This window comes from Pullulanibacillus pueri (genome assembly GCF_014639255.1).
Taxonomy (GTDB): domain Bacteria; phylum Bacillota; class Bacilli; order Bacillales; family Sporolactobacillaceae; genus Pullulanibacillus; species Pullulanibacillus pueri.
The window spans coordinates 57,672-115,342 of the sequence record NZ_BMFV01000004.1 but is presented as its reverse complement, the minus strand read 5'-3'; the positions used below and the strand labels follow the sequence as shown (position 1 = coordinate 115,342).

Below are 57,671 nucleotides of genomic sequence, written 5' to 3'. Positions count from 1 at the left end.
ATTCCTGACAAACTCAAGGCAATGATCAGTGAACTTATTATTCCGTAAACGAAATCCACGAAGAGTGTTGAAAAAATACCAATCATTAAAAACAGGCTTAAGTGCTTTTCGATTAATTTCTCGTTTTTTAAGCAAAAAAGGCCACCGAGCATAAGGCCACCAAAGAAAAGACCGTTAATATAACCCCACCATTGCTGACTCACTCCGAGTACATCTTCAACATAAATGTAGATAATCGCAGCTATCCAGACAACAGCGGCAATGTTTTCAAGGATATCCATGAGCGCTATTGTCCGCAAAAAAGGTGTATGCCAAACCATCGTCCAGCCCTCAGATAATGATTGAGCCATTTTTTTCACATGCTCAGCCTTCTCTACTTTAACAGACTGTAATAAAAACATTCCTATTGAAGCGAGTACATAGAGAAAGCAGATAACCCAGAGGCTTTCAAGAGGTGATGACCATTGGGTGACTAAGAGACTTCCAAGTGGCCAGCCACCGAGGCGAATGAACTGATCAAGTGTGGCGAGTAAACTGTTTGCTTTGACAAGTCTATGCTCAGGCACATAATGGGGAATCAGGGCATTTCTACATGGAATTGCACAACCATCTAAAAGCCCAATAAAAGCAACCACCGAAAAAATAAAAAACACACCCAATTGTGAGCCAAAGCCCATACAAAGGATGAGTAACGTTTTACAAGTCTGCGAATATGCCAACAAAAATTTCAAAGAAAAGCGGTCTATTAGAAGAGGTGTCATCATTCCTGAACAAAACATTGATCCAGTGATCAAGAATGGGATGAGAGACATGTAAAATGCCGAGTGAGTAAACATATAAATCAATTGAATGACACTCACTGTATACATGACATCTCCAAAATTAGCAAATGATTGACCGATCCATAGATAGTGAAAAGAGCGCTTATCCATCTGTACTCGAATCCCCTTTATTATTTAATTTGCTAAGTGGGAAACAAGTGGATCACACTGGACAAAACTCTCCTTTTCCGAATAATAAACATTTTTTAGAATTATAACACGATAACTTTTTAGCGTCAAAAGGAGTCGCTTTCATACATGCAGTCATAAGTTATGAAATGTCATCGGTCTTTAGGTATACTGTATGATAGGATATAGGCCATTTTAAATATTCTAAAAACGTGAAAGCGAATGGGGGTTCCGTCATGAGGCTAGTCTATGCTTCAGATCTACATGGAAATAAAGATCACTATATTCAACTTAGGAAATATGTACAAAAGATGAATGTAGAGGCGCTTATTTTAGGTGGAGATTATTTTAAATATACAATAAATCCCAATGAGCAATTTGTCTTTATGGAGGTGTTCTTCATTCCTTTCATTCATTCATTATCAATACCCGTCTATTTAATTGCTGGAAACGTTGATTTAAGTAACGTCTATGAACAGCTTAAGATATCGTTACACAACTTAGAAGTCTATTTTCTCGAAAGACATCCGTGTTATATTGATGAATCAATATCAATCCACGGTCTCCCTTACACACCCCCGAGTCCTTTTAAATTGAAAAACTTTGAAAGAAGAGATTTACGTTTTGATGATGTCAAAATTGACTCCAATGCCTTTATTTTAAACAATAAAAATGCACCCAACACGATTTCTGAAGACTATTTAAATCAATTACCGAGTATCGAAGAAGAAATTCAAGGGTTCTTTGGTTTGAATGCTATATGGGTCATCCACACGCCTCCTTATGGTGGAGTGTTAGATGTTATTCATAATGGCCGTTTTGTAGGAAGTAAAGCTGTAAGAAATAAGATTATTAAAGAGCAACCCTTATTAACATTACATGGTCATATCCATGAATCACCTCATCTGTCAGGACAATGGATTGAAAGAATTGGAAAGACCGTTTCCGTGAATCCAGGACAAGGTCAGGAACTGCATGCAGTGATCATAGACATAAATGCACAGAAGAAAACCATTGCGCTTGAGCATACTCTATTTGGGAAATATCAAATGTAAGCCTAATCCTTTAGCCAAATGATTCTATGATTCTCGGAATGTCATTTAAATTAGCGCAGGTAACGTCAACACAGGGATGAGCATTGTGTCCCCCCATGTGAACGGTAGACATTCCAAGTGCTTTTGCCGGGATAATATCCGCTTCTAAATTGTCACCCACAAATACAGCTTTCTCACTCAATGTATTTAGAGCTTTTAGAGCCAACTTGAAAATAGCGTGATCAGGTTTTCTTATATTAACCGAACCCGATGTCACGATCGTATCAAAATATTGATCGATGCCTAAGGAGGCTATTTTGTTTCTTTGATAAAAATCTCTTCCATTCGTCACTACCCCTAATTTGAAGTGCTTGCTCTTCAAGACTTCCAGCATGGAATGAAGTCCTTCATACCCCACACAATGTAAGTGGAAATTTTGATTTAAATCTTTAAGCAACATAGGGAGTAAGTCTTCCTCTATGTCAAAGGAAGCCACTAGCTGTTTATATACTTGATCTTTTGGAAGAACAATCATATTAAGTGCTACAAACTTTTCAATAAAATCTTGCTCACGAGAGATAAATCGAGATAATGAAAACTTATTGAATTGATAGCGGGAAAAGTTGTACAAAGATTGCTTTTTATCAAGCAAGGTTTGATCAAGATCAAATAGGACAGTATCTCTTTTCATGATTATTCTCCTTTTAGAAGTGTCTATCTTCTCCGGTGTCTATCATACTATCTAGACGTTTGGATTGCAGCTATGGTTAACTTTTATTTTAGTAAAAACTAAGAGGTTTAAGACTGGTAACAGGCAAATAGGGTTATATAAAAGATAATAAAAAATTCAGATAGAAAGAGTTGATAAATTTGTAGGGAGTGTTATATTAGTTATAATTAGAAATATTCAATATATCCAATGAGATTAATGGGGTGAATCGATTAGTGCCATACGAAAAAATTTCCTTGAGAACACTAAACAAGATGAAGGAACAAATCGCGGAAAGAATATATAAAAAAATCTCTCCACTCCAGGTCCAGGCCTGGGTGACGAAAGAGCCTGTGCCCTATGACGATAGAGAAAGTGGCTCGCCTCTTCGTTTACAACCGGGAGACAAATGGGGAGAACTCTGGGATTGTGCGTGGTTTCATTTTGAAGGAAGGATTCCAGAAGGGTCTCGTAGTCAAAACCTGGTTTTGTTAATTGATGTTAATGGCGAATTATGTATTTTTGATAAGAATGGCATACCCGTACAAGGTCTGACAAATGTGAATTCTGAATTTGATTATTCTCTTGGGAAGCCTGGGAAAAGGGTGGTTGACCTTCAAAATATATTGACTGATGGCGAAACTATAGATTTTTGGGCGGACGCGGGATGTAATGATCTTTTTGGCCATTTTAGAAGTGGAACCTTGAAAGAGGCTGATATAGCTATTTGCAACGAAGAGATTAAGAGTCTATATTACGATGTTGAAGTATTGCTAGAGTTGGCAGAAGAACTAGAGACGCAATCAGTACGAAAAGCAAGAGTTCTTCAAGCGCTTTACGATGCTTCTTTATTACTAGTCGAATGGGATGATTCCGCTATTGCTGAAGCAAGAAAATTATTAAAAAAGGAATTAGATAAAAAGAATGGCGATTCAGAACTTACAATAAGTGCAGTGGGTCATGCCCATATTGATTTGGCCTGGCTCTGGCCAATACGAGAAACAATCCGAAAAGGGGCGCGTACGTTTTCAACAGCGCTGAGAAATATGGAAAAGTATCCTGATTATATATTCGGGGCCAGCCAACCCCAATTGTATCAGTGGATTAAGCAGGCTTATCCAGAACTTTACAAGCAAATAAAGGCAAGAATTGAAGAAGGGCGTTGGGAAGTTCAGGGAGCGATGTGGGTAGAACCTGATTCGAATATATCCGGTGGTGAAGCTCTTGTTCGTCAGGTGCTATATGGAAAACAATTTTTCAAAGAGGAATTTGATCAAGAAATGAAAGTGCTTTGGGTGCCTGACATCTTCGGTTACACAGCAAGTCTCCCTCAGATCCTCCAGAAATCTGGTGTAGAATATGTCATGACCCAAAAATTATCTTGGAGTACTTATAATGATCATCCTCACCACACCTTCTTATGGGAGGGGATTGATGGAAGTAAGGTACTTACACACTTGCCTCCTGAAGATACTTATAATAGTCCAGCCGCTCCAAGATCCATTGTTAAAATTGAAAAAGAATATAAGGATAAAAATATTTCGGATCGTGCCTTAATGCTTTTTGGTATTGGAGACGGTGGGGGTGGACCCGGTGAAGAGCATTTAGAGCGCTTAAGGCGAGAAAAAAACCTTCTAGGGCTTTCACCAGTTGTACAGGAACACGCTATTCACTTTTTTGAAAAGTTGAATCAGCAGCGTGATAAATATAAAACCTGGCGTGGTGAGCTCTACTTAGAAAAACACCAGGGGACGTTGACGACTCAAGCAAGAAACAAGAAATATAATCGCCAAATAGAAACAGCGTTGCGTGAATTCGAATTCTCTTCATCACTCCTTTCCGTTTATGAAGAGATCGACTACCCCAAAACAGATATTGACACGGTTTGGAAGGAAGTATTATTATATCAATTTCATGATATATTACCTGGCTCATCCATCACACGTGTCTATGAAGAGTCTATAGTACGCTATGAAAAATTATTGGAACAGGTAAGAACTCGGATTCATCAAAACTATGAAACTTTAGCGAAGACTATTGGGCGACCCGGATTGTATCTCTTTAATTCACTACCTTGGGAAAGACGAGAATGGATCAAGCGTGAAGGGCAATGGCGAAATATTTTGATACCCGCGATGGGGTACACCATTGTTGATGAAAAGACTAATGTTGATCGCCAAGAGGACCAAGAATTAGTGGCTAAAGAACAGCTTTTGGAAAATGGCTTATTAAGTGTTACTTTTAGTAATGATGGGACTCTTAAATCTATTTATGATAAGGAAAATAAACGCGAATGTCTGATAGGATCTGCTAATGTGTTAAAAATTTACCATGATACTGGTGACGCCTGGGATTTTCCAACGAATTATCATGAAACCAAAGCCATGCAGCCTTCACTTAAAAAGACACAAACTCTAAAAGAAGGACCCTATGTGATGGTGGTCAATCATTACAGCTATGGTTCGTCAACGATTAAACAAACAATAAGGTTAACATCAGGAAGTCGTCTCATTGAGTTTAAAACTTCGGTCGATTGGCGTGAAAATGAAAAAATGCTTAGGACTTCTTTTCCTGTTAATGTCCACAGCGAAACTGTGAATTGTGAAATACAGTACGGTTATATTAAGAGGCCAACACACCGCAATACACAATGGGATTTTGCTAAGGATGAAATCGTGGCCCATCATTGGATTGATATGTCAGAGCCTAATTATGGTGTTGCTTTATTAAATGATTCAAAATACGGACATAGAGTCCATAACAACATTCTTGATCTGAATTTATTAAGAAGTCCGAGCTACCCTGATCCAGTGGCAGACCAAGCAGGACATGAATTTACTTATTGTTTATACCCACATGCTGGGGATTTAGTCCAAGCTGAAGTTTATAAAAAAGGATACGAAATAAATATTCCAACGCAGTCTATAGAGCTAAAGGGAACAGATGATTCTTTGCCTGGACGTATTTCGCGCTCCTTTATAGAGTTAAATGCCCAAACTGTCATGATTGAAACCATTAAACAAGCTGAAGACGGTAAAGGATTAATCGTGAGACTTTATGAAACGGCAGGCACTCACGCCACCGTTGAATTAGCATTGGATATGGAGCTTGAGTCAGTTCTAGAAACGGATTTAATGGAACAAATAATCGGCAGCGTGGATCACTTTGGGGGAAGATTAGCTTTAAATTTTTCTCCCTTTGAAATTAAAACACTTAAGATCAAAACGCGAACTCACGGTTAATTGGTAAAGTCCCTTTTCTTTCATCCAAATGATATAAATGCTATAATTTTATAAAAAGAGGGGGTGGGTTTTTGAATAATGAAAGACAGCCATTATATGTCCAAGTACAAGAGCATTTAAAACAATTAATTGCCGAGAGAAAACTAAAACCTAACGAAAAAATACCGACTGAAAAAGAATTGATGGAACAATTTAATGTTAGCAGAATAACAGTGGCTAATGCCTTGGCGGAAATGGCAAAAGAAGGAAGGATTTATAGAATTCCTGGTCGGGGAAGTTTTGTAAGTGAGGCGCAGCCTAACAATGAGACGACTTCTGACCTTGAAAAGCACGAAGAGACCCGAACATCGACTAGATCGGCAAATTTAATAGGATTAGTCATTCCCACCCTTGAAGATTTTTTTGCCATTAAAATCATTCAAGGGATTAGGAAAGCGCTTGAAAAACAAAATTATCATCTTGCTATTGTGATAACAGATAATTCAAAGGAAAAAGAAGAAGAAGTGATTTTACAACTGATTGAAAAAGGGGCGAAAGGTCTGATTATCTTCCCTGTCGATGCAGAAACATACAACGAGGAAATTTTGGCATTGAAAATGAATAAGTTTCCCTTTGTATTAATCGATCGTTATTTACCTGGTGTTGAGACGCATGTTGTGAGTTCAGATAGTTATTTGGGTTCAGAGCTAGCTGTCAATCATCTATGGAACTTAGGCCATCGCAATATTGCGATATGTTCAGACTCACCGCTTCCAACGATGTCAGTCTCAGATAGGATCTCAGGTTATATGGAGGCCTTGCGTAAGAGAGAGGCATTAATTAATCCAAGCTTAATTCTTACAGAATTTAATATTGATTATTCAAAAATAGATGAGAAGGATCCTCTCTATCGTTATTTGAAAAATAATATTGCTACCGCAATTATTACACTAAACGCAAGATTGGGATTGTATATTAAGTCACTCGCTTTAAAAATGAATTTAAAAGTTCCTGATGATTTATCAATCGTAACCTTTGATGATCCCATCCCATTTTACGACGATATTGGTGGTTTTACTCATGTCAATCAGTTTGAAACAGAAATGGGGAGAAAGAGTGTAGAAATTTTATTAAAAGTAATAGAAAATCCGGAGTTTTACCAAAATCATTATGAAAAAGTGATGATAAAGCCAGAACTCGTCGTGAAAAACTCAACAGTAGCCCTATAATTTTTTATATACCTGTGCTTTCTTGGATGAAATGGCGCGGGTTTTTTTATGACGAAATTTAACCCACCATCTCTAGTCAAAGCGCGATCTCTCGTCTTTTTATTTTGATAGTTAAATTTTCCGAAAAGTCATTTACATCTATGACCATAAGTGATATATTAAACATATCACTTATGGTTTTCGCTTTGCCTGATTACCAGGAAGAGAATGTCTAAGGGGCTTAGAAGGAAAAACACTTTAACCTCCAGTCAGGTGATGATAGCAATTTCGTTAAAGAGAAGCATACATGTGACGTTGGAGTACCTTTCAAGCGAATGCTTATAGAAAAAAGGAGGGGGATGGCAACATGCATTTTAGAGATCGACGTGAGGAAAGAACAGGTTTTCAAGAATCTGGACCTTATAAAGCCTCTTATGATTTGCAAACTGATTTTGTCATGGTTTATGGCATCGATCAATCTATGCCTCAGCGTGTTAAGGATTGGAGAGACAAAGGTTATGTTGTTCATTTAATGACTGGTGTGTCTTGGGGAGAATATCAAAGCTATTTAAATGGCCAATTTGATGGGCAACTACATTGGGATGAAGGGCAACGTAATCAGGAGAATCAAGACATCAGTCATGGGAAAGATGTACCTTATATGGTGCCATCTATATCCTTTTCAAAATTTTTAACGGAAAGAATAAAAATTGCCGTCGATGAAGGCGTAGAGGCCATTCATCTTGAGGAACCAGAATTTTGGGTTGAAGGAGGCTATTCCGAAGCCTTTAAAAGAGAGTGGCAAATCTATTATAAAGAACCTTGGCTACCACCACATCAATCTGAAGAAGCACAATATCGAGCATCAAAATTGAAAGCTTATTTATATACGAGGACTTTAGATCGTTTATGTAGTGAATTAAAAGAATATGCCTTATCTAAATATCATCGGTTTTTGAGGTTCTATGTTCCAACACATAGTCTTATAAACTATACGCAATGGCAAATTATTAGTCCCGAATCGAAATTGATAGATCTACCAGCTATTGATGGATACATAGCGCAAATATGGACAGGAACATCAAGGACCCCTAATGTTTATGAAGGTGTGCGGAAAGAACGCACTTTTGAAACCGCATTCTTGGAGTATGGGATGATGCAGGAATTAGTCAGTGGTACCGATCGTCGAATGTGGTTTTTGCATGATCCTATTGAGGATAATCCAAGGCATACATGGACGGACTATCAAGAAAACTACTTCAAGACAGTGGTCGCTTCATTATTACATCCAGATATTTCTCATTTTGAGGTTTCCCCATGGCCGCGTCGAATCTTTGAAGGGAAGCGTCCAAGTGAAGATGCCGTAGAGTTAAAAGGCATACCTGCTCCTTATGCAACAACGCTTCTTACAGTGATGCATACCTTAGGGGATATGGATCAAGAGGATATACAAATTGCTGGGAAATCAGAGAAGATTGGCATTTTAGTCGCTGATTCCATGATGTATCAAAGAAAGCGTATTGATGCCTCCGATCGAGCTTCTTCACGCTATGATGGAACGGGAGAAATCTCAATTGCTAATTATCAAGATCAAGAATTACTAGATTTCTCACATTTCTATGGGATGGCATTACCGCTTTTAAAGAGGGGACTATGGGTGAGACCGGTTCAATTAGACAATGTACGACGGTTCTCAAATTATTTAGATCAGTATCGTTTATTAATGATAAGCTATGAATTTTTAAAACCTGAATATCCAGATATACACAATGTTCTAGCCCAGTGGGTTAAAGAAGGCGGTATTTTAATTTACGTTGGTGATGACAGTGATCCCTATCATCAAGTGAAGGCTTGGTGGAACACTGGTCATAGAAAACACAGGTCTCCGAGAGGACACCTTTTTGAAAGTTTAGGTTTATCTTCTGACACAGAGCAGGGTGTCTATAAGATCGACCAAGGGGTGTTAGGATTTCTAAATCTATCACCTGATAAATGTGCGAAAAGTAAAGCCAATAGTGATGTGCTGAGAGAGTTTATGAATGATTGTATTGAAAAATATAACAAAGATATCATTTTAGAAGAGAAGAACCATTTCTTGATACAAAGGGGACCTTATACCATCGCGGCAGTATTAGACGAATCGATCAATGCCGAACCTTTGGAACTTAAGGGGATGTATGTTGACCTTTTTGATCCTGAGTTAAAAGTGAATGAGCAGGTCACTTTGCATCCTAACGAAAACACACTGCTGTACGATCTGAACTATCGTCCATCTGATACGGACATTAAATTAATTGCCGCTTCATCAAGGGTTGAAAAAATCGAACAAACGAAAGACGGTCTTCAAATGATTGCGAAGGGTCCAGAAAAGCTCAATGCGGTCGCAAGATTGAGCATTCCGAAAGAACCAAATGAAGTTAAATGTGTTATTGAGGATACTGAGCAAACAATTAATTGGGAATGGGATCAAAGATCTAAAACAATTTTTCTCCAATATATTCATAACTCGGGAAAAGAAACAACAATTAGCTTGAACTGGAAAGGATAGCAATGTCGAGTAAGAGTATTAAAAACCAATTTATTTTTTAAATATTTTGTTTATTGTTACGATTTATAATGTTAGCGAGGAGGGGGAAAATGCCGCAACAAACTGAAATAAACATTAAGTCTTACCCAAATAAGGTGCCGAAAATAAAGAAAAAGAGTCTTTGGAAGAGGATATGGGAACATCGGGTTTTCTATTTTTTTCTGCTACCGGGAATTATTTGGTTTGTTATCTTTTCGTATATTCCAATGTATGGCATAACAATAGCATTCAAAGATTTTAATTTTGTCCAAGGGATCCTAGGAAGTCCTTGGGCGGGCTTAAAATATTTTCATCAGTTTTTTAATTATTATCAATCGAAAGAGATTATTCGGAACACCATAGTCATTAGTTTAATGAAACTCTTAATTGGTTTTCCAATGCCAATTATATTAGCGCTTCTATTAAATGAGATCAGGATTTCAAAATTTAAAAAAACCGTCCAAACCATATCGTATCTTCCTCATTTTATTTCGTGGGTTGTTGTCGTCACACTTTTGCAAAGACTATTAACCCCTTATGGCGGACCGGTCAACGAATTAATTGCTGCCATGGGATTAGACAGAATCCAGTTTTTGGGGAATATTAATTATTTTTATCAGCTTATTATTAGCTCTGATATCTGGAAGGGTGTCGGCTGGGGGGCTATTATTTACCTGGCGGCTATCTCCGGGGTAGATACCCAATTATATGAAGCTGCTAAAATGGATGGCGCCAATAGATTCAGACAAATGTGGCATGTTACGTTACCTTCAATAAGAGGAGTTATGGTCATTTTATTCATTTTGGCTTGTGGGGGGATCATGTCCGCTGGCTATGAGCAATTACTTCTTATGAATACGCCAGCAACGACCTCAATCGGGAATGTATTAGATGTTTATGTGATCAAGGCGGGTTTAGAGCAAGGGCGCTTTAGCTATGCAACAGCGGTAGGTTTATTTCAAGGTATTATAGGTTTGATCCTTATCATCGCAGCAAATCAGATTAGTAAAAAAGTCAATGAAACATCCTTATGGTAAAGGAGTGAAGCCCTATGGTTATGAAAAAATGGTCCATATTTTCCATTATCAACTACACATTATTAGCCCTTTTTGCTTTCTGTACTTTGTACCCCTTTATCTATATATTGGCCTATTCACTCAGTGACGGTATGGAAGCAATGAAGCATCCCATTTACTTTTTTCCAAAAGGATTTACATTTCAAAATTATATTGAAATATTCCAAGATACTAAATTTTTGCAAGCCTATAAAATTACTATTCTTCGTACAGTAATTGGAACAGCCTTACATGTGTTCTTATGTGCATTATTTGCTTATGCATTAACAAAGAAAACACTGCCCGGGCGCTCATTCTTTACCTTTTTTATTTTCATACCCACATTATTTGGCGGAGGCATGATACCTACCTTTGTTTTATATAGAGAATTAGGATTAATTGATTCTTTTTGGGTGTATGTTATTCCATTTTTATATAACTTTTTCAATATTATTGTTCTTCGTACCTTTTTCCAACAACTTCCTACTTCATTAGAAGAATCGGCGAAAATAGATGGTTGTGGAGACTTTAAAATTTTTATAAAAATTATTCTCCCATTGTCTGCACCAGTCCTTGCAACTATTGGACTTTTTATTGGTGTATTTCACTGGAATGATTGGTTCACAGGAACTTACTTTGTCACAAGCAAAAATCTTTTACCTGTGCAGACATTACTAAACGATCTTTTGAGCCAATCTCTCGCTCAAGCGAATGCAGCAAAGAGTGCCTCAGAAACAGGAACATCATTAGGTCTGCAAACAATAGCACAAACCACACCAGAATCATTACGCATGGCAACTTTAATGGTCGCGACATTACCTATTTTATGTGTCTACCCATTTTTACAAAAATACTTTGTTAAAGGTGTCATGATTGGTTCAGTAAAGGGATAAGTCTTCTCATAACATAGGGAAGTTTATCATAAAAAAATCTACCATATTAGGGGGAGAAGGATGAAAAAGAGTTTTAAGCTTTTATTGATGATGATGCTGATTGTCTCGCTTACAGCTTTAACTGCTTGTCAGCAAAAAAGTGAAAAAACAAGTACTTCTGGAAAGGATGGACCTATTACAATAAAGGTTTTGCATAACTGGGCAGGCTCGAAAAATAATGAACCTGATGATCTGGATAACAATCCTGTTGCTAAAAAGATTTTAGAAAAAACAGGAGTAAAAATGACGTTTGATTATCCCTCAGGGACTGAAGTCGAAAAAATTACTCAAGTTTTAGCCACTGGTCAATTTCCTGACTTATACACTGGTCCGGCTTGGGGGAAAGAAAGTGAAACCTTATTAGACGCAGCTAATCAGGGCCTTCTTTATGATTTAACACCTTATTTAAAGAAATATCCGAATCTTGCGAACTTAGTAAAAAAAGAGAATATGTCGCCCTCCTTATACGATAGTATTTTTAGTAAACAAAAAGGCGGCCAATTTATGCTTCATGCTGGTTATCCAGCAACTTCTGATGATGTTGTTAACTGGTTATATGGTTTATACGTCAATAAAGATATTGCTAAAAAAGTTGGTATTGATCCTCAATCTGTTCATACACCAGACGATCTTTATAAGTTTCTTAAGGCGGTAAAGGATCAGAATCTCAAGGTGAATGGAAAACCAGTCTTCCCTCTTGGAGCGGGTGCGAATGGATGGCCATTAGATATTATGTCTGAGATGTTTGTCCCTGTTGCAGGTGCCTCGAGTTGGAAAATTGATGATAACGGAAATGCTAAATTAAACTTTTTAACACCTGAATATGAAGATTATATTTTATACATGCAAAAGTTACGCAATGATGGATTGCTTGACCCAGAGGCTTATACACAGACGGGAGCCATTGCGGATGAAAAGTTCGCTCAAGGGCGATACGCAGTAATACCGAACCAGTTTCCAGGATTATGGTCTTCAGCAGTAAAAGCAGGACTCCAAGATAAATACGTTCCTTTAGGGCCATTAAACGATTTTAATGGTGATCCTTATCGAACAGAAGTAAACGTAACAGGTTCTCAACTTATTGCTGTCCCTAAAACAGTTTCAAAAGAAAAGTTAGATGCCATTATGAAGATGTTAAATTATTTAGCTTCTGATGAAGGCTTTCTTTTAACAAACTATGGCATCGAAGGTGTTCATTATGAAAAGGTTGATGGCAAAATTAAAGCTAAGAAAGAGTGGGTTGATAAATTAAAAGATGATCCTAAAGCATTGATCAATGAGGGAATCGGAGGAAATTACGCAACAATGGCTGGAATGGGTCGAACCGTTTCCTTAGCTGGAGGTGCTTTCGGATATCAATATGATCCGAGATACAAAGCAGAAGACAAATTCAAAAAAATAATGTCACCAGATGGAATTAAACCTGTTGAGGGTAAAGATCCTTATAGTGTGTTTAAAGAAACTGATCAATATGAACAAATTCAACCAGTATTTGATACATTAGGGGATGTTGTCCTACAAGCTATTCATTCCAAAACAAAAGATGAGGCTATAAAAGTCATTGAAGAATCTCGAAAAGCTTTAAAAAATGCAGGGATTGACACCGTTGATAAAGAACTAACAAAGCAAGCAAAATCCGGAACAGAATTTATTAAGTACCGTACGTCGAACTAAGATTTTTAATGTTCAACCCATTTCCCCTTGTGATAAACAATCGATTATTACAAGGGGATCAATGTGTAAAGGCTCTTTTAAATGAAACCTAAACTCATCTTATATGATCTCAATCTGAAATTCATTAACCAAAAGGAGGTGGTTCCTATGTAAAATGAATAAGAAAGTAAGCCTCTTGAAAGTATTGATGATAACAACAAATTAGTAGGGATGAGGTGCAAACTTTTGATTCGAAAATTTATTGTGCTATCACTTGTATTTTTAGGAACACTTTCTATATCATTTAGTGCCATTGGGTTCTCAACAAGTAAACAAGCGAGCGCTCAATCAGATCATGCAATAACTTGGCCGAAAAAGCAAATCCTTCCGAGTTTCAAGAAGGCTAAACATTTGGATGTCGCTGATGTTTCTAAGGCCCCTGGTGATATTAAAATACTTTTGGCCACTTTACAAGGGATTGTAAATCGCCAAGAGCCAAGTATCTACCTCATTGAAAATACTGAAGAAGGAAAAATGACGTGGTTAAACGACTTAAATGTCCCCTATACTGTTCACGAAGATTACTGGGATATAGTGAAGAAATATAAAAAAGCCATTCAAGGCATCATCGTTTATGATCCACAAGTACAAGATTCCATTAACGTGGCAACCACATTAGCTGGCTTGAAAAACGGTGTAGTCGTAAGCCCCACCTTAGCAAAGACATTACAAGCTGCGCCTTATCACCTAAAAGTAATAACCGATCTTCAAGGTAAATTCAAGGATAGACTGGACGCTTATACATGGCAATACAACCATTTATGGAAGCAAACGACACATCGTATGCTCGTAGGTTTAGGTCCAAATAAATCTATTGATATTCCGCCTGGGCTTCCCGAATCATTTAAAGTCATTGCGGAGGATACAACCCAGGAGCGTGATGCCAATAACAGAAAAGTCTATGATTTCGACCTGAGCACTTTTCTAGGCAAAGAGTCCGTTTATCTTCGTTTTGAAGACGCTTTCCCTCAAGATGGATGGGGTTCTGCTGTTCACGAAGTGACAATCAAAGCGGACGGTAAAGTCATTGCTCACTTTATTCCAGGCACTTCAGATGAAGCTCCATTTTTATATGACCAACAAGATTCACAGTTATCGGACGGTAGTGGCGGCCATCGTTTTGCTGATAACAATCGGTACTTTGTTTATAAATTCACACCACCAGCGGGTACAAAGACGCTAACGGCTTCTATTGATATGTGGAACCAATATAAAGTGTCTGCTGGGAATATCGAGCCTCCGTCAGCAGAACAGAAAGAGCCTTATGGATATCTTCGTGATTATGCAGTAGCGAATAAAGCGATGGTTTTTTGGCTAGATGCTAATATTCCCGAAGAAAAGGCCCTTTTCGAAAAAATAATGTCTGATGTGAAACCAGGCACACCTTATTTGGGTTGGTTCAGCAATGATGCGCAAGGAGAGTTTAATTCTACAGAGATTGCTTCTAGCCACGGAATTCCCGTGATTGCGGCAGATTGGTTTAACAATATGACAGTTTTTTCTGGCACAAAGGTCACCCCACACAAGGCTAATTCAGTTCCAACCCCTAAACTTGAGAACAAAATTTATGTGACTTATACATTTAGTGAGGGGGATAACTTCCAATATAATCAACATCGCATGCGGATTCTCTGGGATGACCCCGCGCGCGGTGAGGTGCCTATTAACTGGAGCTCTAGTCCTTTGCTTTACGATGGGGCCCCAGCGATTTTAAATTATTATCAGCAAACCGCAACTCAAAATGACTTACTTATTGCTGGTCCTTCAGGTGCAGGTTATTTCTACCCTAATGCTTGGCCAGAGAATTCTTTTAAAGATTACTTGAAACAATCATATTTGTATCTGAAGAAATCTGGGATGACCATCCCTTATGTACTCAATCGCACGGATGGCCAAAATGTCCCGTTAACAGATGAAAAGGCTTTAGATTATGAAAGATTTTATAAAGTGCCAGGTCTGTTTTTGAGTTATGAAGATCAGTCTCGTCTTAGCATTCAAAACGGGACGCTCCCGGTATCGACCATTCACGGCATTAGTACTGTCCAAGACGGTAAAAATCTTTTAGCAGAGGCTAAGGCTCATTGGGATGGGAAATCCCCGTTGTTTATTTCTATAGGACTTCTTGCTTGGAACTTGACCCCTTCAGATGCTGTGGCCATCACTGAATCTCTTGATGATCATTTCAAAGTTGTGCGTGCAGATCAATACTTTTCACTTATTCGCAAGGCGAATGGACTGCCTGTAAAGAAATAACCTTTTGGGACCATTTAACGAAAAGGGAAGGCTAATGTTTCTTCCCTTTTCTCTAAAGATTAAAAGAAATGAAAGGCTAACCGAGTAAACTTTGAAATGAATTTATTAAATTTAAAGGAAGTGTTGATGTATGTGTTCATTGAGACCCCCTTCGGTCCCCCTTGTCACAGTTGATCCTTATTTTAGTGTGTGGTCAGCTCATGACCACCTATACGATGACCATACAGTACATTGGACAAACAAACGCAACAGTATGGTTGGTATCCTTAGAATAGACGGAAAGTCAAGACGCTTTATGGGAAAGGTAGAAATGAATGAGGAGAGTCACTATGAAGAGCCTTTGACTTTGGAACAAACAAGTGTAGCGGTTGAACCTCTGACAACAACATATATCTTTGAAGGAGAGGGGATCGAACTAGAAGTGGTGTTTTGTACACCGCTACTCCTTAATGACTTGGACCTGTTGTCCCGGCCGACTTCATACATCACTTTCAATGTTCGTTCTATCGATCGCGAGCCCCATGACATCAAACTCTATTTTGATGTTTCAGGTGAAGGGTGTGTGAATACACCTGATCAGATTATTAAATGGGAACATAAATCAAGTGTCGATCACCCGTTGGAAATCATGCGTATGGGGACACAGGAACAGCCTATTTTAAAGAGAGTTGGGGATGATACAAGAATTGACTGGGGGTACTGTTATCTCGTGGTGCCTAAAAGAAAGGCATTACAAACAGTCATCCAATCTTTTCAGGGTCGCAAACAATTTGTTGAAACTGGGGAGATTGCTATAACCGATGATGATCATCAACCTCGTTCTGTTCAAGAAGATCCTCCTGTTATGGCGGTAGTTTTAGATATGGAAGTAACAGAAGAAAGTCCTCAACAATCAGACTTCTTAATACTTGCTTATGATGATATTCATTCCATTGAGTACTTTGGTCACCCTTTAGATGCGTATTGGCGCAGGAACGGCATGTCTTTTGATGAACTGATCGTCGCTGCTGCCACGGATTATAATAAAGTTCAACAAAAATGCACTGAGTTTAATCAACAGCTGACGCAAGAAGGTAAACACGTAGGTGGCGAAAAATATAAGGATTTAATCTCTTTGGCTTACAGGCAAGCCATCGCTGCACATAAGTTGGTGATTAGCGAACAGCAAGAAGTGTTATTTTTCTCAAAAGAAAACTTTAGTAATGGCTGTATCGCTACAGTAGATGTCAGTTATCCCTCAATCCCACTCTTCTTACTTTACAATCCTGAACTAGTTAAAGGGATGATGCGCCCAATCTTTCGCTATGCCGCTTCTGAGGAATGGACATTTGATTTTGCACCTCATGATGTTGGCTGTTATCCGCAAGCAAACGGACAAGTATATGGAGAAAACAAATTGGAGAATCAAATGCCGATAGAAGAATGTGGAAATATGCTTATCATGGCAGCGGCCGTTTCACGATTTGCAGAAGATACTCAATTTGCAACAGAACACTGGGCGCTCTTAACCCAATGGGCCCACTATTTAAAAGAAAAGGGATTAGACCCAGCCAATCAATTATGCACAGATGATTTTGCCGGTCACTTGGCACATAATGCGAATCTTTCAATAAAAGCTATCCTTGGAATTGGTGCTTATGGGCAACTCTGTCAATGGACCGGCAATGATGAAGGGGAGCAATATCTGAAGACAGCGAAAAAGATGGCAGAACAGTGGGTGGATATGGCGACTGCGGGGGATCACTATAAGCTTACTTTCGACGGGACGACGGATACTTGGAGTCAAAAGTATAATCTCGTTTGGGACCGACTTCTGGATCTCCACTTATTTCCTGAAGCGCTATTCGAAAAAGAAACGGCGTATTATCTTTCAAAACAAAATAAGTATGGGACACCACTAGATAACAGGGACACTTATACAAAAGCGGATTGGTTGGTTTGGAGTGCTTCATTAGCTCCATCAGATCAGCTTTTTGAGCAATTAATTTCCCCATTATGGGATTTTCTTAATGAGACACATAGTCGAGTCCCTTTTTCCGATTGGTACGATACCCTCACTGGAAAACAAATGAATTTTCAAAATAGATCCGTTGTCGGAGGTATCTTTATTAAACTACTCTATTAATGTTTATTTTTTTCAATTTTGTTTTAAAAGTCAGGAGATGTGTTAGCATCCCTTGGCTTTTGTTTTTTTACTCCTATGAATGTTTTATAGAATGAAATAGAAGACTTAATTATCTTAAACAAGTATTAAAAAATAATAGAAAAGGATGTGGTACACTATAAACACACTGATATGAAAGGGGTTATCTTGTGTTTTTAATCCATAAAATGAACGAATCTTATACCACTGAGATATTAAAATGGCGATACGAAAAGCCCTTTGATTTTTATAATATGGAAGCTACAGATGAGGTTAATCAAGAATTTCTCAGTGGCTCTTATTATGCCATAGTAACAGAGAACCAAGAGTTGGTAGGCTTTTTCTGTATCGGCGAAGCAGCCCAAGTCCCAATCGGTCATCAATTTGGGGCATACGATGAAAAATGTATAGATATTGGACTCGGGATGAGGCCAGATTTAACAGGGAGAGGAAATGGAGCTGAATTTTTCACTTTTATTTTGAATGAGGTTCAAGCTCACATTAACACAACCCATGTCCCGTTACGCCTGACAGTGGCTACTTTTAATGAGAGAGCGATTCATCTTTACAAAACGTTTGGTTTTGTTAATAAGAATGAGTTTGACAGTGGGAGAGCCCTGTTTCAGACCATGATTAAACGATAAAGAAGAAGAGGGGGCTTGAAAGGAAACAAAAGAGGTAAAACATAAATGTTTATTGCTTTCAGTCTATATACCTTAAACCTAATCATTTGAGCGACTTCCCCATTCCTTCAATTGTTTACTCTTTATTTGCTCTTTTTTAATTGGTTTTTATGAAAAAATTCAGTCGAGGTGATGAACGTGAGGAAGGAAACAATAAAGTTTTTGGAGGGAGAAAGGGTTTTTCTTAGACCGATAGAACAAGAGGATTTGCATGAGTTTTATATCAAAAGCTTATGGGATAAGGAAGGCCGCAAACTCACAGGTACACAAACGGTTTTTAGTCGGATGGGCGTCCAAAAATGGTTTGAGGCGATCTCTATAGATAATAGTAGAATTGACCTCCTTATTTGCCTACAAGAAAACGATCGGGTTATTGGTGATGTGGCCATGCTGAATATCGACCATCAGAACCAAAGAGCTATCGTACGGATTTCAATTTTTGAGCAAGCATACTTAGGAAGAGGCTATGGAACAGAGGCTATGGGGCTCCTGTTGGTCTTTGGATTTGATGTGTTAAATCTTCATAGAGTCGGACTAGACGTTTATTCTTTTAACAGTAGAGCGATTAAATCTTATGAAAAGCTTGGCTTTAAAAAAGAAGGCATCATTCGCGATGAACTTTATTATGACGGGGAATTTCATGATTGCATTATTATGGGGTTACTAAGAGACGAATGGTTGAGAAAAGAGGAAGACTCGATTGCTTTATAAAAAAGATAAATTAGTGATTCGTAAGCTGAAAGAAGCTGATAAGAATCTACTCGTCAAATGGTTATCAGATCCATGCGTTCTTCAGTATTATGAAGGTCGAGACCGGCCTCATGACTTAGAAATGGTCACAGCCCATTTTTATCATCGCCCTTCCAATGTTACGGGATGTATCATTGAGTTTGAAGGCCACTCCATCGGTTACATCCAATTTTATCCTATTGATGAAGAAGAAAGAGAAGAATATGGTTATCAAGATGTCGATGAGAAAATTTATGGCACAGACCAATTTATTGGAGAAGTTGGTTATTGGAATAGCGGGATTGGGCAACAGCTTGTTCGCTCTATGATTGAGTATTTAGTAGAAAAAGAGAAGGTGGATCGTGTTGTTATGGATCCGCAAGCCTGGAACAAACGTGCCATTGCCTGTTACGAGAAATGCAAGCTAAGAAAAGTGAAAGAATTGCCAAAGCATGAGCTTCATGAAGGGGTATGGAGGGACTGCTGGCTTATGGAATATAAAAAATAGATCGTGCATGTTACGCTTAAAATTGATAGAAATTTTCCTCTTGATATATTTAGCTAAGAAACTAAATAAGAGGACAAGGTGCCACCGTGATAACAGAAGAAAAATAGCTTGGATGCATAGGGTGACTCAGGGGATGGGTGACTCTTTTTTATTGTTTAATAAAAGAAAACAAAAATTATAATGATTCTGTGTCTCATAGTATGTAATAATAAGAGTATTACAAACGAAGAAAAAGCGAAGGGACTAACAGTATGGAAATGACTAAAATATGCATGGTGAGACACGGTGAAACGAATTGGAATGCAGAAAGAAGATTGCAAGGTAGAACGGATATTCCACTCAATGCAGCAGGAATAAAACAAGCACAAGCATGTGGCAGATTTCTAAGTCAATCGGAATGGGATGTCGTGGTCACAAGTCCCTTAGGACGTGCCAAACAAACAGCAGAAATTATTAATATCCAGCTGGGTCTTACTATTCTTGAGATGGAAGCTTTTATTGAAAGAGGCTTTGGAGATGCTGAAGGCATGACCTATGAAGAAAAGCTCACTACTTTTTCAGAGCAGCCGATTCCCAATCAAGAGTCCAAAGAGGCAGTTATCGCGAGAACGATGGAAGGACTACAAACCTTACATCAAAAGTTTCCAGGGGAAAATATTTTACTAGTGGCTCATGGAGGCGTTATTAATGCGATTTTATCGACGATCTCTAATGGAGAAACAGGTAAACTAAGATTAAATAATGCTTGTCTTAGCACTATTCTTTATAAAAATGGACAATGGGAGATTGAAAGTTATAACCAAGTGTCACACCTCTCGCAAACGGTGGATAATCTTACAAAATAAGAGGGATGCTTCAAAAAAATAGTTAAGTAATAACTTGAGGTCTGTGTTCCTTTAAATTATGCTCTTTAATAGGTATACTTTTTAGAGTATAGAGCATGTTTATAGGGGCGCAAGAATGATGAAGAATGATTATGTAAAACTAAATGAAATTATAGAATTATCAAATGGTGGACATATATTATATATCTACGAGGATTTAGAGTGTTACGTGAATAACGCTGTATCTTATATACTAAGTGGTATTGAACAAAACCATCATCTCCTTGTGATTGATAGCAGTGAGAGGTTTCTTCTTATTAAGGAAAAACTTAATCAAACGCTTACTCAAGAAAAATTAAGCATGGTGCATTACATCAACAATAATGAATTCTATAGAATGTATGGGGACTTTCATACAAAAAAGATCATTCACCATTTTGAGGAATTGGTGCAACCTTTTTGGGATCAAAACCTTTCTTTACGGACGTGGGCGCATGTTGATTGGAAAAGTCAAAAGGAAATCGAATGTAAACTTAAAGAGTTTGAGAAAAGAGCGGATAACTGTGTCAATGAAGCTGAATTGGTTTCGGTCTGTGCTTATCGAGCTGCATCACTTACAGCTTCGCTTCAACTGAGTATGATGCGCCGTCATGAATATTTGATGACAGATAAAGAACTCGTCCGTTCGAGTTTGTATGGGCATTCGAAAAAGACAGTGATTTTCCCTTCTCTTTCTGTTCAGAAAAATTTGCAAACGGAAATGGATTTGTATAAACAAAAACTAGATTTTGTCCATGTTGTCTCTCATGAGGTCCGCAATCCTCTTACAGTCATTAAGGCGTATTGTTCAATGATTATGGATCAGAATGGAAACTTAAGTGAAGAACACCTTATTAAAATTAGAGACATAAAAGATTATGTAGATATCATTGATAATGAGATGAGTCATATTATTCAAACAGAACAAATGTTATCCAATGATCTACTCTGGAAAAAAGAACGTGTCCATCCTTTGCCTATAGTGCAAGAGGTCATTGAGTTCATGTCTATTAAGGCTCGAACCCAGCAACAAAGACTTCATCATACAATAGATCTTCAAGGGCAGGCACTGATAAAAGCCAACAAAGTTGGATTAAAACTCATATTATCAAATCTATTAAGCAATGCTATAAAATATAGTAAGGAAAAATCAATGATTACCTTTTCTCTATTAGTTGAGAAAAATAATATAGTCATTAAGGTGAAAGACCAGGGAATAGGGATGAGTAAGGAGCAAGTAGATAAACTATTTGTGAAATATGGAAAATTAAACAATGAAAAGAGTGGTTCAGGAATTGGTCTATATATGGTTAAAAAACTTGTAGATCATTTCTCAGGCTCGATTCAGTTTGACTGTCAATTAGGTCGTGGAACAGAAGTAACCGTAAAACTCCCCATATATCAGCAGTAGCCATAAATATAAATATTTAAGGGAGTTGAAGAATCATGTATGGCTTTATCGCACTATTTGATCAAGAAACGGAAAATAAGATTAAGCAAGTATGGAAGAAGCTTAAAGAAGAAGAGATTTCCTTTTATGCGGAAGAAGTGGAAGATAGGCGTCCTCATGTAACTTTAGCTAGTTATAATGAATTAAATGTTGACAGTTTCATCGGAGATGCCCAAGAGGTGTACAAAAATAAGGCTAAATTTAAGATCCTTTTTCATTCTTTAGGCACTTTTTTGAATTCCGGTTTATTGTTTTTAGCACCGACAATGACAGCGTCTCTGCTGGAATTCCATTGTAATCACCACAGGGGACTGACTAAGTACAATGATAATCCTGATTCATTATATCTTCCTAATAGTTGGGCCCCTCATTGCACCCTTGCCAACAGGCTGTCACCAGAAAAATTAAAAGACGCTTTCCTTTATTGCACACAAAACCTGAGGCCACTTCAAGGGGAAATCAATGAGGTTGCCCTTATTCAAACCATTTATGAAAATCAAAAGTGTGTCAAAGCACCTATTGTATTTTCAAAGAAATTACAGTGAAAAGAGATTAAGATGAAACTTGTACCGGTAAAAGATATTGAAAAACAAAAGCTTACTGATTTCTTTAGGAAGCATTGGGGAAGCCCAGAAATGGTCATTTCTACGGGGATCTATCAATGTGATACTTTGGATGGCTTTGCAGCTATGACAGATAATAATCACATTATTGGCTTGATCACTTATATTCTTAGAGAGAAGGAATGTGAAATAATTTCACTTGATAGTCTTGAAGAGAATAAAGGGATCGGGACACGGTTAATGGCCCAAGTCGAGAGGGAAGTGCGATTAAAAGGATGCCAAACGGTTAAGCTCGTCACCACAAATGATAATTTACATGCTGTTGGTTTCTATCAAAAACGCGGTTTTAAAATTGTCGGCATATTTGTGAATGCTGTTGAAAAGGCACGAAAAATAAAACCGCAAATTCCTCAAGTTGCTGATAATGGGATTCCTATATGTGATGAACTTTTATTAAAAAAACAGCTGTAGTGGGTGAAGAATCATGACAATACGTTTAGTCAAGTCATCAGATTATTATCGTCTTTCACCACTCATTAATGAATGGTGGGGTGAAAGGCAAATGTCTGACAAACTTCCAAAACTCTTTTTTGATCATTTTAACGCTACGAGTTTTGTAGCTGAAGACAATGGAGAGATCATTGGTTTCTTAATAGGCTTTTTATCACAAACCCATTCCCATGAAGCCTATATTCACTTTGTGGGTGTTCACCCTAATTACCGCAAACAAGGTCTAGGCAAACAATTGTATTCTACATTTTTCAATAAGGTAAAAGGGCAAGGAAGGACTACTGTGCGTTGTATAACCTCTCCGGTGAACACCTCCTCCATTGCCTATCATACGAAAATGGGCTTTGACATTGAAGAGGGTGATCGAAAGGTAGATGGCGTATGGGTAAAGACAGACTATGATGGCCTGGGGCAGGACAGGGTCCTGTTTCTGAAGAAGCTATAAATGAGTGTGTATCAGGACCTAGCCTCTATAGGTTGATATAAAGCAGTATTCTCTTTGTCCATTTAAAGTAAAATAATGATTATAAAGGTTCATTTTTGCGTATGATGGATACAGGAGAGGAAGGAGGAATAAAAAATGAAAACAAGAATATTCATGGATAATGGAAAAGTTTACGACGTAGACATGGATGCAAAGTCGTTAATTGAAAATCATTTAACCGATACCCAAGGGAATTTATTGGACGCCTTTATTCACTTTGACGAGTTTTCAATTAACCCAGTACATATCTCATCACTTGAAGAAAATGATGAAACGAAAAATAAATCAATTGGTTTTTAAGCATCTTAAGAGGGGGTGCTTTTTTTATTTTCTCTAGTATGAGGCACTTACGGTTGGTTCTGTGATCGTTAGTGTATTATTCGTTGTATTAAGATTAGCCACTGCTCCAATAGGAATGGCCGCTTTATAGTATCCGTGTGCAGCCGTCAGATTGGTCATGAGGGGCTTGCCTAGTGGAACGATAACGTCGTTAATAAGGTCTTCGTAACTTGTATAATAAGCGGGTGTACATTCGGTACATTCTCCTAAAAGGATACCGATACAATCATCGAATTTCCCTGCCATTTTTAATTGATTGAAGTAACGGTATACTTTATTGATGGGCTCATGAGTTTCTTCTAAAAACAAGATTTTACCAGAAGTATCAATTTCAAATGGAGTTCCCAGTGTCCCAACAAATGAAGTTAAGTTTCCTCCTACAATGGGTCCTGTGACATTCCCTGCCACCCGGCTAACCAAGGGCATTCCTGGTGGATTTTCAATTGGTCTCGGAGCTGCCATAGAGGTCGCCGCGAAAAATTGGTTAATATTGTAGCTTGGTAGTGTCGAAGCAAAATCGAGTAACAACAAACTGCTAAACGACACAAGATCAGAAAATTGATATAGGCAGTTAAGTAAAATCGTGACATCACTATAGCCACTTACAATTTTAGGGTGACTTCTTATATAATCGAAATCCAAATGGGGAAGGATACCGGCTACACCAACACCGCCCCTTGAGGAGATGATCATTTTAACGTTGTTATTATAAAACATACCCATAAGATCAGCTGCTCTTTCTTCGTCTGAACCTGCTAGAAAGCCGGTTTGCGCATAAGCATGCTGACCGATGACCACATGAAACCCCATACTTTGAAGCCTTCGGATGCCCTGATTAATGGAACTCCCTGCGAGAGGACTTCCTAAAGTCACAATTCCAATCGTATCGCCCTGTTGTAATATTGGTGGCTTGGTTGCCATTGGTCTCCCTCCTACAATAGCATCACTTATACCTTATGCCCATAAGCCTTCATAAGTGACTTTTCAATTTTATAAAAGTCCTTATTTGTTTCATAAATTTATAAGAGTGTGTATTTTTCATAGTTCAAGTAAAAACTAAGCGAATAAACCAGATAAGGAAGGTTATGCTATGCAATTCGGTTGCCATATCAGCACGCGGAACGGCTATCTAGGAGCAGCTCAAGTCGCTAAGAAAATAGGCGCTGAAGCCTTTCAATACTTTCCCAAAAACCCCAGAAGCTTGCGAACAAAAAGCTTTGATGCGAAGGATGCTGAGCGCTGCGCTGCTTTTTGTCAGGAAGAGGGGATTGTTTCAATCGGACACTCGGCGTACCCAACAAATCTTGCTGCTGAAGATAACAAGCTCCAATGGGTGATGGATTCGGTATTGAATGATTTAGAGATTACAGATGCTTGTGGTTCGATTGGAACGGTTGTCCACTTTGCATCTTTTCATGGTGATCCAATAGAAGGCTATAAAAAAATGATCGATACGTTGAATAGGATCTTATTAAAATGGACCGGAGAGAGTCTTATCCTTATAGAAAATAATGCTGGGAAGGGTGGGCAACTTGGTCTGACACTTGAAGAATTAGTGAAAATTCGAGAATTGATTGACCAACCCGAAAAACTGGGTTTTTGTCTAGACACTTGCCATGCCTTTGCAAGTGGCCTTTGGAATGGGGAAGATTGGTCAGAAGTTGAAAACAGGGGAGAGGGATTAGGCTATTTTAAACACTTAAAAGCCATCCATCTTAATAATTCTGTTTATGAAACAGGCTCAAGAAAAGATCGCCATGCGAATATAAAGAAAGGACAAATCCCTCTTGAAGCAATGAAAAGTTTTATATGTTCGCCTAGTGTTAAAAAGATACCCATGATCCTGGAAACTCCAAGTTCAAAGGAGTATAGCCATTATGATGAAATTCAAGAGTTGAAGAAGTGGGCAAGATAGCGTGAAGGCTCATCAGCTCAAAAAAATTAAAAAAGCTTTTCAATATTGATATAATCAAGTAGAGTAGTATGAAATAAGACCAAAATAGGAGTGAGCATAATGGAAAAATTAAAGTCAATGGAACACTTTGAGCAGCTAAAAAACGAGAAGCGAACTGTCTTCATGTTTTCGGCTGATTGGTGCCCCGATTGCCGTTTTATAGAGCCAATCTTACCAAAAATTGAGGCAGACTATCCAGAATATACCTTTATTTATGTTGATCGCGATGAGTTTATTGATCTATGTGGTGAGCTTGACATTTTTGGTATCCCAAGCTTTGTCGCTTTCCATAACGGTGTAGAAGCAGGACGCTTTGTCAATAAAAACCGTAAAACAGAAGAAGAGATCGAGGCCTTCTTAGACGGTCTTACAGAGCAAGTATAAAAGAATCACAATAGGGACCTCCTTGGAAGTGAACATTCACCAAGTGGGGCCCCAGACTTTTTCTCTAGTGTAAGTCCCGACACCATCCTAACTCCATTCTTTATCCATGCCAATTTTTGTCGTACCAATCGGTTAATGCCTGGTTTAAAAGGTCTTCCTTATTTGAAAGCGCATGGTTTCCTCCATCTACTAACTTGATCGTCACCCTCTGTTTGTTTTTCTTCATCTTTTTATAAAGGGTTTGCACCGTTTCCCAGGGCACATTTTTGTCAGCTGTTCCTTGTATAAGAAATACTGGCGCTGTAATTTTTTTATAGTCAATGGATTGTTCTTTATAAGCGGGTAAATTTATGTTGAACTGACCATAAACTCTAACGGCATAATCTAAGTAATTTTTCCATATAGGATTATCCTGATGTTCTTCGCAATAATTTCCAAAAATGTCCCAACCGACAAAGGGACTTATGGCCACGACGGAAAGGACATCTTGTCTTTCGGAGGCAATGTTAAGAACGACACCTCCACCCATGGACACGCCTTGTAAATAGAGATGTCCATCCTGAATATTAGGATATTTTTCATGGTTATTAAAATACGTTTTTATCGCCTTTATTGCGTTTTCTGTATCCATCGTATATCCATGTAGACCTTCGACAGTTCCCTCACTATTTCCGTACCCTTTATACAACGGAGCTACTGTGATTTGATAGGGAGAAGCATAAGCAATTAAAGTTTCATCAAAGTGGACATCATCTAACTGTTTTACATGTGTTCTTGGTAACGAAGCAGCATATCCACCATGGCAGACCACTTGTAAGGCATACATTCCTTGGCCATGGGGGGCAGCTACATAAGCTTCGACTTTTTTCCCCTCACTCCAATACATCATCCGATAGGTTGCTAGTCTAAAGTTTGTATTCGGAACTTTGACCTCTTTAAGTGAAATTACCGTACCGTCTTTTTTGGGAACCTGGGAATCATTCTGATGGCTTATTGTTTGTGTGGATTCAGGGTCCGAGGGTTTCTTTTTGTTCTGAATCGAGGACGGTTGTCTTGAGCATGCTGCACAGATTAATAAAAGGGCAAAAATAGCAAGGCAACTCTTAAAAAATTGTTTCAAATAATCCCCCCTGTAACGTTATCTTCTGATCACTAGCTGGAATTTCCAAATTCATATTTCCTTAATTTTACCATAACCAAAGAAGGATGTTGTCTAAAAAGAAGAAAAAAACAGAATTTTAATCTCATTAAGTTGACGTAATCAAGCTCAGTATCAGTAATAGGGTCGATTCATCCATCATAACGAATCCCATTGGTTATACCATTCTGAGATGACTTGATCCAATACACTTGTTTTATTGGAAAGAGAATGATTTCCTCCGATGATTAATTTAAAAGTTACTTTTTGTTGATGCTGTTTCATCTTTTTATAAAAGGTTTGGACAGTCTCCCAAGGGATATGGTAGTCATCGGTCCCTTGCACGAGTAACACTGGAGCTGTAATCTTACGGTAATCAATAGATTGTGCCTTATACCTAGAACTATTAGGATCGAAATCTCCATATGCGCTAATCGCATTTTTGAGATATCCGGACCAAATAGGATTTTCTCGATGCTTTTCATCATAAGCCCCAACGATGTCCCAACCGACAAAAGGACTGATGGCAACTACAGAGGTTATGTCCTTACGTAAGGTAGCAATGTTAAGAGCGACACCACCGCCCATAGAAGTACCACTAAGATAAATGTGATCTTCTTGGATGTCAGGATAGGGTTTATGAGAATTAAAGTAAGTCGTAATTGCCTTTATAGCATTATTAGTATCGATAGTATCTCCATCTAACCCCTTGACTGTTCCGTGACTTTTACCATAACCACGATACATTGGAGCGATGGAAATACCATAGAGGGGGCTATCAGCTAATAGAGTCACATCTTGAGCCGCATTATCTGCCCCGTTATCCCATGCAGACACGTGGGTTCTGTTTTCTGATGTCGACCAACCTCCATGACAATTCACATACAAGGGGTAGGGCCCAGGACCAAACGGAGCTGCAATATAGGCCTCAACTTGAGCACCCTCGCTCTCCAGTACATCATGCGATAGGTCGCGCGTTTAGGATATGTTTTAGGCACACGTATAGTTTGTAACGAAATGACAGTACCATCTTTTTGAACTGTTTTTTGCTTCGTTTTATCCTCAAGATGAGGCTGAGAAAAGTGAGTGTTCCGGTGAGACTGTTCATACACGTGAGAAATGGATTGAAAATGAAATCTCAGTATGACTAATGAAAGAACGATAATCAAGAGTATAACGAACAGCGGAAATGCTTTCATATCTTCTCCTCCCACAAACACTGGACTCGTTAAGACATTATAATAGCTAAAAAATATATGAATAAATTGAAAAGAGACATTAAATGGAATAGACTAAAAATAAGACAAAAAAGAAAAATATGGATCGATTGTAAAGGGTTATAATTGGTTTTATACATTCTATGCTTATCAGTTGCGAAATAGAGAAAAGTGAAAGAGTGAGGTATGTCTATTCTTGAAGAGGGGGAGTGCCAATGATTCGTCCACGTCCAAAGCCGCTTGCTTATAAAACAGATGACGCCTTAATTGTCGTTGGTATTTTATTACTGTTTTTCAGCTTGTTTATTCATTTTTTATTTTTGATGTTACCTGGGACTTTCTTGCTGCTTTTGGGCCTCTATCCCCGACTTTACTTAAAGTATGTTTCAAGGCATTTCGACTTTTTAAACGAACGGGAGAGGGTGAGATTATTACAAGGAGAGGAAGATAGCTTTCATCTTACTTTTGAAAATAAAGGCAAGCTACCACTTTATCGATTTAACGTCAGGTTTGAACTGGATCACTCAGTGACGATGACGTCAATTGATCCATTAAGAAAAAACAGATATCAATTTGACCTCTCTCTTGGCAAAGCAAGAGCGGAAGCTTTTCAATTTGAAATAAAAGGTCTTTCACGCGGGGTTGCCAAACTCAAGCGGTTTGAGGTCAGGCTTTTTGATCCGTTAAAAATCGCTTCAGTCACACGCTCTTTTGAATTTATCAATAAACAAATGGTGGTATATCCTAAGAGCGAACCTATAGCGGGTCTTGAAAAAATATCCCTGCCCATAGAAGGTGAGCTCCCTCATCAAGCCTCACTTTATCATGATTTTACTTCACCAGTGGGAACGCGAGACTATCTGATGACTGATCCGTTAAAAAACGTCCATTGGAAGGCGAGTGCTCGCACCGGACAACTGCAAACCAAGCTTTTTGAAAGCGCGATGGGTATGCATTGGACGGTCCTCATCCTTATGGATCGTCACTTAAAAAAAGGCGTTCAGGAACAACTCGAAAAGGATTTAGAATACATAACGGCCTTATGTCTTATGGCCCAAAAACGTGGCATCGCCTTTGAAATTCTAGTGAATTTTAAACCGATGGGGCGAGAGGAAGTCATGCATGTACACCTGGGTCTTGATCGTAGCCATTTAGTTAAAGCATTAGAATTTCTTGCTTATTTAAATGTCAAACACGTTAAAACCAACCCGTTAGCTGTGCTCCGAAAAATTGACCGTAATGCGTCTGTATCACGAGTAGTCTTTATCATTGATCATTCTGATCTCGACATACAAGCTCTATCATACTTTTACCAGAAGTGGATACGGCAGGGGCATCAAGTCTATACCCTGAATACAGCAGGTGTGTTAAACCCTGTCCACCGAGGAGGGGAAAGCTATGTCCATAAGAACTCAGCCTATTGAATGTTTACTTACCTTTACAATGGATATGCTCATTGTTTACATCATCAGCGCCCCCTTATGGTTTATATACACTCAGACTTGGCAGTCTATGGTACCTGTTCTGGTAATGACCGCCTTAACCTATGGTTTGTTTTTAGCGACCGGCTATTTGATTTCATCACCTTCACTTGTCATTTACTTGATGCTTTCTTTAGTCGTCTTTGGAGTGGGTCTGATTTTAAATGTTCCCATGGTTCTGTCGTTTATGATGGCGATGCTTCTTCTTTGGCGGGTGACTCATAGTTTAGAAGGAACTTCTGCTAAGGTGTTATGGGATCTGCTGCTTATGACCAGTGGCTTTCTTTTTATGTACTGTATTTTTATTACATGGACACAACCGGATTTTTCATCTAGTTGGCTTTTTGTTGTCCTCTTTTTTGTGCTTGCTCTTAATGTTTTTTCATTACATCTTATAAAAAGCGAGACGCTCAATAAGTCACTCGTTCTTTCTTATGCTTGGATTTTTGTGGGACTGGGTGTGTTTGGGGCATTTATTCAGGGCATAGGATCTTCTCTTTATTGGGCATTTCTACAGCTTTCCGATAGAGTAGCTTATGGTATTTTTTACCCTTTATCACTCATCTTAAGCTCTCTAAAAGGGGGAAAAGAGGGTGTGTCTCACACATACAAACCTCATGTGGTCATGCCCCACCATTTGAAGGATCATCCTTATGCAACATCCCAGTATCCATCCTCTATATCGACGCTCATAGGGCTTATCGCTGTTTTGCTGATCTTAGTGGCACTTCTTGGGGGAGGCATTATTCTCTATAAAAAAACCAAAAAGCAACACGTTACACAAGAAAGGATGAGGAAACGGACCATTTATCGCCCTGATGCCGTGGCGCCCCACTCACAAGCTTATGCGCTGTCACAATCATCAGAAAGTATAGAAGAGGTGAGTTCACCAAAAGATACTGTACGCACTCAGTTGGTTAGGCTTCAGAAGAGGTTGGAAAAAAGCGCAGCAAGACGTCTCACTAATGAAACGGTATCGGAATGGGTGGAACGGCTTCCAGCGGGGCATGAAGAAAAAGAGATAATTAGAGACGTTTATGAAAAGGTGCGCTATGGGGCGCATGCAATCCATGCAAATGAACTCAATCGTTATAAAAAGGCCATTGAGACTGTAATCTCTCATTTTAAATGAATCGTCTATAGGCGAAGGGTTATTTTTCTAAAACATTATAAATAGACAACGTCATGGATTTACGAAATAATAGAGAGAGAAGGGGTGAGAACAATGACCATTGATTGGAATTCATTTGATAATTTTGTAAGCGCCTTTATGAACGAGAACCATGTTCCTGGACTGGCTGTGGCCGTCGCGAAGAACGGGGAAGTCATTTATCAGAACGGTTTTGGTTTCCGCAATCTTAAAACAGAGCAACCTGTGACGCCTGAGACCATATTTGGAACGGCTTCTGTTACGAAATCGTTTACAGCAGCAGCGATCGTTGATTTAGAGAAGCAAGGAAAGCTTTCCATACAGGATTCTGTCAGTCAGTATCTACCAGAACTACGTCTTCCAGATGGGATGGATCCACAGTCTATTAAAATCCATCATTTACTTTCGCACACAACAGGGTTACCGCCTATTGAACGCCGGGAGGATTTCTCCAGACTAGAAGATCATATTGAGTATTTAGCGCAGTTAGACATCGAACCTCTAGGGCAGCCGGGTGAAGTATTTAGTTATTCTAACGATAGCTTTCTCCTCCTTGGATTAATTATTGAGCGTGTGACAGGAAAGTTATACCGTCGCTATATCACAGAACACTTTCTTAATCCGTTAGGCATGACGCGTTCTACCTTTAGTCTTGAAGAACTCACGAAATTTAACAACGTGACAGAGCCTTATCTTCTTTACGATCACGATGCTGATCACTATAAGCTCGCAGTATGGCCGAAACTAGGTAACTATGAAGTAGGTGGAGGGATTCGCTCTACTGTTCTTGATTTACTCAAGTATGGTCAGCTTTTCTTGGGCCAAACACGAGATGCTTACGCCAAAATGTGGAGCCCGGTTATCAAGGTACTCCCACAGCATTATTATGGTTATGCCTTGGAGATCATCCCAAATTATGAAGGCATGACACTTGTAAAGCACAGTGGTGGACAACCTGGTGTTTCTTCACATTTTGGGTTTATTCCTGAAAAGGATATTGTGATCGCTGTTTTATCTAACCTTTCCGATGTTCCTGCGAGTGACGTTTGGCTCGCCGCTGCCAATGCAATGTTAGGTCTACCGATAGACAAGCAGGTGGATATTGGCGCCTTTAAGGACCTACAAGAAGCAGAAGCAAAACCCTTCATTGGAACATATACTTCTGAAGAAGGTGAAAGGATCCAAATAAAATGGGAAAACAAACAACTCTATATAGCCTGGAACAATGAATGTCATAAGCTATCAAAATTACAGGATACTGTTTTAGGGATTGCCAGCGAAAATTTCCCTGTTCCCTTTTACTGTAATAACGATGGAGAACCCTGGGGACTATTCTTCGGTATGCGTGTATTAAAAAAACAATAGACTTGATCGATACCACAGTTCACGGACTGTGGTATTTTTGGGGAACACTTCAGGCAAGTGACCAGATTTTGATGTTAAAGCTCTCCTTTGCTGCTTGAATTGAATAGATTGATTATGACAATGGCTATTATTTTCCTTAAGAAGGGTGAAAATCATGGACTTTGAACCATTATTTATTGCTTTAGAAAATAACAGAGATGAAGAACGGTCAGTTAAAATGAGCGCTTACATGCGTAATCAATTTCAGTTTCTAGGTATCCCTACACCGAAACGACGAATCCTTTGCAAGGAATTATTTAAAAAGGCTGTTAATGAAAAGCAAGTGGACTGGTCCTTTATTGATGAATGTTGGAAACGAAAATATAGAGAATACCAATATATCGCGATAGATTATTTATCCCGTATGCAACAATATCTTTCGGCTTCAGATATTTCTAAAATAAAGAAACTGGCTACAACTAAATCCTGGTGGGATACCATAGATGGACTTGATAATATAGTGGGTGAAATTGCCTTAGCTTATCCTGAAGTCAATGATACCCTTTTACAATGGAGTATCGATGATAATTTTTGGTTACGGAGGATTGCAATTGATCATCAGCTATCACGAAAGTCAAAGACAAATACAGAACTACTTGAAACTGTTGTAAAAAATAATCTTGGGCACACCGAATTTTTTATCAATAAGGCGATTGGATGGAGCCTGAGAGAATATAGTAAAACCAATCCAGAATGGGTGAGACATTTTATTGAAACTTATCAAGAAAAGATGGCTCCATTAAGCATTAAAGAAGCCAGTAAACATCTGGATAACTGAGTCAAAGGTATGTGTTCTATTTCCAAGGCACGCGCAAAATAAATATTTCACTGGGCATCGATGAACTAGGAAAGAAAATAAAAGAAAGATTTGCAAACTTACCAAGAATATAAAACACAACCATTGTTAATAATAGTGACTATCTTATCACAAGGACGCTTGATACATCATATGAGTCACCAAAATCATTGGAATGCTCGCTACCCGAAGATAGAATTGAGATCCTTTGATAGTAATTATCTAAGGAAAACACATCCACTCATGGCATTATGGTGGAACATGGCTATGCCAGGAGCAGGGCATCTCATGATTGGTAAGATAGACAAGGGATTTTTCCTGTTTATTTGGGAGTTTTTATTTAATACCCAAGCCAATATAAATACAGCGATTGTTTATTCATGTACGGGACGCTTTGAACTCGCTAAAGCAACTTTGGATACACGATGGTTTTTTCTTTATATTGGTGTCTATGTGTTTACTTTTTGGGATGCGTATCGCTTGGCTACTGAAATGAATAACTTTGCTCGATTATCGCAGAAAGACCACATCCCGTTGGCTCACTTTAAACTCAGCGTTATCGACATCAATTATCTATTGAAAGTCAATAAATGGATTCCAGTCTTATGGTCGGCTGTAGTCCCCGGTCTTGGACATATCTATCTTCGACATTATATGGTCGGTGGAATCCTGTTTAGTTGTTTTGTTATGACGACTTATCAATCACGACTCCTTGATGGCATCTATTTCACTGTTTTAGGAGACTTTGGGCAAGCCACTCATCTATTAGATATGGAATGGTTACTTTATATGCCCTCCCTTTATTGCTTTTCAATCTATGATAGTCATTATCGCGCCATAGAACTCAACAAAATGTATGAAGCAGAACAAGCACACTTTTTAAAAAATACATACACATCTTCCCAGTTGCATTTATTTTGAACTGTTCGATAGGGGATTTTATTTTATGTATGTTTTATCTTTGTTTGATCATTCTATAAAATTAGAAATGGTGCTTCAGGAATTAGAAGCTCATGCGATCACAAAGGAAGCTTTATTTGCGACACCCTTACAGCTTTTGGATAACAAGAAATACATTGACCCCTATAATAGTGAAAGTCTGAATCTGTTTTTTGTAGTCTTTATAGGGATGCTAGGGATGCTTCTAGGGGCCATTTACGGTTTTGTTTTATACTTAGGTCCAATTTTATGGGCATTAATAGGTTTAATTACCGGAAGTGGGATAGGGCTTTTGGTGGATATTTTTTTAATGAATAAACATAAATCCCCAAAAAAATTAGGTGCTGATGTCGTATTAATTGTCAAATGTAATGAAACCAATGTAAAATTGGTAGAAGATATTGTCGTTAATCATCGGGCGCTTGCTATTACACGAGTTTAACCAATATTAGATTTTATGTGAGGAGAATTTGAACAGATGAAAGTAAAAATAAACAGAAATGCCGCAAAGCAGTTAAAAAAGATGCTCGAAACAGAGGAAGCCGAAGGCAAAATGATTCGTGTCGCTGTTTCTCATATGCATGGAGATCATGCCCACTATGAAATCAGCTTCGATACCCCAAAAGAAAATGATGAAATTGTGAAAACAGATAAAGATATTGATATCTTGTTAGATACAAGAGAAGAATTCTTAGATGGCATTTGGATTCAATACTTTTTTGTACCACAAGAAGGTTTTGTTATTACGAACTCATTAAAAGGTGGACATCACCATCACTAAAATAAACCGAGATTTTGTAGATTCCCAAGGTAGTGTATTTCTATCTTGGGATTTTTTTGTGAAATGACAAAGGCTCAAGGCTATCAGGTTGGTGTCGATTTTCCCTTCAGAATGTTACTTATTTTTATATTAGTTCCCTCTGACCGTGCAAAGCCCCTCACAAACATTTATAATAAAATGAGAGAATTCTTTCTTTTCTTATCTATTTGGGCTAAAGGAGAGATAGGTTAGTGCTCAATACAATTGAGATTGTACCCATACCTTACAAAGATAAGGAAGTTTTACGTCAGCTTTTAGAATTCTATCTCTATGATTTTAGCGAATGTGAAGGATTTGATCTTTATCCCCATGGACGCTATGAATATAAATATTTAGACCATTACTGGACAGAGCCTTCTCGACAACCTTTTTTTATTTTGGCTGACCATTTATACGCTGGTTTCATCCTTCTTAGAGAAGAAGAAGATGGCACTCAGACGATTGCAGAATTTTTCATTATGCGCAAGTATCGACGTCAAGGAATAGGCAAGTATGCTGCAGAATGTATATTTGATTTGTTTCCAGGAAAATGGAGAGTCTCTGAAATGGCGACTAATATTAAAGCTCAGTATTTCTGGCGGCATGTCATTGGCGACTATACTGGAGGAAAATACGAAGAGAAAATCAGTGATAATGATGATTGGAAAGGACCTATTCAGACCTTTACAAATTTTAGGGGGGAAGAAGGAAAATGTTAAAATACACAATTTGTTTTTTACAACGTGGTGATGATGTATTAATGTTAAATCGCCTTAAAACACCTGAAATGGGGGTATGGAATGGTGTTGGTGGCAAGCTCGAACCTGGAGAATCCCCTAAAACTTGTGCCCTTCGAGAAATTTATGAGGAGACGGGAATTAAGCTTTATGACATTCAGGAAAAAGGGACGGTAACGTGGAATGGCAAAGGTGGTATGTATGTCTTTGTTGCTACACTGCCAAAAGATTTTGATTATAAAACTCCCAAAGTAACAACAGAAGGCCTTTTAGATTGGAAACCCCTTCACTGGTTAACGGATGAAAATAACCAAGGTGTTGCAGAACATATACACCGGTCGCTTTTTCGAATTCTTAATGATCCAGAGCATTACGAACATCGTTGCCTTTTTAATGAAGAGGGCCATCTTGAAGAATTTCAAGTAATCCCATTAAAGATGTATCAGCCATAACTTCAGCAGAATGGAGACCATGTCTATGGAAAAAGGATGGAAGCAAGCTGTTCTCAAAACAGCACGAGGAACATTTGAGTATTTTCAAAAGGGAAAGGGCATACCCCTTTGTGTAACCCATTATTACTCTGATTTCAATGCAACAGGGGACCTTTTTGCTGACGCTTTTACTCCGCATTTTTCTGTTTACCTCGTAAATTTGAGAGGGACAGGAAAAAGTACCCCTATTCAAAAGGGTGAGGATATTGGCTTTACGGAAACAGTAAAAGATTTGGAAGCAATCAGAGAAACCTTAGGCTTTTCGTCTTGGTCATTTGCTGGACATTCTACAGGGGGGATGGTGGGTCTTGTCTATGGGCTTTCCTCCAGATCATCCTTACACCAGCTTTTTCTTGTGGGTACTGCCGCTTCTAAAGATTATATGTTTGCGGATGGTTGTATCTATCGACAGGATCATCCACAATTTGCAAAGATGCAAGAGCTCTTAAATCAAATTCAAGATATTAACACTCCTGAAGGGGTTCGTACGGCATTAGGAAAAGAGCGCAAGGCACTATCACTTTATGATCAAAGGTTGTATGACGCTGTTTTCCCACCAACCATTCATAAAAAAACCGCAGTGGATAGACTAAACTATTTCTCACATCAAGAGATTCATAAATTTGATGTCATCGATCAATTATCACATATCGACGTGCCAACTTGGATTGCGTGTGGTAAGTATGATGTCCAATGTCCTGCAAGCTGTTCGCAGACAATCTACCGAGGAATCCCTCATTCTGAGCTTCATATTTTCGAAAAAAGTAATCATTATCCCTTTGCTGAAGAGCCAGTGCTTTTCCAAGCTGCTCTCGCGTCATTTATAGAACGATATTAATTAAGCTTTTAAAAAATAGATGTCAAAAACTATCACTAAAATTCTATTATTTAAAAAGGAGACTCTATATGAAAACGTCAGGGAACACTATTCTTATCACGGGTGGGGCGAGTGGTATTGGCTTTGCTTTTGCTGAACGATTTCTTGCGTTGGGTAATGAAGTGATTATATGTGGACGAAGAGCGAGTAAGTTGAATGAGGCAAAAGCAAAGTACCCTCAACTCAACACACGTGTGGTTGACATCGCAGTTGAAGATGAGCGAGTGGCTTTAGTGAAATGGGTCCAAGACCATTTTCCTCAAGTCAATGTACTTGTGAATAATGCGGGGATTCAGCGAAGAGTTGAGCTGGCAGATCATGAAGAGTGGAGAGAACGGCAGCAAGAGATTGCGATTAACTTTGAAGCACCTGTTCACTTGACCACATTATTACTAGATCAATTAAAAAAACAGCAGCATGCAACGATAATTAATGTGACCTCAGGGCTCGCTTTTGCTCCCACTGCACTTGCCCCTATCTATTGCGCAACAAAGGCGGCTTTTCATTCATTTACACTAACGTTAAGACATCAAGTGGCTAAAAAGGGGATTGAAGTCATAGAGGTCATCCCACCAGCAGTCAATACAGATTTGGGCGGTCCTGGCTTGCATACCTTTGGGGCGCCCGTGAATGACTTTGCAGATACTATTATGGAAGAAATCAAAAAGGGGAAAACAGAAATCGGCTACGGAACAGCAGAAGAAGCGAGACTGGCTTCACGTCAAGAACTCGATCAACGGTTTGCAAAAATGAACCCATAAGGTGAATTTCTTATAGGTGTTTTTAAAGAATAAAAACTGTTGTGGTATCATCTGGATTTTCTAAATGATGCAAATGAAGGATGGAAAGGACAAGGTATGATAGAAACACTAAAACTTAAAAAGGGAGAAATGATTGGCTTTTTTTCTCCCTCAACACCGATTACTGCTTTCTGCCCTAAACGGCTGCGACAGGCCAAGGCATTTCTTGAGGGCAAAGGTTTTCGTTTAAAACCAGGACGTCTTACAGGTCAGCAGGATGGCTATCGTTCAGGTTCGATTCAACAAAGAGCGGAGGAACTTAACGCTCTCATTCGAGATCCAGAGGTTCGCTGTATTATGAGTACAATTGGAGGCTCCAATTCTAATGCCCTGGTGCCGTATATTGATTATGACGCCTTTAAAAAGGATCCGAAAATTGTCATTGGATTTTCTGATGTGACTGCTATTCTGATGGCGCTTTATGCAAAGGACAGGGATCACGACCTTTTATGGACCTGCACTGGTCGCCTCATTTGGGGAATGGGCACCCTATAACGAGATGACGTACCAAAGCTTTCATGACCTCTTGGTAGCGGATACTGTATATCCTTATACCTACAATATCCCACCTTTTTGGACAGAAGAGTATCTTGAATGGGAAAAACAAACAAGAGCCAAGGGTCGCATAGAAAATCATTGGGTAACGCTTCATGGAGGAAAAGTAAGCGGTCGATTAATTGCAGGGAACTTGAACACGATGAAAGGAATATGGGGGAGTGATTATCTTCCCGATATCAAACCTGGCGATATCCTAATGGTTGAGGATGCGGATAAGACAGCGAGCATTGTCGAAAAAAACTTTTCACTGCTTAAAGTTAACGGTATTTTTGACCGGATAGGTGGACTCATTCTTGGTAAACATGCAGGGTTTGATGATCAGGGAACCGGGCGAACACCTTCGGAGATTCTTCAAGAAGTTATGGGCAAAGTGCCTTTCCCCGTCCTCACTGAATTTGATTGTGCGCATACCCATCCTATGTTGACCCTTCCTATCGGTATGCAAGTGGAACTCGATAGTCAGACCCAAACACTCCGTTTGCTGTGAAGCATCTAGGGTTAAACTGTCTTAGAAAGTGAGATACTGAGACTAGAGTTTCTTATTTTTAATGTGATATGCTTGGAGTATTCAATAATTACCTTATGTGAGCACTGGGGGAACAAAAATGAAGGCAGTTTTAATAAAAAATTATGGTCAAGCTGATCAATTATACATAGGGGACTATGAACAACCCCAACCTCAAAGCCATGAGCTTTTAATTAAAGTCCAAGCAACGGCAGTTAATCGTGCAGATATAGCCCAAAGAGAAGGGCACTATCCATCACCTGCAGATGCTAGCCCTCTGATGGGCTTAGAGCTTGCAGGGATTGTTGAAAAAGTAGGAGATAGAGTCACAAAATGGAAGGAAGGCGACCGAGTCTTCGGCTTACTTGGTGGCGGTGGATATGCTGAATATGCAGTAATTCCAGAGAGTATGGCAATGGAATTGCCGGATAATATGGCCTTTACAACAGCTGCAGCTATTCCAGAGGTTTTTTTAACCGCCTATCAAACATTATTTTGGGTCGGACGCTTGCAAAAGGGCGAAAGAGTGCTCATTCATGCTGGAGCAAGCGGCGTTGGAACGGCAGCCATTCAATTGGCAAAACAAGCGGGTGCGGAAGTGGTCGCAACGGCTGGTTCTGAGGGAAAATTGGAGGCCTGCCGACATTTTGGGGCGGATCTCGCGATTAATTATAAAACCGATGCCTTCGATAAAGTCATTGAAGCGAACTATGGGGCGAATTCAATAGATGTGATATTAGATTTTATTGGCGCTTCTTATTGGGAAAAAAATGAGAAAGTCATCGCGATGGACGGGCGTCATGTTTTGATAAGCACACTAGGTGGAGCGAAAATTAACACATTCCATCTGGGACGTTTGATGGCAAAGCGGGCAACTGTAACAGGGACAACTCTTCGTTCCAGAAGTTTAGAGTATAAGGAACGTTTGACTGATGAATTCGCAATTTGGGCTCTCCCTCTTTTTAAAGCTGGAAAGATTACACCTGTTGTCGATCGTGTTTTTCCGATTGAAAAGGTCAAAGAGGCACATGAATATATGGAAGCAAACAAAAATATTGGTAAGATTGTACTCAGTATGACCACTCATTAAGATAGTCAGACGAGTCATAAGGCGGCGATCGACTTGACTAATCATAAATCAGATTATTTAAAAGCAAACCATTCACCTTATACAGTGGGGGTTGCAGTCATCGTAGTTGATGGTCATGGAAACTATTTATTACAACAAGACCCATATTTAGGATGGTGTTTACCTGGAGGGATCCCAAAATCAAATGAAACAAAAGAGGATGCGTGTAGGCGATTTGTAGACGAGACCATGGGATTAAAACTACACACCCTGCAAATGTACGATATTTTTCATGGGAAACGGTTCTTTCCTTTAGAAAAGGAACGTCAAGGAACACATTTTATTTCAATCGTGTACGTATCAAAAGAACATGAATGGATTGATTCCCCATCAGAAAACACCACACCATCAACTTTTTTTGATGCCATGCAATTGCCCTTTGAGCTTATGCCGCAAATAAAAGATGTGTTGTTTCAGCACAAATTAAAAATGATGAGAGAACGGACTCGCGAACCGAGGGGACAATAATCTTTTTTGTGATTATTGTCCTTTTTAATGGGGAAGCATAATATTCTGGATTCACCCTTTTTCCGTTTTTCTAATAGCGTCTGGGATCCTGACCGAGGAAAAGACCTTATAAGTGCAATTTTAATGGTGGAAAGAGGCGTAAACCTGGCAATTAGGCAGTGGTTAGCGTAGCCAGTAACGTATAAACCAAGTTTTCTAATTGCGAGTAAAGAAATAGCAAAGAATTAGTTCTTGTTGCCTGAAATTTCACTTTATCTCTTATCCCTCTCATGGTATGGTTGAACTAATCTTTTTATCACTTAAAAAGGAATTATGAAAAATGATGACCCAACAACAATTAATTGAACTTATAAAGAGTAGTACATACAGAATGCAGATTTTAAAAGAGATTCAGCGTTTAAATATCCCTTCTGTCTGGGTGGCTGCAGGTGCAATCCGAAATCTAGTTTGGGATGCGTTGCACCAGTATGAAAATGAAACCCCTTTAAATGATGTTGATGTCATTTATTTTGATCCATATCAAGATATAAGAGGGGAGAAACTGATTGAGACGACGCTTAAAGAGAGAAAGCCATCAATTCATTGGGAAGTGAGAAATCAAGCTCGAATGCATATCCGCAATGGGGATCCTCCCTATAAAAATGTTGGCGATGCAATGAGTTATTGGCCAGAAACCGCGACAGCCATAGGTGCTAGACTTAATGAAGAGGATAACCTCGAACTTCTAGCTCCTTATGGCATCCAAGATCTTGTCCAGCTTAAATTAAGACCTAGTCCAAAGCGTGGAGATGAAACTTTATTTATGGATCGTATCCGTAAAAAGCGCTGGCTGGACCGCTGGCCACGATTACGAATGATGACATAAAATCAAAGTGATGACGACAGAGAAAAGAGGGACCCTGACTCATGAAAATAAGACTGCCTTTTCTTTTAGCTCTATTTACTATGCTCTTATTTGGAGCCTTTGAAATGCTTCGAGGTATCTCTGCACCCTTTATGCAGGCAGACTGGCACCTTACGTATTTGCAAATAGGTAATATTTTTTTATTTGACAGCTGCGGGTATATGCTTGGGACATTCTGTTGTGGATGGGTGATTGGGCGCTTAGGAATGCGTCTGGTCATGATTCTCGGGGCGACAGGAATGGCGATAGGTACCATAGTGATTGTCACAGGTTCTTCCTATTTTATGCTGTTACCTGCCTTTTTCTTTTTAGGGCTAGGAGCAGGGTTTCTAGAAATTGCAGCAAATGATGTCGTGCCAGCGATGGAGAAAACCCAGGAAGGGCAAGCGCGTTATTTCAATTGGTTACATGGTGTCTATGGATTAGGTGCATGTCTGTTTCCCCTTGTGGCCGCAGGGTTAATTAGTACCTTTGGAAATTGGCGATGGGTGTATGGATTGTTGTTATTTGCCGTTCTCGTTATTTTAGTGGTTGCACTAGTTAGGAAGCGGTCTTTGTTGCTAAGGATGCCAAAAACTAAACCAGCGGGTGAGGCTCTGAAGCCAAATGATCGAGGGTTATTTCGCTCACCTTTACTCTATGCTTTTCTTGGTTGTATAGTCACTTATGTCATGGCGGAAATGACGATCGCTGCCTGGCTTCCGACCTTCCTTATGCGTATCAAAGGATTAACTGTCGGGCATAGTTCAGCCTACCTTTCCGGGTTCTATTTGGCTTTTACCATCGGACGTTTATCTGCACCCCTATGGGTGAATAAGGTGGGGAATGTCTCCGCTATTTTGATGAGTGCACTGGTGGCTATTCTTTTTTTAAGCTTGGCCATTTTTGGAGGTCCTTATTTCCATACTTTCTTCTGGCTCGCCGGATTTGCTTTTGCAGTGATCTTCCCAACGATTGCCGCAATGGCAAGTTCAATGTTTCCTGAGCATTCAGGTCGAGTCTTAGGCATGCTTTTTACTTCAGCCAGTATTGGTACCTTCTGCGTCAATTGGTTAATCGGCGCTATTTCTACGCTATTGGGTTTAGCAACAGGATTTCTCATTATTTTTGTTTTTCTCATTGCACTAGTGATCAGCATCGTAATCGTTGCCCGGCTCAAGCACATTTCAACTTATCCCGCTTTTAAAAAAGGAGCATCATAAACGTGCTTTAGACGATGTTTTCACGTTCAATAATTCAGGGATTGAAGTAAATTGCGACGTAAATCATAAATCACCGCTACGGAAATACACTCCGCTTTCCGCGGGCGGCTGGTGAGCCTCCTCACGCTCCGCGAAATACCGGGGTCGCCGAAAAACGCTTTTTGTTTTTTGGGGTAAGATAGGGGTCTCACCTAGGCCTCTGCTCCCGCAGGACTAAGGAAGTCGACTAGGAGAATAATCATCGCAGAAAAATCGTGATTTTTACGATTTTTTGAGTCTACGTGTATTTCCTTCGCTAGTTAAGATGATCTTATTTAAGTTGCACCTAGCTAATATCACCTTGAGAAAAAAAGCAAAGATGTCTGGTCTTCCTATCAAAAAACATCTCTAGCAATCAAGTGGTTTGGAGCGTAAGGCGCGAGATTCGAAACACTTAAACATTGTGTGTTCCTCAGCGTCGCTGACTCACGGATGCCTAAACTAGAGTCCTACGGGACTAGCACGAGTCCGAAGATCCACTTGGGAAACAAATAATCAATCCCAAGTTAGCTGAGGCCGTGCCCGTGGAAAGCGAGCGACCTGGAGCGGAAATCCACACTATTAACCCGTCATTAATCTTCTTGTAGTTACGTCACAATCTCTATCAATAGCGACAACCGATGTGAGTTGAAACTTAAGAGGGAGGATATTTATGTCAAGAATTTATCTTATTCGTCATTGTGAGGCGACCGGGCAGGAACTGGATGCCGCTTTGACAAGTCAAGGGCAAGATCAAAGCTATGAACTTGAAAGTCTATTGAAGGATAAAGGTATTGAATGGATTGTGAGCAGTCATTTTTTAAGAGCTCAACAATCAGTATTACCCTTGTCTAAAACTTTGAAGCTTCCGATTACTATTGATAAACGATTAGGGGAGAGAATTTTATCCTCCAAAAACATGCCTGATTGGTTTGAGGCATTGCGAAAAACCTATGAAGATCCTGACTTAAAGTATGAGGGAGGAGAGTCGGCTTCGGAAGCGACTGAGCGAGCGCTTCGGTGCCTTAATTTTATTTTTGCACAAGGCAAAAAAGGGGTGGCTTTAGTGACCCACGGTGGGCTCCTTTCACTTCTTCTCAACCATTTTGATGACCGCTATAATTTTGAAACCTGGAAAGCCTTAACTAATCCAGATGTATATTGTCTTACTTATACTGGCGAGACAACACCTAAAATCGAACGATTGTGGGGGAAGAGAGATGGCTCAATCGCTTAAAGCGTTTATGACCGCTTCGCGTTCACGCCGCATTCTCTTTACAGGCGGCGGTTCCACTGGGCACGTCGCTGTCAATCTGGCTTTAATTCCTAAATTTCTTGACGAAGGATGGCAGGTGGCTTATGTAGGATCCAAAAACGGGATTGAAAGAGAGCTTATTGAGCCTCTAGAGAAGGTAATATATTTTCCTATATTAACAGGAAAATTCCGACGTTATAGAGACTTGAAAAATGTAACGGATCCTTTCAAAGTGATGGGAGGAACGCTACAGGCCTATCGCTTGATTCACAGATGGAAGCCACATGTCATTTTTTCAAAAGGTGGGTTTGTTTCTGTTCCAGTAGTAATCGGTGGCTGGTTGAATCGAATCCCTACGCTCATACATGAATCTGATCTGACACCAGGATTAGCCAATCGTATGGCTGTACCCTTTGCTAATAAAGTGTTGACGACATTTCCTGAAACAAGTGACTATGTTAAAAGGAACAAAACACTTTCAGTAGGCCCTATCATTCGTGAAAGCTTATTAAAAGGGGATCCTGAACGCGGTCGACGTTATTGTGGATTAAACGAATCGAAACCAATTTTACTCGTTGCTGGTGGCAGTCTTGGCTCAAAAGCTATTAATCTGGTGATTCGAGAAAACTTGGATCAGCTTTTAAAAGATTTCCAGATCGTTCATCTGTGTGGAAAAGGTCACCATGACCCCTCCATTAAAAGAGAAGGGTATTGTCGTTTTGAGTATGTCAATGAGGCCTTGCCTGATATTTTAGCCATGACTGATCTTGTCGTTTCACGCGCTGGCTCTAATATGATCTTTGAGTTTTTAGCCGTGCGGAAACCTATGTTGCTCATTCCATTGCCGAAATCCTCGAGCCGCGGCGATCAACTTTTAAATGCTGAATCCTTTAACCGTGCAGGCTATGCTCATGTTTTATTGGAGGAGGAGATGACGGAAGAAAGTTTCTTAAATGCGGTCCACAAACTGCACAACGAAACACAAAACCTCATCGCAAACATGACAAAAAAACAGGGTCTTGGTGGAATAGAGACCTTGACAGCCATTATCAAAGCGGAAGTTAAATCATGATGAACGTTTAAGATAAGTCAATGATAATAAGATAAAATGCTGAAAAGGGTGATTAAGATTACTAAAATACCAAGTGCAGTAAGGCTTTGGTTAAAGGAGCAGCTAGGGAATATAAAGTCTGTTACGGCATTAAAAGGTGCAACCTCGTCACTTCTTTATAAAATAGAAGCGGAAAATAAAACGGCTGTATTACGTCTTTATAATAATCAAGAGTGGCTAAACAAAGAACCAGATCTCGCGCAACATGAAGCGGCCAGCCTTGATTGGGCGCATCAAGTGTTACCAAGTAAAGTACCTAAGGTTCTTGCTGTAGATGAAACAGGGAAGTATTGTGATTTACCCGCGGTTTTAATGTCTTTTGTTGAAGGGGATGTTCAGATCCAGCCACAGACGCTTGATCCTTGGTTAAGGGAACTCGCGAGTATATTGAGTACGCTCCATTCTACGCCTTTCCCTCAAGAATTCGATTGGCATTATTTTGCTTACAGTGATGTTGAGACACTCCAAGTTCCAGAATGGACGAGGCACCCTGATTTATGGAAAAAGGCTATTCACCTGTCGCAATGTTTACCTCCAGAAGATCAACAAAGAATAATACATAGAGACTTTCATCCTGTCAATGTCTTATGGTCGGATGGGAGGATCAGTGGCATTGTTGATTGGGTGAATGCGTGCATAGGACCAATCGGAGTAGATGTGGGACATTGCCGAATGAATCTTGTCGCACTTTTTGGTGTAGAGGCTGCGGAGCGCTTTTTACATTATTATTGTACTTTTAATCCGACTTTTCGCTATACCCTTTATTGGGATCTTGTCTCTTATCTTGATTTTGTTTATCCGGGTCCTCCTGAGGTTTATCAAGGGTGGCAAGATTATGGTGTCACAGACCTTACAAAAGAAATCGTAACTCACAGATTAGAAAATTACTTAGAATACTTATTTTTGTCACAGACCTGAACTCTCAAAGGGGGAGGAGATATGAACTAAAAAGGATTGGTAAAAAAATTTGAGAACGGTTAGTTAGGCGACAGTAGAAATTAAAGCAGCCTACGAAAAAGTGGCTTTAGCTGAGCTGGTCACTGGTTCTCATCCGCAAGGGTTTAAAAGGTGTCGGGTGGTATGATAAATATTATCATTTTATCGTCATGTTTGGTCAGAAGACAAAAGCGTGAGGCATGGCTCGAATAGGGCCATGCTTTTTTATAAAGTCAAAATAGACACCAAATTTTCGGTAGCTCTTATAAGCACAACTTAGGCTTTCGCCATTAAAAGCTCGGCGATAACTTTAATGCGTAAAGGCGTATGCCTGAACATCTGGATTTGCTAAGCCGCCAAGCGATGGAATGTGGCGTATAAGTTGAGTTTTCTAAATTTACACTTTACATTGGACTTTCACTCGCATATTATTAGAGTGAGTAATCACTCATTTTTATGAGGAGGGAAAAAAGTGACTCATCAAAACGTGATTAGAATGAACCATGTGAGTAAATCTTATGGGAAGAAACGAATCGTAGAAGATATCTGTTTGAGTATCGAACGACCGGAGATTTTAGGCTTGCTTGGTCCGTCTGGTGCTGGAAAAACAACACTAGTCAAAATGATTGCGGGTATTGAAGAAGTGACCGATGGCGAGATCTGTTTACTTGGTGAGCGTATGCCACGCTTAAAGCTCATGGAACAGATTGGTTATATGGCGCAATCCGATGCTTTATACGGGGAGCTCACAGCCAAGGAGAACATATACTTTTTTGCCAAACTCTATGGGTTAAGAGGAAAAACAATGAAAGGACAGTGTGAAAAAGCACTTGAATTAGTGGGGCTTTTGGACGACCAAAACAAAATCATCGATACGTTTTCTGGAGGGATGAAGCGACGACTCTCATTAGCCATCGCTCTTGTCCATCATCCCAGAATTCTTATCTTAGATGAGCCCACTGTAGGGATTGATCCTGTCCTTCGCAACCAAATATGGGAGCAGCTCCATGAACTCAAAAATGAAGGCATTACAATTATTGTGACTACCCATGTGATGGATGAAGCGGAACGTTGCGATCGTCTTGGCATGATTCGAAATGGAAGGCTGCTAGCGCTCGACACACCTGAAGGATTAAAACAAGATACTCGAAGCCAAACCATTGAAGAAGCTTTTCTTTTTTATGGGGGTGGAGCCCATGCGCAGTAAGGCAATAGCAAGCCGCATTATTAGACAATTTATCAGAGATAAACGAACACTGGCACTCATGCTTATTGCACCCTTGTTTATTTTGACCCTAGTTTCACTCGTTTTTAATGGTAAAGACTACCATCCTACGATTGCTTTTGTCCATGTTCCTAAAAAAATTATACAGACACTTGATACAAAGGATACCCATATCAAAACAATGGAACAAAAAAGGGCACAGACTGCCATTCATAACGGGGACATCGATGCCATTGTCAGCAATGATCAAGGGACCTTAAAGGTTCTATTAGAAGGGAGTGACCCGTCAACAAATCAAGCCATACTCCAATGGTTACAGAAGCAACAGTTGAAAGGACAACCAGGGAAAAATCTTTCTGTTCACTACTTACACGGAGGAAAAGACCTCAATTCCTTTGATAACTTTGGCTCCGTCTTACTTGGCTTTTTTGTTTTCTTCTTTGTTTTTATTGTGTCAGGGGTATCTTTTTTACGGGAACGTACGACGGGAACCTTGGAACGACTTTTATCCACACCAATAAGGCGAGGGGAAATTGTTTGTGGCTATATTTTCGGCTTCGGCCTATTTACCTTGATTCAATCCACGCTCGTTACCTGGTATTCGATCAATGTTCTCAACATGTGGATGGTGGGCTCTTTTTGGCTCGTTCTTCTCATTATTGTTTTATTGGCCTTAACCGCCTTGACCTTAGGGACATTACTGTCAGCTTTTGCTAATAATGAATTACAAATGATACAGTTCATCCCATTAGTAATCGTGCCACAAGTCTTTTTTTCAGGTTTATTTAAGATCGATACGATATCGGATTGGATCAGTTGGATCGCGCCCTTTATGCCTCTTTATTATGGGGCAGATGCCTTGCGAAATATTATGTTACGGGGAAACGGCTTTGCTGACATAACATTGGATATTCTCGCGTTATGTGGGTTTATCCTTCTATTTGTTGTGCTTAATATTCTGGTTCTACGGCGGTATCGTAAGCTATAATAGAAAAAGAGCTTATAACTGAAGGTGTGATGACATGACAGAATGGGAAGACATTGAATCAACAGAAAAGTTAACCGAGAAACAAAAATTAATTATACAAGCAGCCATTGAGTCGTTTGCTGAAAAGGGCTTCGCAGGAACGTCAACGAGTACCATTGCCAAAAAAGCAGGTGTCGCTGAAGGGACAATATTTAGACACTATAAAACAAAAAAGGAATTGCTGATTTCTATTGTCATACCCGTGGTAAAACATTTTTTGACGCCTTTTATCGTAAGAGATTTAAATAAAGTCCTTGATCAAACCTATCATAGTTTTGAAGATTTCGTCCGCGCCATGTTTCATAATAGAAAGGTATTTATTGAAAAAAACAAAAAAACCATAAAAATCATCCTGCAAGAGATTCCCTTTCACGAGGAGTTACGCGACATTTTCAAACGGTATGTGGCTACCGAGCCCATCAGTAAGGTTCTAGAAATCATCAGACATTTCCAAGAAAAGGGGGAGCTCATAGAGGGTTCTCCTTATACCATATTACGTCTGGCCGCGTCTTCTATTGCTGGCTATTTTATTGCCCGTCATATTGTTGCCCCGGAAGTGGCTTGGAATGAGGAAGAAGAAATTGAGGCAACTATTGCATTTATTATGCGAGGAATAGGGAGTTAAAGGGGGGGCAAGAGAATGGCTCGAATAGGTGTACAAAAAGTGGCGGCCTATATTTTACGGGAGAATCACCGAGGGGTTGATGAGCTCTTAGTTTTTGCTCATAAAGGGTTTTCCAAAGTTCCCCTTCAAGTTCCTGGGGGAACGGTAGAGCCTCATGAAGAGCTTGAGACAGCTGTTAATCGAGAAATTTTTGAAGAATCAGGACTTAAAAATCTTGAATACCGCAAAAAACTTGGGAGCACTATCTATTTTAGATCAGACTTAAAGCAACACGTTCAACGTCACGATTTTTTATTTCGAGCTCCTCGGGAGACCCGAGATCATTGGGAGCATACCGTCAGTGGTCATGGCGAGGACGAGGGCATGACATTCTTCTATCAATGGTTTGGCGCAAAAGAGGTCTTAAAAATCCATTCTGACTTTCACTTGTTTTTGAATGACAAAAAGATCCCTTCTTTGTTCCCTAAGACAGCACTTTTGGGATTAGGTCAAAAGGAAATCGCTTTGCTTTCACACACTGCTTTATGGGAACAGCAATTCAAAAAAGACAAGGAAGAAATAGAACGGACTGTTCATCCTTTAACCCCTAAAATTGAACACATTGGAAGTACAGCAATCCCTAATATCCCTGCAAAACCGATTATTGATATTGGTATTGGTGTGGAGAACAGTATGGAAGCGGAGCAAATGGTTCATGCACTTCAAATATTAGGTTACGACTCCAAAGGTGAATATGGGATTGAAGGGCGGCGCTATTATCTTACAAAGGGACCAGACACGCATCGAACACATCATATCCATATGTTTCAATACGATCATCCAGAATGGAAAAAGCATCTTCTCTTCCGGGATTATCTCAGATCTCATCGTGAAGCTGCTGAAGCCTATGCTCGCGCAGCCGGTATCCAATAGGATGTCTTGAAGTAACACACTACGATTTCCATAGGTCACTTGACAAGAAATAAGGGGGAGTCCATTGTCTAAGCGAATGTTCATAGCCACTCTCTCCAAAAAATAGTTTAATCTATAATTATGCGGTCCGTGAACATTTTAGACTCACTTTGCAGCTTTAGATTTCCAAAAAAAGCTTGCTTAATGTTTAAAAGTGTGTAAATATAGGAGCACTTATAGGAACAAGGGAGGTAGCCTAGATGAACTATTATACGTCACAAAACGCGGAAGCATTTTTAAATATAGTGGAGCCGTTATTACTAGAAAATGAGGTTGCTAACACTCTCGCCTTAGGGATTCTCGGTGCCCTCACACATCATGATCCAGGACTTCGGATGGAGGGAGAACCCTATATGGCTTACGTTGCTGATGATCAAGGGCCTCTACTTATTTTATTAATGACCCCACCACAAAACCTGATTATTTGTGGTTCAACTAAATCCTTAAATGAAACAATGATTCTTGCAGTAAAAAACCTTGAATCCGTAGATGTTCCTGGGTTTATTGGTGTAAAGGCACTTGTAGATCCCTTTGTGGCCGCTTATAATGCTTACTATCAATCAACCAGTAAGCTTGAAATGAATCAGCGCATTTATCGACTAGATAGTGTGAAACCACCCAAAAATATGAAAGGACAGTTAAGGGTGGCTACTTTGGAGGATCTACCGCTTATTAAGGAATGGATCCATGCTTTTGATATGGAAGCGATTGGTAGGTCAAATCATGTTGACAAAAGAGCTGAACAAAGTATTGCCACAGGCGCTACGCATATATGGGAAGATGAAGGTAAAGCTGTTTCCATGGCGAAGAGCTCCCGTCCGTCAAAAAGAGGGATAACCGTTACCAATGTCTATACACCAGACGCCTTTAGAGGAAAAGGCTATGCTTCCAATTGTGTTGCAGCATTAAGTCAAAAATTACTCGATCAAGGCTATCACTATTGTACACTCTACACAGACTTAACTAATCCAACGTCCAATCATATTTATCAGAATATTGGCTACCGAGTGGTCACGGATTCTGTAGCTTATAAGATTAATAAAAATCCGCCTATAGTCTGAGCACTCGTTCGACTGTAGTCTCTTCATCCTTTTGCTTATTTCACGTAAACTCTTATTCAACATCATTATGGAGGGTTTGGAATGGGACTCATTGACGTTTTCAATACTATAGTCGAGATCATGCATCATGATTATGCAGGGTATCAAGATAAGCAAGGATGGGATCATCCCGATATCTATAAGAAGAGATTAGTCGCACTTGAGGCTGAGCAAAAGTTAACCCGTGAAAGTTTTGAGGAAATTGTTAATGACTATTTGCTTGAATTCAGAGATGACCATAATCGTCTGATTTCGTCGAGCACCCTCGTACCACCACAAACAATTGGTTTCAATGTGAGACGTTATGAAAAAGCATTGTATATTGAACGAGTCACAGCTGATAAAAAGTTTAGAAAAGGTGAGTGGATAACAGCCATTGATGGCCAGGGAATAGAAGAATTGGCGAAGCAACATCGCCTTCGTCTGAAATCAGACCTTCCAGAACGCGAGGATTGGACATCAGTATTACTACAAGCGCAGGCGGTCACTGTTAAGGGGGAAATCCGTGAACTTCATCATTACGAAGACATAAAGGAAGCCGCCCACTATACTTATACTTCTGAACATCACATTCCGATCCTGACTTTTAACGATTTTACAGACCTTAAGTAAATGGAAGCGTTGTTGCAAGAACATGATGCCCATTCAATGACAGCATCACAATGGATTATTGATGTACGTCATTGTCGCGGAGGCTCGGATCATGTCTATTATCCGTTAATAAATCATCTGCTACCGCTTGATATTGAGATCGAAAATGATGGAACTCAGCATCTTGTCAGGTGGTTATACTGATTGATCGATTCTGCGGAAGTTCTGGGGAACAATTTGTGATCGATGCAAGGTCCTCGAGTAAAGTCACCGTTATAGGACGGGCAACACGTGGAGTTTTAGATTGTAGTAACCAAGCGATTGAAACGTTCGAAGATGAGGGCTATGAGTTCTATTACGCAACATCGAGAAGTGATCGGATTGACAAAGGAACAGGGATTGATTTTAACGGCATTAAGCCAGATGTTTACGTCCTCTGGACACCGGAACATCTTGAACATGATGTTGATATTGAAAAGGCACTCCAGCTCTTACAAAGTAGGGTATAAATATTCTGGCGTTCATCTTCTAAAGATGGACGTTTCTTTTTGACGAATGTAGGATAAATCGATAGGATGATAAGGAAAGCGCTCATGTATGGAGGTTACTTATGCAACAATTAAAAGAGATTTTACATAAAATTGATGGTAAAGGCTATAAGGCTTATAAGGATATCAAGGGAAACTACCGTTTTCCAAATTATAGATTAATCATTGACGCTGTTCAAGGGGATCCCTTCGCCTCACCCAGTAAAATAAGAGTGCTCATTCCTCTTGAGAAAACTCGTGTTAGTAAAGAGTGGCTCAATCACAAATGGCGAAAAATCATGTGCGAGGATGTTCTTCTACGTTCAGTGTCTGCCGCTATCGACCGGACGCCATCTAAAGTGAATGGATCTGGGAAGAGTGGCTTATTAGCCATTGATCGTCCGGGTCAAGAAATCCTCGAACGCACAGCGGTTCAACTGAATGAACTCGAGGTCACGCTTTGTATGACGATCGGATTACCTGCTCAAGGAAGACGCGTCTTAGGAAAACAAGCCGAACGCTTGTTTATTGAGATTCTTCCCTCTATCATAGAACGCTCGGTCCTTTCAGTCACCAAGGAAAGCCTTGTAACCCATGTACAATTGATCGATCAACAGCAAGCGATACGAAACTTTATGAAAGACAATAACCTTATAAGTTTTATTGCCAATGGATCGCTATTGCCACGTGAAAGTGGGATCAGTGACCGACCTTTAAAGAAAACTTCGGTGATCCCTTTTCGCTCGCCCAAAAGTCTTGAAGTAGAGATTCCTATTCCGCATCGTGACGCGCCTATTAAAGGCATGGGAATAAATAAGGGAGTCACACTTATCGTTGGTGGTGGATTTCACGGTAAAAGCACGCTTCTTAAAGCGATGGAAAGAGGGGTCTATCATCACATACAAGGTGATGGACGGGAATTTGTATTATCTGATCCTACCGCTGTCAAGATTCGTGCTGAAGATGGTCGTAGTGTCATAAAAACCAATATTTCTGCTTTTATCAATCATCTTCCCTATCATCAGGACACAGAAACCTTTACGAGTGACAACGCGAGTGGAAGTACATCACAAGCAGCCAACATTATTGAGGCCCTTGAAGTAGGAGCAAAGACGTTATTAATGGATGAAGATACTTGTGCCACCAATTTTATGATTCGAGATGCACGCATGCAGGCGCTCGTGCATAAAGAGCACGAGCCCATTACGCCCTATTTGGATAAAATCAGGCCGCTTTTTCAAGACTATCAAGTCTCAACGATATTAGTTATGGGAGGTGCTGGGGATTACTTCGATGTCGCTGACTGTGTCATTAAAATGGAGAATTACCAAGCCTATGAAGTGACAGAAGAGGCCAAAAGAATTGCCCATGACATTCAATATCACAGAGTACATGAGGGCGGGCAGTCATTTGGAGCGTTATCTTCACGAAAACTGATTCCTAAAGGTCTAAATAGCAGAAATGGTAAAAAGTCTGCTGTCAAAGCCAGGAGTCTTTCTACCATCCAATGGGGAACGTCCCATCTTGATCTTTCTTATGTAGAACAGCTTGTCGACCCGAGTCAAACTCGTATGATTACAGAGATTCTCACAACTCTGGCAAAGACAGAACTAGCCAGAGAAATGTTGCCTATATCAGAACGGTTAGACCAAATAGAAAAGCAGATGGACGAACAAGGGTTAGCTTCCTTTTCAAGCTTTAAAGAGAATCCTGGCGCACTCACCCGTCCAAGAAAATACGAAATCGCAGCAGCCCTTAATCGTTTACGCCAATTGCAAGTGGACTAATTAGATAAGCGAAGTAGTAGCTTGTGTCATTGGTGACTGATTGAAGGGTGTATACCAATCGTGATAATGGTGTGAATCCACTTGTGAATGCACTTCGGACAGAAACAAACGTAGAAGTTATTGTGAGTCTGAAGGTAAGGCAACTTTAAACAGAAATAAGAGTAAACAGAAAATATGAGTCGGAAGGCTATTAAACGCTAACAAAGGATACCTCTCAATTCACCACATAAAAAGCGCTCATAGTTTTAAGGTTTAACATTTTTGTTCAAAGACTTGGCGATAGTGGAGGGACGATGAAAATGGACAACATAAAGATCATCGAAAGCGCAAGAGAATTTGCAAAACAAACGCATGCTTTAGATTCCAGTGGTCATGATTGGTGGCATGTTTGGCGAGTGGCAGAGCTCGCTAAGCGTATCGCCGAGCAAGAGGGGGCAGACATCTTTATCTGTGAGTTGGCAGCGTTACTACATGATATTGCCGATGAAAAATTAAATAAAAGTGAAGCTGAAGGTTTAGAAAAAGTGAACGACTGGCTTGAGAACCAAAAGATTGCCAAAGAACATATTGAGCATATTTTAACAATTATTCAATCGATGTCCTTTAAAGGTGGCGGACGTCCTCCAATGAAAACATTAGAAGGCAAAATTGTTCAGGATGCTGATCGCTTAGATGCTATAGGAGCAATAGGGATTGCTCGTACTTTTGCCTATTCAGGTGCCAAAGGACAGCCTATTTATAACCCAGAAATACTCCCACGTGAGCATTTAACTCATGAATCCTATCGAAAGGAACAGAGTACAGCGATTAATCATTTTTATGAAAAACTTTTAAAGCTTAAAGCATCAATGAATACTCCATTTGCCAGAGAATTGGCAGAGCGCCGCCACAATTTAATGGACAGTTATTTAAAAGCCTTTTTTCTCGAATGGCAAGGTAAAGCTTAGTCCTCATTCCTGGGTGTTTTCTTGCCAGGAGGAATAAAGACCAGTGCCATCACAACCAGGGCAATCAAACGGAGCGGAATATTCGAATCCAAAAGAAGGGGTGAAGCCTCTTCCGTTACAATCGGGACACAAGCCAAGCGTTTCCATCTCACTCCGATGCTTTTCATCACGTTCTGCTTTCCAATTCGAAAGGGCGTTAAACAATCCCATCATGTATCACCTCTTAAATAAGTTTTATCTTAGTTTGTGAAACCGTACGATTTTTTAAACCATTTAAGCGGTAAAATTTACAGTTGAGCTGCAAAACGTTAAAACGTCCTTCATTTTTGAAAATTCAAACTTTATAGGTTATTATATGATCGCACAATAAACAAGGTGAATTTCAGGAGAAAAACAGACTAAAAAACCAGCACTTGAAGAAGCGCTGGTTTTTTCATAACGTCAGAATTTATAACTTAGCGGAAGACCTTATAAGTGCAACTTAGGCTTATCGCATTAAGGCTTGGCGACAAGCCAAGTTTTCTAATAAATAAATAGCTTGTGATTAGCAACAAACTATAGTATTATTATATTTGGTTTCACTATAATAATTAAACATTCATAAGTTTACCCATATTAATTATAACGCATAATTTTTTTGATGTCAACTTCAAGGAACGCATAATTTTTATAAGATATGGGATCTGACAAATGAGGGAGGCTTTTTGAATGGCGATTGATCAAAACGAGTTCAAAAAAGAGCAAAAACGTGTAGATAAGGTTGTTGAAGTGATTGAGTATAAAGAAAATAAACTAGTGGAGAGTACAGGTGGATTAAAGGAAGATATCATTGATATTAGAAAACGTTTTTGGGAAGATGTGACGGTTAACGTCGATGAACCCGATGATATTGTAGAATCACATGCTACGATCAAGCAACAGGCTGAAATGCTTGCAGAGCGTGAAAGAAGCCATAAACACTATCATAAAGAACTGAAAACCCTCGATCGCCTGAAACAAAATCCTTATTTTGGTCGCATTGATTTTAAAGAAGCATCGGAGCAGGAAATAGAACAAGTGTACTTAGGCATCGCTTCATTAATGGATGAAACCAATGAATCCTTTCTTATATATGATTGGCGGGCTCCGATCTCTAGTCTTTATTATGATTATACCCCAGGCCCAGCACAATATGAAACACCAGAAGAAACAGTTAAAGGGAACATGGAATTAAAACGACAGTTTATCATTCGCAATAGCCAAATAAAAAGTGTTTTTGATACGGGTGTTACTATCGGTGATGAATTACTTCAAGAGGTCTTGGGGAACCGATCAGATACACATATGAAAAGCATCGTCGCGACCATTCAAAAAGAACAAAATAAAATCATTCGTGATGATTCTAGTCGTTTATTAGTGGTTCAAGGTGTCGCTGGAAGCGGAAAGACCTCTGCAGCCTTACAGCGTGTGGCTTATTTACTTTATCGATACCGCCAAACTTTAAATGCGAATAATATTTTACTGTTTTCACCCAATCCTCTCTTTAACAGTTATGTGGCCTCTGTTCTCCCTGAATTAGGGGAAGAAAATATGGAACAAAAAACCTTTCAGCAGTATTTAGAGGCGGAATTAAGTCCTGCTTTTACGGTTGAAGATCCCTTTAATCAAATAGAATATACACTTTCAGGAAGAGAGGAGGAGCATTATCAGATAAGAATGGCGAGTATCCATTTAAAATCAAGTCTTAAGTTTAAAAGGATAATGGATGACTATATTCAACAGCTTGGGTTAAAGGGAATGATCTTCAGAAATATAAAGTTTCGTGGCAAAAGATTGGTAACAGCCCAAGCGATTCACGATTTTTTCTATTCTTTAGACGCCTCACAGTCCATTACCTTTCGAATGGAGCAAGTCGAGGCTTGGATTTTAAAGGAACTTAAAAAATTTGAACGTCAAGAACGTAAGAAGGTATGGGTTAATGAAGCCATTAATCTTTTAGATAAAGGAGATTATTTGGAGGTTGATCAAGCTATTGAAGCAAAAGATGGTTTTCACGAAGATTCCTTTGACGATATCGAACAAGAAGAAGCACGCTTAAGTCGGCTCGTTGTTCATCGCCATTTCAAACCCTTATACAAAAAGGTCAAGCAGCTGAAATTTATTAATATCCAAGCGATATATATGGCACTTTTTAAAGAAACGTTCTCATCAAAACCCCGCCGTTGGAAAGAGATTGCGCAAGCAACGATCAATCAGCTATCACAACATCAAATATACTACGAGGACGCGACGCCCTACTTGTATTTAAAAGGAAAAATCGAGGGACGTTATCAAAACACAGCCATTCGCCATGTGTTTCTCGATGAAGCCCAAGACTATTCGCCATTTCAGATCGCATTGTTAAAAGAATTTTTTCCTAAAAGTAAAATGACGGTTCTCGGTGATTTTAACCAAGCGATTTATCCTCATACCGAAAATCTAACGGACTTACTCGCAGATGATGTTTATGATGTGGAGGCACAAGAACGCATTGTCCTCACTCGAAGCTATCGTTCAACGTATGAGATAACAGAGTTTACAAAACCCATTGTTGAAGGAAACGAAGAGATTATCCCGTTTAATCGTCACGGTGAAAAGCCCACGTTGACACTTGTGAATGATGAGTTGGGTCACAGAGAGAAGCTCGCCAAAACGATAAAAGCCCTTCAAGAAAAAGGCCATGAGACCATCGCTGTGATTTGTAAAA

General features: G+C 39.4%; 55 protein-coding genes and 1 pseudogene (2 of these 56 cut by a window edge). 50 read left to right on the top strand and 6 right to left on the bottom strand.

The genetic code is table 11. The features are described 5' to 3' along the window. Window positions 1-932: the 5' portion of an MFS transporter gene (locus IEV91_RS04330; protein WP_188496178.1), read on the bottom strand. 286 nt of this gene lie to the left of the window's left edge; the window shows 932 of its 1,218 coding nt (coding positions 1-932); the start codon lies at window positions 930-932; its stop codon lies beyond the left edge, outside the window. Between the two features lie 254 nt (window positions 933-1,186). On the opposite strand from IEV91_RS04330, the gene IEV91_RS04325 reads away from it, so the two are divergent. Beyond that, window positions 1,187-2,005 carry a metallophosphoesterase family protein gene (locus IEV91_RS04325; RefSeq protein WP_188496177.1) on the top strand — a complete coding sequence of 273 codons (819 nt, stop codon included), beginning with the start codon at window positions 1,187-1,189 and terminating at the stop codon, window positions 2,003-2,005. 10 nt (window positions 2,006-2,015) lie between these two features. On the opposite strand, the gene IEV91_RS04320 is transcribed toward IEV91_RS04325, so the two are convergent. Beyond that, entirely contained in the window at window positions 2,016-2,675 is a 660-nt protein-coding gene (locus IEV91_RS04320; RefSeq protein WP_188496176.1) for an HAD family hydrolase, read from the bottom strand. A 254-nt stretch (window positions 2,676-2,929) separates the two neighbouring features. Between IEV91_RS04320 and IEV91_RS04315 the strand changes: the two genes are divergently transcribed. From IEV91_RS04315 to IEV91_RS04235, 17 genes are all read left to right on the top strand, one after another. Continuing rightward, window positions 2,930-5,935 (top strand): alpha-mannosidase, encoded by a 3,006-nt coding sequence (locus IEV91_RS04315; protein ID WP_204871263.1) that lies wholly within the window; start codon window positions 2,930-2,932, stop codon window positions 5,933-5,935. Window positions 5,936-6,006: 71 nt separating this feature from the next. Beyond that, a complete protein-coding gene (locus tag IEV91_RS04310) occupies window positions 6,007-7,143 on the top strand; it encodes a GntR family transcriptional regulator (protein WP_188496175.1) in 1,137 nt (378 codons plus the stop codon). A 346-nt stretch (window positions 7,144-7,489) separates the two neighbouring features. Further along, window positions 7,490-9,670: a hypothetical protein gene (locus IEV91_RS04305; RefSeq protein WP_188496174.1), complete on the top strand. Its 2,181-nt coding sequence runs from the start codon at window positions 7,490-7,492 to the stop codon at window positions 9,668-9,670. An 89-nt stretch (window positions 9,671-9,759) separates the two neighbouring features. Beyond that, complete coding sequence (locus tag IEV91_RS04300) at window positions 9,760-10,725, top strand: ABC transporter permease (RefSeq protein WP_188496173.1); 966 nt, start codon at window positions 9,760-9,762, stop codon at window positions 10,723-10,725. A 14-nt stretch (window positions 10,726-10,739) separates the two neighbouring features. Then, window positions 10,740-11,636, top strand: a complete 897-nt coding sequence (locus IEV91_RS04295; RefSeq protein WP_188496172.1) for a carbohydrate ABC transporter permease — start codon at window positions 10,740-10,742, stop codon at window positions 11,634-11,636. 60 nt (window positions 11,637-11,696) lie between these two features. Continuing rightward, window positions 11,697-13,349, top strand: coding sequence for an extracellular solute-binding protein (locus tag IEV91_RS04290; RefSeq protein ID WP_188496171.1), 1,653 nt, complete (start codon window positions 11,697-11,699; stop codon window positions 13,347-13,349). Between the two features lie 225 nt (window positions 13,350-13,574). After that, window positions 13,575-15,641, top strand: a complete 2,067-nt coding sequence (locus IEV91_RS04285) for a GxGYxYP domain-containing protein (RefSeq protein WP_229745397.1) — start codon at window positions 13,575-13,577, stop codon at window positions 15,639-15,641. Between the two features lie 130 nt (window positions 15,642-15,771). Then, complete coding sequence (locus IEV91_RS04280; RefSeq protein ID WP_188496169.1) at window positions 15,772-17,766, top strand: glutaminase family protein; 1,995 nt, start codon at window positions 15,772-15,774, stop codon at window positions 17,764-17,766. A 188-nt stretch (window positions 17,767-17,954) separates the two neighbouring features. Beyond that, the gene (locus IEV91_RS04275) at window positions 17,955-18,428 is read left to right on the top strand and encodes a GNAT family N-acetyltransferase (RefSeq protein ID WP_308420007.1); all 474 of its coding nucleotides are present in this window, start codon (window positions 17,955-17,957) and stop codon (window positions 18,426-18,428) included. 177 nt (window positions 18,429-18,605) lie between these two features. Next, entirely contained in the window at window positions 18,606-19,178 is a 573-nt protein-coding gene (locus IEV91_RS04270; RefSeq protein WP_373284392.1) for a GNAT family N-acetyltransferase, read from the top strand. Next, window positions 19,168-19,704 carry a GNAT family N-acetyltransferase gene (locus tag IEV91_RS04265; protein WP_188496167.1) on the top strand — a complete coding sequence of 179 codons (537 nt, stop codon included), beginning with the start codon at window positions 19,168-19,170 and terminating at the stop codon, window positions 19,702-19,704. Before IEV91_RS04270 ends, IEV91_RS04265 begins: the two co-directional genes overlap by 11 nt. 257 nt (window positions 19,705-19,961) lie before the next feature. After that, complete coding sequence (locus IEV91_RS04260; protein WP_188496235.1) at window positions 19,962-20,549, top strand: histidine phosphatase family protein; 588 nt, start codon at window positions 19,962-19,964, stop codon at window positions 20,547-20,549. 115 nt (window positions 20,550-20,664) lie between these two features. After that, complete coding sequence (locus IEV91_RS04255; RefSeq protein ID WP_188496166.1) at window positions 20,665-21,978, top strand: ATP-binding protein; 1,314 nt, start codon at window positions 20,665-20,667, stop codon at window positions 21,976-21,978. A 35-nt stretch (window positions 21,979-22,013) separates the two neighbouring features. Then, on the top strand, window positions 22,014-22,562 hold the full coding sequence (locus tag IEV91_RS04250) for a 2'-5' RNA ligase family protein (protein WP_188496165.1): 549 nt from the start codon (window positions 22,014-22,016) through the stop codon (window positions 22,560-22,562). A 12-nt stretch (window positions 22,563-22,574) separates the two neighbouring features. Continuing rightward, window positions 22,575-23,051, top strand: a complete 477-nt coding sequence (locus IEV91_RS04245; RefSeq protein WP_188496164.1) for a GNAT family N-acetyltransferase — start codon at window positions 22,575-22,577, stop codon at window positions 23,049-23,051. Between the two features lie 13 nt (window positions 23,052-23,064). Beyond that, entirely contained in the window at window positions 23,065-23,535 is a 471-nt protein-coding gene (locus IEV91_RS04240) for a GNAT family N-acetyltransferase (protein ID WP_188496163.1), read from the top strand. Window positions 23,536-23,670: 135 nt separating this feature from the next. After that, on the top strand, window positions 23,671-23,874 hold the full coding sequence (locus tag IEV91_RS04235) for a hypothetical protein (RefSeq protein ID WP_188496162.1): 204 nt from the start codon (window positions 23,671-23,673) through the stop codon (window positions 23,872-23,874). 33 nt (window positions 23,875-23,907) lie between these two features. Here IEV91_RS04235 and IEV91_RS04230 read toward each other — a convergent pair whose 3' ends face one another. Beyond that, window positions 23,908-24,834: a S66 peptidase family protein gene (locus IEV91_RS04230; RefSeq protein WP_188496161.1), complete on the bottom strand. Its 927-nt coding sequence runs from the start codon at window positions 24,832-24,834 to the stop codon at window positions 23,908-23,910. A gap of 169 nt (window positions 24,835-25,003) precedes the next feature. Between IEV91_RS04230 and IEV91_RS04225 the strand changes: the two genes are divergently transcribed. Both IEV91_RS04225 and IEV91_RS04220 read left to right on the top strand, forming a co-directional pair. Continuing rightward, window positions 25,004-25,828 (top strand): deoxyribonuclease IV, encoded by an 825-nt coding sequence (locus IEV91_RS04225; protein WP_188496160.1) that lies wholly within the window; start codon window positions 25,004-25,006, stop codon window positions 25,826-25,828. Between the two features lie 99 nt (window positions 25,829-25,927). Further along, window positions 25,928-26,251, top strand: a complete 324-nt coding sequence (locus IEV91_RS04220) for a thioredoxin family protein (protein ID WP_188496159.1) — start codon at window positions 25,928-25,930, stop codon at window positions 26,249-26,251. Window positions 26,252-26,351: 100 nt separating this feature from the next. Here the strand turns inward: IEV91_RS04220 and IEV91_RS04215 are convergent, their stop codons facing one another. Continuing rightward, window positions 26,352-27,371, bottom strand: a complete 1,020-nt coding sequence (locus IEV91_RS04215) for an alpha/beta hydrolase family protein (protein WP_188496158.1) — start codon at window positions 27,369-27,371, stop codon at window positions 26,352-26,354. 177 nt (window positions 27,372-27,548) lie between these two features. Next, window positions 27,549-28,226, bottom strand: a complete 678-nt coding sequence (locus IEV91_RS04210; protein WP_188496157.1) for an alpha/beta hydrolase family protein — start codon at window positions 28,224-28,226, stop codon at window positions 27,549-27,551. Between the two features lie 595 nt (window positions 28,227-28,821). Here IEV91_RS04210 and IEV91_RS04205 point away from each other — a divergent pair. From IEV91_RS04205 to IEV91_RS04065, 29 genes and pseudogenes are all read left to right on the top strand, one after another. Continuing rightward, window positions 28,822-30,030 carry a DUF58 domain-containing protein gene (locus tag IEV91_RS04205; protein ID WP_188496156.1) on the top strand — a complete coding sequence of 403 codons (1,209 nt, stop codon included), beginning with the start codon at window positions 28,822-28,824 and terminating at the stop codon, window positions 30,028-30,030. After that, window positions 30,005-31,219: a DUF4129 domain-containing protein gene (locus IEV91_RS04200; RefSeq protein WP_188496155.1), complete on the top strand. Its 1,215-nt coding sequence runs from the start codon at window positions 30,005-30,007 to the stop codon at window positions 31,217-31,219. Before IEV91_RS04205 ends, IEV91_RS04200 begins: the two co-directional genes overlap by 26 nt. Window positions 31,220-31,312: 93 nt before the next feature. Beyond that, window positions 31,313-32,602, top strand: a complete 1,290-nt coding sequence (locus IEV91_RS04195) for a serine hydrolase domain-containing protein (protein ID WP_204871261.1) — start codon at window positions 31,313-31,315, stop codon at window positions 32,600-32,602. A 154-nt stretch (window positions 32,603-32,756) separates the two neighbouring features. Next, window positions 32,757-33,419, top strand: a complete 663-nt coding sequence (locus IEV91_RS04190; protein WP_188496154.1) for a DNA alkylation repair protein — start codon at window positions 32,757-32,759, stop codon at window positions 33,417-33,419. Between the two features lie 171 nt (window positions 33,420-33,590). Continuing rightward, a complete protein-coding gene (locus IEV91_RS04185) occupies window positions 33,591-34,358 on the top strand; it encodes a hypothetical protein (protein ID WP_188496153.1) in 768 nt (255 codons plus the stop codon). Window positions 34,359-34,383: 25 nt separating this feature from the next. Further along, window positions 34,384-34,818 carry a hypothetical protein gene (locus IEV91_RS04180; protein WP_188496152.1) on the top strand — a complete coding sequence of 145 codons (435 nt, stop codon included), beginning with the start codon at window positions 34,384-34,386 and terminating at the stop codon, window positions 34,816-34,818. Between the two features lie 36 nt (window positions 34,819-34,854). Beyond that, the gene (locus IEV91_RS04175; RefSeq protein WP_188496151.1) at window positions 34,855-35,157 is read left to right on the top strand and encodes an iron-sulfur cluster assembly accessory protein; all 303 of its coding nucleotides are present in this window, start codon (window positions 34,855-34,857) and stop codon (window positions 35,155-35,157) included. Window positions 35,158-35,387: 230 nt separating this feature from the next. Then, window positions 35,388-35,894 carry a GNAT family N-acetyltransferase gene (locus tag IEV91_RS04170; RefSeq protein WP_229745395.1) on the top strand — a complete coding sequence of 169 codons (507 nt, stop codon included), beginning with the start codon at window positions 35,388-35,390 and terminating at the stop codon, window positions 35,892-35,894. Then, window positions 35,888-36,364 carry an NUDIX hydrolase gene (locus IEV91_RS04165; RefSeq protein WP_188496150.1) on the top strand — a complete coding sequence of 159 codons (477 nt, stop codon included), beginning with the start codon at window positions 35,888-35,890 and terminating at the stop codon, window positions 36,362-36,364. The genes IEV91_RS04170 and IEV91_RS04165 overlap by 7 nt, the downstream gene beginning before the upstream one ends. Window positions 36,365-36,389: 25 nt before the next feature. Beyond that, complete coding sequence (locus tag IEV91_RS04160; RefSeq protein WP_188496149.1) at window positions 36,390-37,241, top strand: alpha/beta fold hydrolase; 852 nt, start codon at window positions 36,390-36,392, stop codon at window positions 37,239-37,241. Between the two features lie 68 nt (window positions 37,242-37,309). Next, window positions 37,310-38,041 (top strand): SDR family oxidoreductase, encoded by a 732-nt coding sequence (locus tag IEV91_RS04155; protein ID WP_188496148.1) that lies wholly within the window; start codon window positions 37,310-37,312, stop codon window positions 38,039-38,041. Between the two features lie 96 nt (window positions 38,042-38,137). Continuing rightward, window positions 38,138-39,125, top strand: a pseudogene (locus IEV91_RS04150) (S66 family peptidase). Between the two features lie 118 nt (window positions 39,126-39,243). Then, window positions 39,244-40,233, top strand: a complete 990-nt coding sequence (locus tag IEV91_RS04145) for an NAD(P)H-quinone oxidoreductase (RefSeq protein WP_188496147.1) — start codon at window positions 39,244-39,246, stop codon at window positions 40,231-40,233. Between the two features lie 33 nt (window positions 40,234-40,266). After that, complete coding sequence (locus IEV91_RS04140) at window positions 40,267-40,740, top strand: NUDIX domain-containing protein (protein WP_188496146.1); 474 nt, start codon at window positions 40,267-40,269, stop codon at window positions 40,738-40,740. A 319-nt stretch (window positions 40,741-41,059) separates the two neighbouring features. After that, window positions 41,060-41,605 carry a nucleotidyltransferase family protein gene (locus IEV91_RS04135; protein ID WP_188496145.1) on the top strand — a complete coding sequence of 182 codons (546 nt, stop codon included), beginning with the start codon at window positions 41,060-41,062 and terminating at the stop codon, window positions 41,603-41,605. A 41-nt stretch (window positions 41,606-41,646) separates the two neighbouring features. Further along, the gene (locus IEV91_RS04130; protein WP_204871260.1) at window positions 41,647-42,846 is read left to right on the top strand and encodes an MFS transporter; all 1,200 of its coding nucleotides are present in this window, start codon (window positions 41,647-41,649) and stop codon (window positions 42,844-42,846) included. Between the two features lie 691 nt (window positions 42,847-43,537). After that, a complete protein-coding gene (locus tag IEV91_RS04125) occupies window positions 43,538-44,101 on the top strand; it encodes a histidine phosphatase family protein (RefSeq protein ID WP_188496143.1) in 564 nt (187 codons plus the stop codon). Next, a complete protein-coding gene (gene murG / locus IEV91_RS04120; RefSeq protein ID WP_229745394.1) occupies window positions 44,085-45,191 on the top strand; it encodes an undecaprenyldiphospho-muramoylpentapeptide beta-N-acetylglucosaminyltransferase in 1,107 nt (368 codons plus the stop codon). The genes IEV91_RS04125 and murG overlap by 17 nt, the downstream gene beginning before the upstream one ends. 48 nt (window positions 45,192-45,239) lie before the next feature. Then, window positions 45,240-46,148: a phosphotransferase family protein gene (locus tag IEV91_RS04115; RefSeq protein WP_188496142.1), complete on the top strand. Its 909-nt coding sequence runs from the start codon at window positions 45,240-45,242 to the stop codon at window positions 46,146-46,148. A 514-nt stretch (window positions 46,149-46,662) separates the two neighbouring features. Beyond that, a complete protein-coding gene (locus tag IEV91_RS04110; protein ID WP_188496231.1) occupies window positions 46,663-47,373 on the top strand; it encodes an ABC transporter ATP-binding protein in 711 nt (236 codons plus the stop codon). Then, complete coding sequence (locus tag IEV91_RS04105; protein WP_188496141.1) at window positions 47,363-48,379, top strand: ABC transporter permease; 1,017 nt, start codon at window positions 47,363-47,365, stop codon at window positions 48,377-48,379. Before IEV91_RS04110 ends, IEV91_RS04105 begins: the two co-directional genes overlap by 11 nt. A 34-nt stretch (window positions 48,380-48,413) precedes the next feature. Beyond that, window positions 48,414-49,043 carry a TetR/AcrR family transcriptional regulator gene (locus IEV91_RS04100; RefSeq protein WP_188496140.1) on the top strand — a complete coding sequence of 210 codons (630 nt, stop codon included), beginning with the start codon at window positions 48,414-48,416 and terminating at the stop codon, window positions 49,041-49,043. A gap of 15 nt (window positions 49,044-49,058) precedes the next feature. Further along, window positions 49,059-49,955, top strand: a complete 897-nt coding sequence (locus tag IEV91_RS04095) for a GrpB family protein (protein WP_188496139.1) — start codon at window positions 49,059-49,061, stop codon at window positions 49,953-49,955. Window positions 49,956-50,194: 239 nt separating this feature from the next. Further along, window positions 50,195-51,055 (top strand): GNAT family N-acetyltransferase, encoded by an 861-nt coding sequence (locus IEV91_RS04090; protein ID WP_188496138.1) that lies wholly within the window; start codon window positions 50,195-50,197, stop codon window positions 51,053-51,055. A gap of 81 nt (window positions 51,056-51,136) precedes the next feature. Further along, complete coding sequence (locus tag IEV91_RS04085; protein ID WP_188496137.1) at window positions 51,137-51,706, top strand: hypothetical protein; 570 nt, start codon at window positions 51,137-51,139, stop codon at window positions 51,704-51,706. Window positions 51,707-51,718: 12 nt separating this feature from the next. Next, window positions 51,719-51,889, top strand: a complete 171-nt coding sequence (locus IEV91_RS04080; protein ID WP_188496136.1) for a hypothetical protein — start codon at window positions 51,719-51,721, stop codon at window positions 51,887-51,889. Between the two features lie 35 nt (window positions 51,890-51,924). Then, window positions 51,925-52,194 (top strand): hypothetical protein, encoded by a 270-nt coding sequence (locus IEV91_RS04075; RefSeq protein ID WP_229745393.1) that lies wholly within the window; start codon window positions 51,925-51,927, stop codon window positions 52,192-52,194. Between the two features lie 101 nt (window positions 52,195-52,295). After that, entirely contained in the window at window positions 52,296-53,999 is a 1,704-nt protein-coding gene (locus IEV91_RS04070) for an ABC-ATPase domain-containing protein (RefSeq protein ID WP_188496134.1), read from the top strand. Window positions 54,000-54,298: 299 nt separating this feature from the next. After that, entirely contained in the window at window positions 54,299-54,946 is a 648-nt protein-coding gene (locus tag IEV91_RS04065; RefSeq protein WP_188496133.1) for an HD domain-containing protein, read from the top strand. Window positions 54,947-54,949: 3 nt separating this feature from the next. On the opposite strand, the gene IEV91_RS04060 is transcribed toward IEV91_RS04065, so the two are convergent. Beyond that, window positions 54,950-55,159, bottom strand: a complete 210-nt coding sequence (locus IEV91_RS04060) for a methionine aminopeptidase (RefSeq protein WP_229745392.1) — start codon at window positions 55,157-55,159, stop codon at window positions 54,950-54,952. A gap of 495 nt (window positions 55,160-55,654) precedes the next feature. On the opposite strand from IEV91_RS04060, the gene helD reads away from it, so the two are divergent. Beyond that, window positions 55,655-57,671 carry the 5' portion of an RNA polymerase recycling motor HelD gene (helD, locus tag IEV91_RS04055; RefSeq protein WP_188496132.1) on the top strand. The gene runs 308 nt beyond the window's last position, so 2,017 of the gene's 2,325 nt are visible here — the first part of the coding sequence; it begins with the start codon at window positions 55,655-55,657; its stop codon lies off the right edge, out of view.

What these genes read in the sequence shown, in the direction of transcription:
- murG (WP_229745394.1), top strand. Translation starts at nt 44,085, where the DNA reads ATGGCTCAATCGCTTAAAGCGTTTATGACCGCTTCGCGTTCACGCCGC.
- IEV91_RS04195 (WP_204871261.1), top strand. Translation starts at nt 31,313, where the DNA reads ATGACCATTGATTGGAATTCATTTGATAATTTTGTAAGCGCCTTTATG.
- IEV91_RS04200 (WP_188496155.1), top strand. Translation starts at nt 30,005, where the DNA reads ATGTCCATAAGAACTCAGCCTATTGAATGTTTACTTACCTTTACAATG.
- IEV91_RS04065 (WP_188496133.1), top strand. Translation starts at nt 54,299, where the DNA reads ATGGACAACATAAAGATCATCGAAAGCGCAAGAGAATTTGCAAAACAA.
- IEV91_RS04155 (WP_188496148.1), top strand. Translation starts at nt 37,310, where the DNA reads ATGAAAACGTCAGGGAACACTATTCTTATCACGGGTGGGGCGAGTGGT.
- IEV91_RS04175 (WP_188496151.1), top strand. Translation starts at nt 34,855, where the DNA reads ATGAAAGTAAAAATAAACAGAAATGCCGCAAAGCAGTTAAAAAAGATG.
- IEV91_RS04280 (WP_188496169.1), top strand. Translation starts at nt 15,772, where the DNA reads ATGTGTTCATTGAGACCCCCTTCGGTCCCCCTTGTCACAGTTGATCCT.
- IEV91_RS04160 (WP_188496149.1), top strand. Translation starts at nt 36,390, where the DNA reads ATGGAAAAAGGATGGAAGCAAGCTGTTCTCAAAACAGCACGAGGAACA.
- IEV91_RS04300 (WP_188496173.1), top strand. Translation starts at nt 9,760, where the DNA reads ATGCCGCAACAAACTGAAATAAACATTAAGTCTTACCCAAATAAGGTG.
- IEV91_RS04090 (WP_188496138.1), top strand. Translation starts at nt 50,195, where the DNA reads ATGAACTATTATACGTCACAAAACGCGGAAGCATTTTTAAATATAGTG.
- IEV91_RS04110 (WP_188496231.1), top strand. Translation starts at nt 46,663, where the DNA reads ATGAACCATGTGAGTAAATCTTATGGGAAGAAACGAATCGTAGAAGAT.
- IEV91_RS04100 (WP_188496140.1), top strand. Translation starts at nt 48,414, where the DNA reads ATGACAGAATGGGAAGACATTGAATCAACAGAAAAGTTAACCGAGAAA.
- IEV91_RS04230 (WP_188496161.1), bottom strand. Translation starts at nt 24,834, where the DNA reads ATGGCAACCAAGCCACCAATATTACAACAGGGCGATACGATTGGAATT.
- IEV91_RS04095 (WP_188496139.1), top strand. Translation starts at nt 49,059, where the DNA reads ATGGCTCGAATAGGTGTACAAAAAGTGGCGGCCTATATTTTACGGGAG.
- IEV91_RS04255 (WP_188496166.1), top strand. Translation starts at nt 20,665, where the DNA reads ATGATGAAGAATGATTATGTAAAACTAAATGAAATTATAGAATTATCA.
- IEV91_RS04225 (WP_188496160.1), top strand. Translation starts at nt 25,004, where the DNA reads ATGCAATTCGGTTGCCATATCAGCACGCGGAACGGCTATCTAGGAGCA.
- IEV91_RS04240 (WP_188496163.1), top strand. Translation starts at nt 23,065, where the DNA reads ATGACAATACGTTTAGTCAAGTCATCAGATTATTATCGTCTTTCACCA.
- IEV91_RS04085 (WP_188496137.1), top strand. Translation starts at nt 51,137, where the DNA reads ATGGGACTCATTGACGTTTTCAATACTATAGTCGAGATCATGCATCAT.
- IEV91_RS04145 (WP_188496147.1), top strand. Translation starts at nt 39,244, where the DNA reads ATGAAGGCAGTTTTAATAAAAAATTATGGTCAAGCTGATCAATTATAC.
- IEV91_RS04290 (WP_188496171.1), top strand. Translation starts at nt 11,697, where the DNA reads ATGAAAAAGAGTTTTAAGCTTTTATTGATGATGATGCTGATTGTCTCG.
- IEV91_RS04070 (WP_188496134.1), top strand. Translation starts at nt 52,296, where the DNA reads ATGCAACAATTAAAAGAGATTTTACATAAAATTGATGGTAAAGGCTAT.
- IEV91_RS04245 (WP_188496164.1), top strand. Translation starts at nt 22,575, where the DNA reads ATGAAACTTGTACCGGTAAAAGATATTGAAAAACAAAAGCTTACTGAT.
- IEV91_RS04235 (WP_188496162.1), top strand. Translation starts at nt 23,671, where the DNA reads ATGAAAACAAGAATATTCATGGATAATGGAAAAGTTTACGACGTAGAC.
- IEV91_RS04130 (WP_204871260.1), top strand. Translation starts at nt 41,647, where the DNA reads ATGAAAATAAGACTGCCTTTTCTTTTAGCTCTATTTACTATGCTCTTA.
- IEV91_RS04185 (WP_188496153.1), top strand. Translation starts at nt 33,591, where the DNA reads ATGAGTCACCAAAATCATTGGAATGCTCGCTACCCGAAGATAGAATTG.
- IEV91_RS04325 (WP_188496177.1), top strand. Translation starts at nt 1,187, where the DNA reads ATGAGGCTAGTCTATGCTTCAGATCTACATGGAAATAAAGATCACTAT.
- IEV91_RS04060 (WP_229745392.1), bottom strand. Translation starts at nt 55,159, where the DNA reads ATGATGGGATTGTTTAACGCCCTTTCGAATTGGAAAGCAGAACGTGAT.
- IEV91_RS04320 (WP_188496176.1), bottom strand. Translation starts at nt 2,675, where the DNA reads ATGAAAAGAGATACTGTCCTATTTGATCTTGATCAAACCTTGCTTGAT.
- IEV91_RS04105 (WP_188496141.1), top strand. Translation starts at nt 47,363, where the DNA reads ATGCGCAGTAAGGCAATAGCAAGCCGCATTATTAGACAATTTATCAGA.
- IEV91_RS04180 (WP_188496152.1), top strand. Translation starts at nt 34,384, where the DNA reads ATGTATGTTTTATCTTTGTTTGATCATTCTATAAAATTAGAAATGGTG.
- IEV91_RS04295 (WP_188496172.1), top strand. Translation starts at nt 10,740, where the DNA reads ATGGTTATGAAAAAATGGTCCATATTTTCCATTATCAACTACACATTA.
- IEV91_RS04260 (WP_188496235.1), top strand. Translation starts at nt 19,962, where the DNA reads ATGACTAAAATATGCATGGTGAGACACGGTGAAACGAATTGGAATGCA.
- IEV91_RS04190 (WP_188496154.1), top strand. Translation starts at nt 32,757, where the DNA reads ATGGACTTTGAACCATTATTTATTGCTTTAGAAAATAACAGAGATGAA.
- IEV91_RS04205 (WP_188496156.1), top strand. Translation starts at nt 28,822, where the DNA reads ATGATTCGTCCACGTCCAAAGCCGCTTGCTTATAAAACAGATGACGCC.
- IEV91_RS04305 (WP_188496174.1), top strand. Translation starts at nt 7,490, where the DNA reads ATGCATTTTAGAGATCGACGTGAGGAAAGAACAGGTTTTCAAGAATCT.
- IEV91_RS04165 (WP_188496150.1), top strand. Translation starts at nt 35,888, where the DNA reads ATGTTAAAATACACAATTTGTTTTTTACAACGTGGTGATGATGTATTA.
- IEV91_RS04135 (WP_188496145.1), top strand. Translation starts at nt 41,060, where the DNA reads ATGATGACCCAACAACAATTAATTGAACTTATAAAGAGTAGTACATAC.
- IEV91_RS04125 (WP_188496143.1), top strand. Translation starts at nt 43,538, where the DNA reads ATGTCAAGAATTTATCTTATTCGTCATTGTGAGGCGACCGGGCAGGAA.
- IEV91_RS04220 (WP_188496159.1), top strand. Translation starts at nt 25,928, where the DNA reads ATGGAAAAATTAAAGTCAATGGAACACTTTGAGCAGCTAAAAAACGAG.
- IEV91_RS04250 (WP_188496165.1), top strand. Translation starts at nt 22,014, where the DNA reads ATGTATGGCTTTATCGCACTATTTGATCAAGAAACGGAAAATAAGATT.